The 57,671-nt window shown below is 59.4% G+C and carries 45 protein-coding genes and 1 pseudogene (1 of these 46 only partly in view); 21 read left to right on the top strand and 25 right to left on the bottom strand.

The genetic code is table 11. From position 1 onward, the window contains the following. The 4 genes in view from ACNA0J_RS19075 to ACNA0J_RS19060 are tightly spaced (at most 34 nt apart) and all read left to right on the top strand, a layout consistent with a single transcriptional unit that may run on beyond the window. Nucleotides 1–165: the 3' end of an ABC transporter permease gene (locus tag ACNA0J_RS19075; RefSeq protein ID WP_415820438.1), read on the top strand. The gene continues 780 nt to the left of window position 1, outside the view; 165 of the gene's 945 nt are visible here — the last part of the coding sequence; its start codon lies off the left edge, out of view; its stop codon occupies nt 163–165. Beyond that, complete coding sequence (locus ACNA0J_RS19070; protein WP_415820437.1) at nt 162–986, top strand: ABC transporter permease; 825 nt, start codon at nt 162–164, stop codon at nt 984–986. Before ACNA0J_RS19075 ends, ACNA0J_RS19070 begins: the two co-directional genes overlap by 4 nt. Next, nucleotides 983–2,626, top strand: coding sequence for an ABC transporter ATP-binding protein (locus ACNA0J_RS19065; RefSeq protein ID WP_415820436.1), 1,644 nt, complete (start codon nt 983–985; stop codon nt 2,624–2,626). Before ACNA0J_RS19070 ends, ACNA0J_RS19065 begins: the two co-directional genes overlap by 4 nt. Nucleotides 2,627–2,660: 34 nt before the next feature. Beyond that, nucleotides 2,661–3,281: a GntR family transcriptional regulator gene (locus ACNA0J_RS19060; protein WP_415820435.1), complete on the top strand. Its 621-nt coding sequence runs from the start codon at nt 2,661–2,663 to the stop codon at nt 3,279–3,281. Nucleotides 3,282–3,326: 45 nt separating this feature from the next. Here ACNA0J_RS19060 and ACNA0J_RS19055 read toward each other — a convergent pair whose 3' ends face one another. The 12 genes from ACNA0J_RS19055 to ACNA0J_RS19000 form a co-directional block, all read right to left on the bottom strand. Next, nucleotides 3,327–4,109, bottom strand: coding sequence for an ABC transporter permease (locus tag ACNA0J_RS19055; protein ID WP_415820434.1), 783 nt, complete (start codon nt 4,107–4,109; stop codon nt 3,327–3,329). Continuing rightward, nucleotides 4,093–4,860 (bottom strand): ABC transporter ATP-binding protein, encoded by a 768-nt coding sequence (locus ACNA0J_RS19050; RefSeq protein ID WP_415820433.1) that lies wholly within the window; start codon nt 4,858–4,860, stop codon nt 4,093–4,095. Before ACNA0J_RS19050 ends, ACNA0J_RS19055 begins: the two co-directional genes overlap by 17 nt. After that, nucleotides 4,857–6,203, bottom strand: coding sequence for an acyl-CoA thioester hydrolase/BAAT C-terminal domain-containing protein (locus ACNA0J_RS19045; protein ID WP_415820431.1), 1,347 nt, complete (start codon nt 6,201–6,203; stop codon nt 4,857–4,859). The genes ACNA0J_RS19050 and ACNA0J_RS19045 overlap by 4 nt, the downstream gene beginning before the upstream one ends. Further along, nucleotides 6,200–7,273: an ABC transporter substrate-binding protein gene (locus ACNA0J_RS19040; protein WP_415820430.1), complete on the bottom strand. Its 1,074-nt coding sequence runs from the start codon at nt 7,271–7,273 to the stop codon at nt 6,200–6,202. Before ACNA0J_RS19040 ends, ACNA0J_RS19045 begins: the two co-directional genes overlap by 4 nt. An 81-nt stretch (nt 7,274–7,354) precedes the next feature. After that, on the bottom strand, nt 7,355–8,881 hold the full coding sequence (locus tag ACNA0J_RS19035; RefSeq protein WP_415820429.1) for a class I adenylate-forming enzyme family protein: 1,527 nt from the start codon (nt 8,879–8,881) through the stop codon (nt 7,355–7,357). A gap of 84 nt (nt 8,882–8,965) precedes the next feature. Further along, on the bottom strand, nt 8,966–9,391 hold the full coding sequence (locus ACNA0J_RS19030) for a PaaI family thioesterase (RefSeq protein WP_415820428.1): 426 nt from the start codon (nt 9,389–9,391) through the stop codon (nt 8,966–8,968). 50 nt (nt 9,392–9,441) lie between these two features. Then, nucleotides 9,442–10,446, bottom strand: coding sequence for a zinc-binding dehydrogenase (locus tag ACNA0J_RS19025; RefSeq protein ID WP_415820427.1), 1,005 nt, complete (start codon nt 10,444–10,446; stop codon nt 9,442–9,444). A gap of 38 nt (nt 10,447–10,484) precedes the next feature. Next, a complete protein-coding gene (locus ACNA0J_RS19020) occupies nt 10,485–11,471 on the bottom strand; it encodes an ABC transporter substrate-binding protein (RefSeq protein WP_415820426.1) in 987 nt (328 codons plus the stop codon). A 20-nt stretch (nt 11,472–11,491) separates the two neighbouring features. Further along, on the bottom strand, nt 11,492–12,262 hold the full coding sequence (locus ACNA0J_RS19015) for an ABC transporter permease (protein ID WP_415820425.1): 771 nt from the start codon (nt 12,260–12,262) through the stop codon (nt 11,492–11,494). Beyond that, nucleotides 12,259–13,050, bottom strand: coding sequence for an ABC transporter ATP-binding protein (locus ACNA0J_RS19010; RefSeq protein WP_415820424.1), 792 nt, complete (start codon nt 13,048–13,050; stop codon nt 12,259–12,261). The genes ACNA0J_RS19015 and ACNA0J_RS19010 overlap by 4 nt, the downstream gene beginning before the upstream one ends. Then, on the bottom strand, nt 13,047–13,787 hold the full coding sequence (locus ACNA0J_RS19005) for a GntR family transcriptional regulator (protein ID WP_415820423.1): 741 nt from the start codon (nt 13,785–13,787) through the stop codon (nt 13,047–13,049). The genes ACNA0J_RS19010 and ACNA0J_RS19005 overlap by 4 nt, the downstream gene beginning before the upstream one ends. A gap of 251 nt (nt 13,788–14,038) precedes the next feature. Then, the gene (locus ACNA0J_RS19000; protein WP_415820422.1) at nt 14,039–15,016 is read right to left on the bottom strand and encodes a LysR substrate-binding domain-containing protein; all 978 of its coding nucleotides are present in this window, start codon (nt 15,014–15,016) and stop codon (nt 14,039–14,041) included. A 134-nt stretch (nt 15,017–15,150) separates the two neighbouring features. Between ACNA0J_RS19000 and ACNA0J_RS18995 the strand changes: the two genes are divergently transcribed. The 10 genes and pseudogenes from ACNA0J_RS18995 to ACNA0J_RS18950 all read left to right on the top strand — a co-directional run bounded on the left by ACNA0J_RS18995 (nt 15,151) and on the right by ACNA0J_RS18950 (nt 32,209). After that, nucleotides 15,151–16,383, top strand: a complete 1,233-nt coding sequence (locus tag ACNA0J_RS18995) for a metal-dependent hydrolase family protein (RefSeq protein WP_415820421.1) — start codon at nt 15,151–15,153, stop codon at nt 16,381–16,383. Nucleotides 16,384–16,414: 31 nt separating this feature from the next. Next, nucleotides 16,415–17,776: an MFS transporter gene (locus ACNA0J_RS18990; protein ID WP_415820420.1), complete on the top strand. Its 1,362-nt coding sequence runs from the start codon at nt 16,415–16,417 to the stop codon at nt 17,774–17,776. Next, nucleotides 17,773–18,312: a GAF domain-containing protein gene (locus tag ACNA0J_RS18985; protein ID WP_415820419.1), complete on the top strand. Its 540-nt coding sequence runs from the start codon at nt 17,773–17,775 to the stop codon at nt 18,310–18,312. The genes ACNA0J_RS18990 and ACNA0J_RS18985 overlap by 4 nt, the downstream gene beginning before the upstream one ends. Nucleotides 18,313–18,397: 85 nt before the next feature. Next, nucleotides 18,398–20,597 (top strand): annotated as a pseudogene (putA, locus tag ACNA0J_RS18980) (bifunctional proline dehydrogenase/L-glutamate gamma-semialdehyde dehydrogenase PutA); the annotation flags it as partial. A 1-nt stretch (nt 20,598) separates the two neighbouring features. Next, a partial coding sequence (locus ACNA0J_RS18975; RefSeq protein WP_415820418.1) for an L-glutamate gamma-semialdehyde dehydrogenase occupies nt 20,599–22,138 on the top strand: 1,540 nt, incomplete at its 5' end. Nucleotides 22,139–22,352: 214 nt separating this feature from the next. Then, nucleotides 22,353–23,306 (top strand): tripartite tricarboxylate transporter substrate binding protein, encoded by a 954-nt coding sequence (locus ACNA0J_RS18970; RefSeq protein ID WP_415820416.1) that lies wholly within the window; start codon nt 22,353–22,355, stop codon nt 23,304–23,306. A 24-nt stretch (nt 23,307–23,330) separates the two neighbouring features. Further along, on the top strand, nt 23,331–23,816 hold the full coding sequence (locus tag ACNA0J_RS18965; RefSeq protein WP_415820415.1) for a tripartite tricarboxylate transporter TctB family protein: 486 nt from the start codon (nt 23,331–23,333) through the stop codon (nt 23,814–23,816). Nucleotide 23,817: 1 nt separating this feature from the next. After that, nucleotides 23,818–25,305 (top strand): tripartite tricarboxylate transporter permease, encoded by a 1,488-nt coding sequence (locus tag ACNA0J_RS18960; protein ID WP_415820414.1) that lies wholly within the window; start codon nt 23,818–23,820, stop codon nt 25,303–25,305. Between the two features lie 392 nt (nt 25,306–25,697). Beyond that, the gene (locus ACNA0J_RS18955) at nt 25,698–31,859 is read left to right on the top strand and encodes a hemagglutinin repeat-containing protein (RefSeq protein ID WP_415820413.1); all 6,162 of its coding nucleotides are present in this window, start codon (nt 25,698–25,700) and stop codon (nt 31,857–31,859) included. Continuing rightward, nucleotides 31,832–32,209, top strand: a complete 378-nt coding sequence (locus tag ACNA0J_RS18950) for an SCO4402 family protein (RefSeq protein WP_415820412.1) — start codon at nt 31,832–31,834, stop codon at nt 32,207–32,209. Before ACNA0J_RS18955 ends, ACNA0J_RS18950 begins: the two co-directional genes overlap by 28 nt. A gap of 314 nt (nt 32,210–32,523) precedes the next feature. Here ACNA0J_RS18950 and ACNA0J_RS18945 read toward each other — a convergent pair whose 3' ends face one another. After that, nucleotides 32,524–33,432, bottom strand: a complete 909-nt coding sequence (locus tag ACNA0J_RS18945; protein WP_415820411.1) for a hypothetical protein — start codon at nt 33,430–33,432, stop codon at nt 32,524–32,526. 551 nt (nt 33,433–33,983) lie between these two features. Here ACNA0J_RS18945 and ACNA0J_RS18940 point away from each other — a divergent pair. Both ACNA0J_RS18940 and ACNA0J_RS18935 read left to right on the top strand, forming a co-directional pair. Next, nucleotides 33,984–34,538, top strand: a complete 555-nt coding sequence (locus ACNA0J_RS18940; protein ID WP_415820410.1) for an MbcA/ParS/Xre antitoxin family protein — start codon at nt 33,984–33,986, stop codon at nt 34,536–34,538. Between the two features lie 762 nt (nt 34,539–35,300). Then, on the top strand, nt 35,301–36,356 hold the full coding sequence (locus ACNA0J_RS18935; protein WP_415820409.1) for a hypothetical protein: 1,056 nt from the start codon (nt 35,301–35,303) through the stop codon (nt 36,354–36,356). A gap of 20 nt (nt 36,357–36,376) precedes the next feature. Here ACNA0J_RS18935 and ACNA0J_RS18930 read toward each other — a convergent pair whose 3' ends face one another. From ACNA0J_RS18930 to ACNA0J_RS18895, 8 genes are all read right to left on the bottom strand, one after another. After that, entirely contained in the window at nt 36,377–38,017 is a 1,641-nt protein-coding gene (locus ACNA0J_RS18930; protein ID WP_415820408.1) for a gamma-glutamyltransferase family protein, read from the bottom strand. 138 nt (nt 38,018–38,155) lie between these two features. Continuing rightward, the gene (locus ACNA0J_RS18925) at nt 38,156–39,211 is read right to left on the bottom strand and encodes an ABC transporter substrate-binding protein (protein WP_415806785.1); all 1,056 of its coding nucleotides are present in this window, start codon (nt 39,209–39,211) and stop codon (nt 38,156–38,158) included. Next, nucleotides 39,204–40,388, bottom strand: a complete 1,185-nt coding sequence (locus ACNA0J_RS18920) for a CobW family GTP-binding protein (protein ID WP_415820407.1) — start codon at nt 40,386–40,388, stop codon at nt 39,204–39,206. Before ACNA0J_RS18920 ends, ACNA0J_RS18925 begins: the two co-directional genes overlap by 8 nt. Then, nucleotides 40,378–41,994, bottom strand: coding sequence for an amidohydrolase family protein (locus tag ACNA0J_RS18915; RefSeq protein ID WP_415820406.1), 1,617 nt, complete (start codon nt 41,992–41,994; stop codon nt 40,378–40,380). The genes ACNA0J_RS18920 and ACNA0J_RS18915 overlap by 11 nt, the downstream gene beginning before the upstream one ends. 19 nt (nt 41,995–42,013) lie before the next feature. Next, nucleotides 42,014–43,261 (bottom strand): metal-dependent hydrolase family protein, encoded by a 1,248-nt coding sequence (locus tag ACNA0J_RS18910; RefSeq protein ID WP_415820405.1) that lies wholly within the window; start codon nt 43,259–43,261, stop codon nt 42,014–42,016. Between the two features lie 33 nt (nt 43,262–43,294). Then, nucleotides 43,295–44,173 carry an ABC transporter permease gene (locus tag ACNA0J_RS18905; protein ID WP_415820404.1) on the bottom strand — a complete coding sequence of 293 codons (879 nt, stop codon included), beginning with the start codon at nt 44,171–44,173 and terminating at the stop codon, nt 43,295–43,297. 14 nt (nt 44,174–44,187) lie between these two features. Beyond that, nucleotides 44,188–45,240, bottom strand: a complete 1,053-nt coding sequence (locus tag ACNA0J_RS18900; RefSeq protein WP_415820403.1) for an ABC transporter ATP-binding protein — start codon at nt 45,238–45,240, stop codon at nt 44,188–44,190. 5 nt (nt 45,241–45,245) lie between these two features. Next, nucleotides 45,246–46,004: an ABC transporter permease gene (locus ACNA0J_RS18895; RefSeq protein WP_415820474.1), complete on the bottom strand. Its 759-nt coding sequence runs from the start codon at nt 46,002–46,004 to the stop codon at nt 45,246–45,248. A 464-nt stretch (nt 46,005–46,468) separates the two neighbouring features. On the opposite strand from ACNA0J_RS18895, the gene ACNA0J_RS18890 reads away from it, so the two are divergent. Then, nucleotides 46,469–47,116 (top strand): OmpA family protein, encoded by a 648-nt coding sequence (locus ACNA0J_RS18890; RefSeq protein ID WP_415820402.1) that lies wholly within the window; start codon nt 46,469–46,471, stop codon nt 47,114–47,116. 98 nt (nt 47,117–47,214) lie between these two features. On the opposite strand, the gene ACNA0J_RS18885 is transcribed toward ACNA0J_RS18890, so the two are convergent. From ACNA0J_RS18885 to ACNA0J_RS18875, 3 genes are all read right to left on the bottom strand, one after another. After that, complete coding sequence (locus ACNA0J_RS18885) at nt 47,215–47,910, bottom strand: DUF6776 family protein (protein WP_415820473.1); 696 nt, start codon at nt 47,908–47,910, stop codon at nt 47,215–47,217. A gap of 136 nt (nt 47,911–48,046) precedes the next feature. After that, nucleotides 48,047–48,790: an N-acetylmuramate alpha-1-phosphate uridylyltransferase MurU gene (gene murU / locus ACNA0J_RS18880; RefSeq protein WP_415820401.1), complete on the bottom strand. Its 744-nt coding sequence runs from the start codon at nt 48,788–48,790 to the stop codon at nt 48,047–48,049. Then, nucleotides 48,790–49,830 (bottom strand): aminoglycoside phosphotransferase family protein, encoded by a 1,041-nt coding sequence (locus ACNA0J_RS18875; RefSeq protein ID WP_415820400.1) that lies wholly within the window; start codon nt 49,828–49,830, stop codon nt 48,790–48,792. Before ACNA0J_RS18875 ends, murU begins: the two co-directional genes overlap by 1 nt. A gap of 199 nt (nt 49,831–50,029) precedes the next feature. Between ACNA0J_RS18875 and ACNA0J_RS18870 the strand changes: the two genes are divergently transcribed. Genes ACNA0J_RS18870 through rsmA form a run of 3 tightly spaced genes read left to right on the top strand, consistent with a single transcriptional unit; the run spans nt 50,030 to nt 54,788 of the window. Continuing rightward, the gene (locus tag ACNA0J_RS18870) at nt 50,030–52,432 is read left to right on the top strand and encodes an LPS-assembly protein LptD (protein ID WP_415820399.1); all 2,403 of its coding nucleotides are present in this window, start codon (nt 50,030–50,032) and stop codon (nt 52,430–52,432) included. Continuing rightward, complete coding sequence (locus tag ACNA0J_RS18865) at nt 52,429–53,982, top strand: peptidylprolyl isomerase (RefSeq protein ID WP_415820398.1); 1,554 nt, start codon at nt 52,429–52,431, stop codon at nt 53,980–53,982. The genes ACNA0J_RS18870 and ACNA0J_RS18865 overlap by 4 nt, the downstream gene beginning before the upstream one ends. Before the next feature lie 17 nt (nt 53,983–53,999). After that, a complete protein-coding gene (gene rsmA / locus ACNA0J_RS18860; RefSeq protein WP_415820397.1) occupies nt 54,000–54,788 on the top strand; it encodes a 16S rRNA (adenine(1518)-N(6)/adenine(1519)-N(6))-dimethyltransferase RsmA in 789 nt (262 codons plus the stop codon). Between the two features lie 20 nt (nt 54,789–54,808). Here the strand turns inward: rsmA and ACNA0J_RS18855 are convergent, their stop codons facing one another. Further along, complete coding sequence (locus ACNA0J_RS18855) at nt 54,809–55,951, bottom strand: glycerate kinase (protein WP_415820396.1); 1,143 nt, start codon at nt 55,949–55,951, stop codon at nt 54,809–54,811. A gap of 167 nt (nt 55,952–56,118) precedes the next feature. On the opposite strand from ACNA0J_RS18855, the gene pyk reads away from it, so the two are divergent. Beyond that, nucleotides 56,119–57,561 (top strand): pyruvate kinase, encoded by a 1,443-nt coding sequence (pyk, locus tag ACNA0J_RS18850; RefSeq protein ID WP_415820395.1) that lies wholly within the window; start codon nt 56,119–56,121, stop codon nt 57,559–57,561. Nucleotides 57,562–57,671 lie beyond the last annotated feature (110 nt).

Raw genomic sequence — 57,671 nt, 5'->3', positions numbered from 1 at the left:
TTCACGATTCCCGGTTTGGGCCGTTTGCTGGTCGATGCCATCTTTTCTCGGGATTATCCCGTCATTCAAGGTTGCCTCCTGTTTGTGGCGGTGGTGTATGTGGTGGTGAACCTCGTCATCGATCTTTGTTATCCGTTCTTTGATCCCAAGGTGGCGGCAGAATGACCAAGAGAAAATTTCCCGCAAACGCGGTGATCGGCTGTGCGATCGTCGGCATGATTGTGTTGATTGCGCTGATAGGCTCGGTGTGGACGCCGCACGATCCATTGCGGATCAATTTTGCCGCACGTCTGAAACCGCCCGGCGGCGAGTTCTGGTTGGGCACGGACGAGTTCGGGCGCGATGTGCTGTCGCGCTTGATGGCCGGTGCGACGAGTAGCGTCTGGATCAGTCTGACCACTGTGGCATTGGCCATCATCGCCGGCACGATCATCGGCGCGATTACCGGTTTTGCACGAGGTTGGACGGATCGGGTGATCATGGCTTTTAACAATGCCTTGCTGGCGTTTCCTGGTTTGTTGTTGGCGCTGGGGTTGTTGGCCATCGTGGGGGCCAATAAATACGGCATCATTCTGGCGCTGGGACTGGCCTATACGCCCTCGGTGACTCGCATCGTGCGCGGCACTGTGCTGTCACTGCGCGAGCGCGAATTCATCGAGTCCTCTCGTGTACTGGGCAACTCCGAGGCCTATACGATGTTCCGGCATGTATTGCCCAACTGTGTGGCGCCGCTGACGGTGCTGGCGACATCGATGTTCGGGTGGGTCATCCTGTCGGAAAGCGCGTTGTCCTTTCTGGGCTTGGGAGTGCCGCCTCCCGCACCGACGTGGGGCAACATGCTGGCTTCGGCGCGGCCTTTCCTGGCGCAAGCCATCTACCTGTCCATATTGCCGGGCGTGTGTATCGCCGTGGCGTTGTTGGGTATTAATCTGCTGGGCGATGCCGTGCGCGACAGACTGGATCCCCGGATGAGGAGTGCGACGTGAATCCCTTGTTGTCTGTGGCCGGCTTGAGCATCGCGGTAGGGCAGGGCGGGCGTGAAATTGTCAAGCGTGTTTCTTTCGAAGTCGCCCCTGGCGAGCGGGTAGGTATCGTTGGGGAATCCGGCAGCGGAAAAACGCAAGCAGCACGTGCTGTGATCGGGTTGACGCCGGCTCCCCTGGTGCAATCTGGCGGTTCGATCCTCTTTGATGGTATTGACATAGCCAAGGCCGACGCTGCAACACTGCGCACTTTGCGTGGAGCTCGTATCGGCATGGTGTTTCAGGAGCCGATGACGTCGTTGAATCCGTCGATGTCGATAGGCCGACAGCTTGACGAAGGCCTGGCGTTGCATCGCCGCGATCTGGATGTAAAGGCTCGTACTCAGCGCATCCTCAGCATGCTGGCCAGAGTAGGCATTCGCGATCCGCAAGCGGCCATGCAGGCGTGGCCGCATGAGTTTTCCGGCGGCATGCGGCAACGCATGATGCTGGCATCCGTTATGTTGCTGGAGCCTGCGCTGCTGATTGCGGATGAGCCCACCACGGCGTTGGATGCGGTAGTGCAGCGCGATGTACTCGAACTGATGGGCGCGTTGGCCCGCGAACAGAATACAGCCGTGTTGATGATCAGTCACGATCTGCCGATGGTGGCGTGCTACACCGATCGTATTGTGGTGATGGAACAAGGGCAGGTCGTAGAGTCGGGCGACACCCAGTCAATTCTGGCCACGCCACGCCATCCGTATACGCGAAAACTGCTGGATGCGATGCCAAGGCGGATGCCGGCTCGCCCTCCTGTGGCCGAGGCTCCATTGGTCGAGGTGCGTAATCTGGTTGTGGATTATGCCGGGCGGCGGCGATTGTTTTCCCGATCGGAGGGGATGCGCGCGTTGAAAGGGATTGATCTGCAGGTACGACCGCGCGAGGTGGTCGCCGTCGTGGGCGGGTCTGGATCGGGCAAGACGACATTGGGACGCGTGATAGCAGGTCTGCTAAAAGCGTCTTCAGGCGAGGTGCGGTTCCGTGGGCAATCCATCCGGCGAGGCTCGCCAGGGTGGCGTGATTATCGAATGAATTGCCAGATGGTGTTTCAGGACCCGTATTCATCGTTAGATCCCCGTATGACCATCGGTCAATTGGTTGGCGAAGGGCTGCGTTTCATGCCCCAGTTGGACGCACGAGCGAAACGCATGCGTCTGGACGAGGTATTGACGGAGGTGGGCTTGGGGCCGGAGTACGCGTCGCGCTATCCGCATCAGCTTTCGGGAGGACAACGTCAACGGGTGGCCATCGCTCGCGCTGTTGTGCGACGGCCTGCTTTTGTCATCGCCGATGAGCCGGTGTCGGCACTGGACGTCACGGTTCGGGCACAGGTATTGACATTATTCGCACAGCTGCAGGAAAAGCACGGATTTTCCTGCCTGTTCATCAGCCACGATCTCAGTGTGGTCGAGCAGGTGGCCGACCGGGTCATTGTCATGCGCGAAGGGGAAATCGTAGAGCAGGGCGGGCGTGACGGGATTTTCGACCAGCCCCAGCACGCTTATACTCGACGCCTGTTACAGGCCATCCCCGCCTTGGCGCCCAATGGGGTGGGAGGGGTGAGCCTGCGTTGGCGTCTGGAGGGCGAACCTTCAGCTTAAAATGTGTGCTTTAGGCAAATCGCGGGAGTAGCCGATGTCCAAATCGGTTGGAGAAAAAGTCGATCTGGCCGACCGTATCGCACAAGACATCCAGGCAGGAGTTTTCAGTGCGGGCTCCTGGCTGAAGCAGATCGATCTGCAAGAGCGTTACGATGCGACTCGCCTGGAGGTGCGTCGTGCGCTGGACCAATTGGCGAGCACCCGGGTGATCAGCCATGTCCCCAACCGGGGCTACCATGTGTTCGAGCGCGATGTAACGAGGGATGAGCAGGTTCGCGATATACGCAAACTGCTGGAAGTCGCAGCGGTCGAAGACCTGATGCCTCACATCACCAAAGCCAAGCTGACCGAGCTGCGTGCGCTGGCCGAGCGTTTCCAGGGACTGCTGGTATCCGGCACGGTACTTGATCTGTACGAAGTCAACATGGCGTTTCATACCGCCATGTACGACATGTGTCGCAATAGAGAGTTGGTGGCGCTGATCTACGAGCTGCGCAAGCGCGGTCCGGCGGCACCGGCGCGCGAGTGGGTGACACACCAGCGTATCGTGCAGTCGGCCAAAGAGCACTTCGATATTGTCGATGCGATGGAGTCGCGCGACCTCAAGCGAGTACAGAAAGCCGTGCGCACGCACGTGGGGCAGGACATCTCCTGAGTACCCCGCGGCTCGACGGCAGCATCGGCGGCCGGTGGCTCGGGATTATCGGCCTGTTTTCTCGGATCGCGCTTCCCAGAAGACAACGCGCCGATGGATAGCCCGCATGATCAATGATCCCGTGAGCCCAATGGCAGCAAGCAGCAGCACACCAGAAAACATGGTCGCGAGGCTCATGCTGACGGACGCCGAGGCGATCAAGTAGCCCAGGCCTTGCTGCGCGGAAAGAAACTCGCCGACCACCGCGCCGATCAGGGCGAGTGAGACGCCAATCTGCAATCCTGAGAAAATTTCTCCTGATGCGGCAGGCAGCTTGACGTGCAGCAACAGATATAGGCGCGAGGCGGAGAAGGCGCGGCATGCATCCAGCAGCTCGGGATCGGTGCGCTTGATGCCGTTTACCGTGTTGACGAACAGCGGAAAGAAGCAGACCAACGCCACCAGCACGACTTTGGACGCCATGCCGAAACCGAACCACACTAGAATAATCGGACCCAGGGCCACCTTGGGCATGGCCTGCAGGCCGATCAGCAGGGGGTAGAAGAATCGTTCAAAGGTGCGGGACTCGGCCAGCAAGGCGCCCATGAATACTGCCAGGCCGCAACCTATCGCGTAGCCGCTGAGGGTTTCCCCGAGCGTTGTAGCGATGTGCGGCCAGAGTTCTCCGGAAATCAGGCCGTGGTACAGCGCTGAAAAGACGGATGCCGGCGGCGGCAGCAGGTAATCGGGGATGGTGAAAATCTCGATCGATACGTGCCACACCAGAACCAGGACGGCCAGGCTGATGAGCGGATAGAGAAACGCGGTGATATCAAGTCGCTTGAGCATGGGTGAAATGGCGTCGCAAGTGATGGCAGGCTGCAGTGAAGTCTGCGTCGTTCAGGGTCTCGAGCGTACGTGGACGTGGCAGGCCGGGACGGTAGTCTTCGATGATGCGCCCCGGGCGAGGGGACATCACCAGGATGCGATCTGCGAGGAATACGGCTTCGGGAATGCTGTGCGTAATGAACAGCACGGACTTTTTCTGCGTGCTCCAAATGCGTTGCAGCTCTAGCGTCAGCGCTTCGCGGCTCAAGGCATCCAGGGCGGCAAAGGGCTCGTCCATCAACAATAGATCCGGATCGGGCAGGAGCATGCGAGCGATCCCCACGCGTTGTTGCATGCCGCCAGACAACTCATAGGGATAGTTGCCTGCAAAACCAGATAGCCCGACGAGTTCCAGCAGCTCCTGAGCTCGCTGGCGAGCGGGAGCCGTGGGCAGCTTTAGTGTCGTGGCCGGTAGTAGCACATTGTCCAGGACGGTTTTCCACGGCAGAAGATTGGGCTTTTGAAAGACGACGCCCGCGCGGCGGCTTGGTCGAGTAATGCGTTCGTTACCCAGCCGCAGTTCGCCTTCTGTGGCGGGCAGTAGGCCGGCGGCCAGTTTCAATAAGGTCGATTTGCCGCAACCTGATGGACCCAGCACTGCGACAAACTCGCCGGCCTCGATCTGCAGATCTATTCCTTGCAGCGCCTGGATGAGACCCGTGCGAGTAGGATATGTCAGCCCGACACCATTAAGACTCAGGCTGGCGCTCATTGTGCCCCCTGTTCCGATGCGCCGGCGGCCCGGGTTTGCGGGTCTTGGTGTGAGCGTATGGCAGCACGGAGGAAGTCATGGACGCGCGACCATGAGGCTGTATTGGCGCGCGCGTTGGCTTCGGGCGTGCCTCCGCCGGTCAAGACAACTTGGGCAACGGGGTGGGGTTTGGCGATCAGCGTCGTGGGCAGGTTGGGTAAGCCTATCGCATGACCTGCCCCATCGCCGCGTACATGTTCGACCGGCCAGGCGTGTTGATGGTCATGCAAGGTCTTCTCGATCTGTTCGCTATACCAGGACGACGGCCAGAACCCGTCGTCTGTGCCGGAGATCAACATGACCGGGCCACGGATTTGTTCCACGGGAATGCGTGCGGCGGCCACGGCGTCTGGATTGCGCATGGGCGTGTGAAAGGCGGGTTCCTGACGTACGGATTCGCCGTTCTTCGGACGTTGATGGAAAGCGCTCCAGTCTGCCTGGTCGTTGTTCTGCCAGACGTTGGGGAGTGGCTTGCCTTGCCAGGTCCATACTGGGGAGTCGGGGGCCTGGCCCGGTTCGCCCGCGCGCAGCGTGCCGTGAATCACCGAGCTCGGTACATAAGCGATGGTGGCGCTGATCTGGTCGGGAAAGCGCGAGGCCAGCAGCAACGACAGCTCGCCACCGCGTGACTGGCCCGTGATGGCAACAAAGCCATTTTCCGGTTGCAGGTGCTGGTGTACCCAGGCCAGTGCGTGTTGAAAATATTCCAGCGGCATGTTCCCGATGCTCTCGGGCAGGCCTGGCGCCTTAAAGTAGCCTAATGCAAATGCGGTATAACCGTGGGCGGCGTATAAGGCGGCCCGCTGTTTTGGTATCCCGCCACCGGATCCGTTCATGACGATGATGACGGGGTGAGGGCGGGTTGTGGCTGGCGTAAACAGGGTGCCGATCAAGCCGGACTCCGAGATCTCGCGGCGTGTGACGCCCTCTACGAGAAACCGCTGGATGAGTTCGGCGTGGGCTTCTTGGCCTTGGTTGTTCCGAGCCGATAGCTGAATTGTCAGCGTTTCGGTTTCTTCGGAGCGGGTGGCATCGGTGGGAGGAGATTGGCGTTGCAGTGACCAGACGGCTGCCATGGCATCTGCGATGGTCCAGTCGCCATGCTCTGGTGCTTGGACGTCCAGATCGACGACGCCATCAGTACCCACGACAAAATCTGCCGTATTGCGCCAGACGCTGCCATCTGGATGCGTCAAGGCCGCAGCGAGTTGTACCGGACCCGGCTGGAATCCGGTCAACTGAATCTGCCTGCGCACATCGACGGCGGCGTCCTGAGGGCTGACATTAATGCGTGGATGACTCATTTCGCGCTCCGGGCTTGCTGGCGTACTGCCTCCGCATCGAAATCATTGATTTGAGAAATCAGGTCGTTCGAAAAGATGTTGTTGATGGGGACGTCGGCAGAGGGGTACTCGCCTGCGTTCGCCATGGCTTGAATACCGCTTTGAATGGCTTTCAGATCGTATTGACCGGGTACGCGGGGCTGGCCGTCGGGTTTGTTGAGCACGCGACTCAGGCGGCGTGACAGCAGCGTGGTCGCATCGGTCAATGCACGCGCAGGATCCGCGTCCGCGGGTTTGGCTTGAGGATTCGCGCGCCAGAATGCCTGGACGCAGTATTCCGGGTTGGCCTGGCACGCGATCTGGGCCTTGGTGTAGGCGCGGGCAAAACGGACCAGCAGATCAGGATGATCGCGGAAGTTATCGGTATGCGTAATGAACCCATTTCCCGCGGTCTCGCTGAAGACCTCGGGATAGGCAATGCGGCGGATTTTGGTGCCGGACATCTCCAGCATATCGTTCCAACTGCTATTGAAATTCAAGGCATCGACGCGGCCTGTCTTCAGTGCCTGAAAACCTGATGCCAGTGCGCCCACTGCGACGTACTGGACGTCTTTGCCGGGGGTGAGTCCCGCTGTGCGCAAGGCAGCACGTCCGCCGGGAATGGTGCCCCACGTCAGCGCGCCCACGCCGATCTGCTTGTCTTTCAGGTCGGCGATGGTTTTGATCGGCGAGTCCGCCAGGACCGCGAATTCCATCGTATTGGATGGCACGCCGTTATAAAAATAGCGTAGCGGCAGAATGTCTTTGCCGCTGAAATAGCTGGAGATGATGGGTTCCGACGTCGGATAGCCAAAGGTCACGCGTTTGCTGGCGACCTGAGGCAACAGTGCGCCTGCGCCTTGAAAGACGATGGTCTTGACCTCCAGATTCTCGTGTTTGAAAAATCCGAGCTCTTGTGCCGCAGCATATGGCGCGCCGTCGTGCACGGCGGGCGGAATGGCCAAGGCCACGGTGACTTCGTCCAGGGCGTGCGCGGAAATAGGAGCGATCGCGGTGAGAGCGGTCATCAAGCTGATCAACGTAAAGCGCATGGTGAGTCCTTTCTAATCAAAACGGTCGGCGGTACATGCAGTCTGTATCGCGCTATCAACGACATGATGTTGCGTGCGGGATCAGTTCACATGTTGGGGATCCAGGCTCAATCGCCTGGCAGCCTCTGCCAGCAATTGATGACGATCGATCTTGTTCGTCGATGCCAGAGGCAGCGCGTCGACAAACCAGACCTGACGCGGGTGCTGATACGCGGGCGCATTTGCCAACGCATACTGTTTGATCTGTTCGGTGTCGGCATGTTGGCCGGCACGTAACACGATGAACGCCACGGGTTTGGTGCCTTTGATGTCATCGTCGACCGGCACCACCGCGGCTTGCTGAACGGCAGGGTGCTGTTCGAGCATTTTTTCGACTTCACCGGGGTAGATGTTTTCACCGCCGCTGACAAACATATCGTCACGTCGGCCGACAAAATAGTAAAAGCCATCGGCATCGCGGCGAAAGACGTCGCCGGTGATGTAATGGCCGTCCGGGGTGAATGGCAGCGCCAGGTCAGGGCGTTGGTGATATCCCTGCATCAAACCCGGGCTGCGCAGCGTCAGAATGCCTTGTTCCGGGCCATCGCCGGGGCCCGGCAGCAACTGTACGGAGACCGAGGGGTGCGGATAACCCACCGACATCGTCGGGGTGGATAATCCTGCCGGATGCGGGCCAAATACGACGGGGCCGCCCTCGGTCGTTCCAAAAGCGTTGATGACGCGTGCGGCCGGAAACAGGGCGTGAATCTGTGTCAGCAGGCTGGCGCTGACCGGGGCAGAGCCCATGCGAATGACCTTAACGGATGACAGATCGGCGTGTGCCAGCAGATCGCGCTCGCGCAGCATCATCGCAATCATGGGCGGCACGGCGGTCAGCCACGTGCAGCGATAAGTGCCGATGGCATCGATGTAGGCTGCCGCTGTGAACTGAGGCAGCAAGACCGTCGTCGCATGGCTGGCCAATGATAGAAAGGCCAGGGCCAGCGCATTCATGTGATACAGCGGGGCGGCGATCAGTGCGCGTTCAGATGCCAAGGGAGTCGCTTTGCGCCGCGTATCGACGGTCCACCACTGGCCCGCATGAGATAGCCGTACTCCCTTGGGTTTGCCGGTGGAGCCGGACGTATACAGCATCAGCGCTGTGTCGTTATCGCCAGGTATATATGAGGATGTGCTGCCCTCGGCGCGCCAGGCATCGAACTCCGGCGTATCCAGCGCGACGCGGGGAATATGACTGGGAATGGCCGTGGCGCGGGCTTGATCATGCAGCACCAGACGTGCGCCGCTGTCTTGCAGTACGTAGTCGATCAGCGCAGGCGGGAACTTGAAGTTGACTGGGACTGCAATGAGTCCAGCGCGCATGATGCCCAGGACTGTGGCGATATAGGGCACTGAGTTCGCGGCGAGGATGGCAATGCGGTCACCGGTCTGAAACCCCTGTGACAGGAGGGCCTGGGCAACGCCGCGCGCCAGGTCATCGACTTCAGCATAGGTATATTGCTGCGCAGTCTCTGGCGTTCCTACTTTGCCATCCAGCCCTATCAGTGCGATTTGCTGCGGATCGGCTTTGGGGTCTATCAGGTCACCGAGGTTCTTCAGAGTAGTCATGATACGGACTGCGTGGCAATGGGAAAGAATTCGAGGCCGGTTGGAGTGGNGCGTCCGGCATCTGTGCCAGGACGCGCCGGGTGATCAGGCCTTGGGCTTGGGCGTGGAATAGGCGCCGCGGCCGCTGGCCAGCAGCTTGCCCTCGGCGTCGTACACATAGGCTTCCGCAATCGAAACCTGCGAGCCGAACTTGATGACTTTGCCTTTGGCATGCAGGTCACCACGCATCGCGGCGCGGTGGTAATCCACGCGCAGGTCGATGGTGGGAACACCGCGTCCGGTCTGCGATACGAGTGCCCAGTCAGCCGTCAGATCGACCAAGGCTGCCAGAATGCCGCCATGGGTGTAGCCGCCGTCGGGGTTGACGACCCATTCTTCGCGCCATTTGGCGGACAGTTCGATTTCGCCTTCGGATACGGACAGGACTTCGATGCCCAGCCATTCGTGATAAGGACCGCGGCGCAGGCGGGCCTGGATGTCTTCTTTGGTGGGGAGTGTGGTTTCGCTCATGATATGGATGGTGAAATATTCAGGGAAATAGTTTCGAAACGGGCATCAAATCAGGGCTTGACGATGACTTTGCCCAGCACTTCGCGGTCGCGAATCAATGCCAGCCCTTCGGCGGCTTGTTCCAGCGGCACGACGCGATCGATGACGGGTTTGACGCTGCCGTCGGCCACCATGTCCAACAGGGCCTTGAGGTTGTCGTCGTAGAAGCTGTTCGAACCCTTGATGTTCAATTCGAAGCTCCACACGTAACGCAGATCTTCTTTCGGGTCATGGCCTGCCGTGGCGCCGCAGACGAGCAAGGTGCCGCCGCGCTTGAGGCATTTCAGCGATGGCACCCAGGTGTCGCCGCCGGTGAAGTTGATGACGACATCCACGCCGCCTTCGTCGGTGCGGCGCTGGGGCTTGCCATATTGCGCGATGGCCCATTTCGAGAAATCGGTCTCGCGATAATTGATGACGTGGTCGGCGCCGATCTTGAGCAGTTGTTCGCCTTTGGCGTCGCTGCCCGCGCAGGCGATGACTTCTGCACCCAGCAGTTTTGCCAGGATGACGCAGGCGGTGCCTACGCCGCCGCTGGCGCCCAACACCACCACGCGATCACCCGCTTTGACGGTGTTGTGGGTGATCAGCATGCGGTGTGCGGTGCCATAGGCGACGGGCAAGGCTGCCGCGTCTTCGTAGCTGACCTTCTCGGGCAGGGCGATCAGTTGCTGTGCGGACACCAGGCAGTATTCGGCCATGCCGCCGTCCAGCATTTCGCCCATCAAGCCCTTGGCGCGATTCAAGGGGTTGACCAGGACGCGGTCGCCGACTTTCCAGTCAGACACGTCGTCGCCGACTTCGACAATTTCACCCGCCATATCCAGGCCGATCACGACAGGCAGCGGGACTTTGATGCCGGGCATGCCGCGCACGGTGAATACGTCGTGATAGTTGAATGAGGACGCACCCACGCGAATCACTACATGGCCTGCCGTGGCGGTGGGGGCGGGTTTATCAGTGACAACCTTCAGTTGGTCCAGGTCGCCGTGTTCGCTCAACAGCAGTGCTTTCATGGTTTTGCTCATAACTCTCTCTCTACGCTCTAGGGGTGTTACTTGATGGATTTAGATTGTTCGTACGGGCCGGTAACAAACAGGTCCTCTTTGAGTTCGCCCTTGATCATTCCGCTTTCTGTAAAGACCTGATGCTCACGTTTCAGGGTGGCGATATCCGCCGGCTCGAAGGCAACGCGGTTCATGTTCGACCATTGGCCTGCGTATACGCGGGCATCTTGTTCGGGGAGGTTGGCGGACTTTTGCAGGATCTCCACGACTTCGTCCCGGTGCGCTTCGCCCCACGACAGTGTGTTGCGCATGCCTGCCAGTACACGAGCCACCACATCGGGATGTTGCGCGATGAATTCACTGCGCACGGCGCCGATGCCGATATACGGCACGGAGTCGCTCTTGGTCAGCTTTTTCCATTCGTCGGCAAACGTACCCAGGCGAGTGACTTTCAGTTCGCTCAGTTGGGCGATCGTGACGGAACGCAATGCTGCGGCATCGACTTGCTTTTGCGCGAGGAACTGCGCGATACGGGATTCGTTGCCGCCCACTAGCGAGAAGTCGCCGTTCTTGATGCCATAGTTGCCGTCCAGCACTGCGCCTGCGATGACAGCGACGGAACTGCCGGCGGGCGACATGCCGACTTTTTTGCCACGCAGTTGTTCCAATGAAGTAATCGGCGAGCCTTCGGGTACGACGAATTGCACGTCGGCGGGCTGGGTCGCGGAAAAGACCTTGATGGGCACCCCTTCGGCGGCGCTGCTGAATACACCTGCGGCGGGTGCGCCAAAGGCCAGATCGATCGAGTTCGAGGCCAATGCACGCAAGGGGGCGTTGACATCGGGGAAGCGAATGAATTCAACGTCCAGATTTTGCTTCTTCAGAAAATCGGTGGCCTCCAGCACTGAGCCATAGCCCAGGCTGACGCCGCTGCTCCAATAGCCAATACGTACTTTGTCGGCGGCCAGGGCATTGGCAGAGGCAAGCAGGGCTGCTGCTGCCAGCGTGACGGGCAGATATTTTTTCCAGTTCATCACAAAAACTCCGTTGAGTTTTAAATCGGTTTCCAGCGGAACAGACGACGTTCCATTGGTTTCAACAGCCCCCCTTCGAGGGCAAGCATCAGCAAGACCAGCGTGAGTGTCCACGCAAATACTTGGTCGGTTTGCACCAGATCGGCCGCCTGACGCAACCGGTATCCAATGCCATCAGAGGAGCCCAGCGTTTCGGCCACGAGCGACACCCGCCAGCCGAATCCGAATGCCAGTCGGGCGCCAGAGAAAAAGTAGGGCAGGATGGTGGGCAGATAAATCTTGCGCAGGATCTGTGTGCGCGACATGCGAAAGCTGCGCGCCAGGTCTATATGCTGTTTGTCTACGTTCTTTGATCCCTGCCATACATTGGTCAGGATCAGCGGCATGGCGGTCATGAAGACAACAAAGATCGTTGTCGCGTTTGATATGCCAAACCAGATGATGGCGAACACCGCCCAGATTGCCGACGAGACGGTATTGACTACCGAGAGCAGTGGCTCGAAAAAATTGGCCAGCGTACGATTCGCTCCCAGCGCCAAACCCAATGGCGTGCCTACTATGGTGGCCAGGACAAAGCCCATCGCTACGCGGTACAGCGTCATGCCGATATCGTGCAGGAACGTGGGCGTGGCGAATAGGGCTTGCATGGCCGCCCAGACTTTCGTGGGGCCGGGCAGGATAAAGGCCGGCATGCGCGACGCGGCAAGCGCCCAGAGGGCAATGAAGACCAGCGCCAGGAACAGACGCTGACTCAGCAGGATCCACACGGAACGAGTGGCGGTTTGCGTCATGGCGTTACCTTCAGGCGGAGTTGGCGGGTCAGTTCGGCCGTGTCCGGGTCGGTGGGCAAGCGAGGACGAGCCAACGGCACGTCGACGATTTGTTTGACACGGCCGGGACGAGGCTCCAGCAACACGATGCGATCCGCGAGCACGACGGCTTCCTCAACGTCGTGTGTGACAAACAGAATGGTGGCGCCACTGGCCGCCTGAATCCGCAGCAGTTCCTGATGCATCTGGCTGCGCGTGTGCGGATCCAGCTTTGAAAAGGGTTCGTCCATCAGCAGTATTGACGGCTCGACGACCAGGCTGCGCGCCAGGGCAACGCGGCTGCGCATACCGCCGGACAACTGATGAGGCCACGATTGAGCGAACTCGGCCAGTCCTACGGTGCGCAGGGCTTGTTCCGCACGCTCATGCCGTTCATGACGGGACAGTGACTGGGCCTCCAGGCCGAACTCGACGTTGTCGCGTACGGTGCGCCAAGGCAGCAGACGGTCTTCCTGGAACATATACGCCAGTTTGTGCCACTGCTTGAATTGTGCGGTGGGCTGGCCCTCGATGTCCAGGTCGCCGGTATCGAATGAGTCCAGGCCCGCAACGATATTCAGCAATGTGCTTTTGCCGCAGCCGGAAGCCCCCAGCAAGGCAACGACTTCGCCGCGGCGCACGTCGAAAGACACGTCGCGCAAGGCCTGCAGCGAGCCATAAAATTTGTTGAGTTGCGTCGCCTGCAGCACGATGGGTGCCGCGCTGCGGGCGGCATTACCGGCCAATACGATGTCGGGTTGGGCACTCATCGCCAGCTCCCTGGGCCGCTAATAGGAATGGCCGCACCGGTTTCTGCCAGGCTTGCATACAGTTTCTCCATGGTCATTGCCTGGAATGTCTCAATATGTCGCCGCGCGATCAGCTCGGCACGTTTGCCGTCCTTGTCTTCGAAAGCTGTAATCAAGGCGTTATGGTCGTGCTTGATTTCCGGCTTGGTCTTTTGAACGCCAAATCCCAGCGCGACCAGCCGGGACATTTCGTCCAGCAGCGATGCCAACGTGCGATGCAGCCGTTCATTGCCGCACGCGGCTGAGATGGCCAGATGAAAAGCTGAGTTCGCATCCATGAACGCATCAATCTGGTCGTTCAGTTGCATGACTGGGTGTTGCACTCGGCAGGCGGCCTCGAGTTCACGCAACTGTGCGATGTCAACGCGACCGACGGCTAGACGTGCCGCCAGGGGTTCGAGCTGAACCCGCAGCGTAAAGACTTCCTCCACGTCACGTAAGGTAATGGGCGCAATTTGGTAGCCCTTGCGGGGGCGAGACTTTACAAAGCCTTCCTGGGCCAGTCTCACCAAGGCGATACGCACACTGTTCTTGCGGATGCCGTACCGAGTCATCAGCTCGGGCTCGGTCACAAATGCGCCGGGAGGCAATCGGCAAGAAAGTATGTCTCGCCGCACGCGGGCGTAGGCGTCATCCCCAAAACTTAAGGCGCTGTTTGCTTCATGTGCAGGTGCAGAAAAAACAGGGGGAAGGATCATGGCCGCCGCATCTAGAGTGGATGTGTAAGCAGCTCACAGATGTTTCTAGAACTGCCTACATGAGACCATTCTAGGTACTCACATGCGAAGTGTGAAACATCAATATGCACTATGCATATAAGTAAAAACCATATAAATCAAAGGTTTGTGAGCGGCTTACGTGAGCTGCTCACAAGATTTTCTTGTGGGAATATGGCTGGGGCGCGGCGGATGCCAAAGAGTGAGACTGATCGAGTTTTGCGTCGCCGCAATTATGCAGATAGTGCCGCGCCGCAGTAGCGGCATCCGGCGAGTTGCGCATCGCTGATGGGTTGGTCTTTCGGCAGGCCCGTTAATGGCGTGTGCAGACACTCATGCGCCAGCCACTGACGCAGGAGATCGTAGCTTTCCATGTTGCTGCGCCAAGTCGGTGCACAGAGGTAATAGCCGAGTGAGCCTTCAAATGTTTGCTGAAACACATCGACGAGTTCGCCCGTGGCGAGCTCTCGTTCGATGAGGCAATCGGGTATGAGTGCAACCCCTAAGCCGGACGCGGCGGCCTGGATGATCATGGTGAATAGATTGAAGCCGGGTCCAAAGCGGGCCCGGCTGTATTCGCCCGTGGTGCTGGCAAACCAGTCTTCCCATGCTTGGGGAATCTCGATGTGTTGGAGCAAGGTACAGCGCTTGATGTCGTCAAAGCGTTTGATGCGTTGCCGATCGAGATAATCGGGAGAGCACACGATCCGAGTTTCGCGGCCGATTAAATACGTCGCTGTGCCGTCGGGCCAGTCACCGTAGCCGTATTCAATAGAAGCATCGAAATCAAGCTCCGTGCTTTTATAGTCGGCTACGGTATAGCGCACAAAATTGATGGAGATATCCGGATGAATCGCCCTGAAGGTCTTGAGTTTGGGAAGCAGCCACTGTGATGCAAATGTTGGGGCGACCGACAAGCTGAGCGACTGAGCGGACTGTTGTGTTGTCATCACTTGAGATGTCGCACTCTCTAGCGCACGAACCGCCGGCCTGATGAGGCTGAGGTAGGTCGTCCCCATCCGAGTCAATTGCAGTCCATTGGGCGTACGCAAAAAAAGAGTGTGTCCGAGATAGCTTTCCAAGGTCGCGATGTGCCGGCTGATGGCGCTCTGTGTCACAAACAAGTCTTTTCCCGCTTTGGAGAACGACAGGTGACGTGCCGAGGCGATAAAGGCGTTCAGCTCAGAGAGGGTGGGGCAGCGGCGTCTCATGGGGCGTATGAGTAAAACTCATATGGCTGTTCAAATTTGTGTCGAATTTCTAAGGGGGAACCCCATATCCTTCGAGGCGATTGTAGCGGTAGAGTGCGGCCTGTCGTATTTTGTCTGGTTAAATCGTTACCGCTATGAAGCCCGTCGTCGTAAAAAATTGCAAGATCCTCAATACTCGTACGTTGGTCCTCGAGGAGGCACAGAATGTGCTGATCGAAGACGGGCTGATTTCCCAGATTGGCGGTGCAGATGTGGTGTCGCCGGAAGCCGAAGTGATCGACGCCCAGGGCAAGACGCTCATGCCCGGCATGATCGACTGCCACGTGCACGTCGTGGCCTCGTCCTTTAACCTGGGGCGCATGGCGAGCATGTCCAACACCATGGCGTTGTTGCGTGCGTTGCCCATTATGCAAGGCATGTTGGACCGGGGTTTTACTTCGGTGCGCGACGCAGGCGGCGCCGACTGGGCACTGGCCGATGCGGTGACGTCGGGGTTGATCGATGGCCCGCGTGTCTTCTGCTCTGGCAAGGCCTTGTCTCAAACTGGCGGCCATGCAGATTTCCGTGCACGTAATGACATCCTGGATGATCCCTGCTCCTGCGCCGGGAAAATCGGCAATATCGGCCAAGTGGTCGATGGCGTTGACGAGTGCCGCCGGGCGGTGCGCGAGCAAATACTCAATGGCGCCACTCAAATCAAAGTGATGGCGTCGGGCGGTGTGTCTTCTCCGCATGATCCGGTTCAAAACCTGGGTTTTTCCGAGGCGGAGTTGACCGCTATCGTGGAAGAGGCCGACAACGCCAACACGTATGTCATGGCGCATGCCTATACGGCGCGCGCCATCATCCGCGCAGTGAAGTGCGGTGTGCGCACGATTGAACACGGGAATCTGGTCGATCACGAAGCCGCGCAACTCATGAAGGAACGTGGCGTCTACATGGTGCCCACGGTCATTACGTACGAAGGTCTGGCCAATGAAGGCGAGCGCTATGGCTTGCCGGCCGACTCGGTCAAGAAGATCGCGGACGTACGTACGCATGGCATGCGTGCGCTGGAGATCCTCGAGGAAGTCGGCGTGAAAATGGGTTTTGGCAGCGATCTGCTGGGCGAAACCCACTATATGCAATCCCAGGAGTTGGTGCTGCGCAGCCGTGTCGTGGGCAATGCCAAGGCCATTCAGCAAGCCACCTTGATCGGTGCGGAGATCCTCAATCACGAGGGCCGTCTGGGTGAAGTGGTCGAAGGCGCCTACGCCGACCTGTTGTTGATCGACGGCAATCCGCTGGAAAACATCGAACTGCTCACGGACACTGACTCGATCAAGCTGATCGTGCAACGCGGCCAAGTCTACAAGAACGCCTGCTGACAGGCCCCATCCTTCCCTCTCGGATTTCATTATGTTTTCTATATCGGAGCGCCTGGAGCGCTTGCCGTTCAGCCGCTTTCATTTTAAGCTGCTGATGATCGGCGGCCTCGGGCTGGCTTTTGAGGCGCTGGACGCCGGCATCATCGCTTTTATCATTCCTTCGCTGCGTACGCAGTGGGGCCTGACGACAGGCGAAATCGGCTGGATTGCCAGCAGCACCTACGTGGGCTTTCTGGTGGGCGCATTGTTCTCCGGCATTCTCGGAGACCGCTTTGGCCGTAAAAAGGTCATGATGTGGGCCTTGCTGCTATTTTGCTTGGCGACCTTTGCCAATGCTTTCGCCACGAATTTCCATGAGTTCTACATCCTGCGCATGATTGCCGGCGTCGGGATGGGAGCAGAGGGCGCCATCATTGCGCCGTATCTGGCCGAGTTCGTCAGCAGCAAATATCGCGGCCGCTTTACCGGTGCGTTGGCAGGTTTCTTCTCTTTTGGCTTCGTGGTGTCGGCCTTGCTGGGCTATTTCATCGTGCCGATGAGTGATGATGGCTGGCGCTGGATCATGATTATTGCCTCCGTGCCGGTGATTTTCCTGTTGTGGTGGCGCAAGTCACTGTTCGAGTCCCCGCGCTGGCTCGAACACGTGGGCAGAACGGCCGAGGCCGATCGTATCTGCTCCAACATCGAAAACCAGGTGCAACAGCATTTGGGGCGTCCCTTGCCCATGCCTGTCTCGACGCGCAAGTCGGGCGCCGCAAAGCCCGCGGCTCCGCAACAAAGCGCGTGGGCGAAACTGGCATCGCTGTTCTCGGCCAAGTACCTTGGCACCACGGTACTGGTCTGGGTATTCTGGATCACGGTGCTGTTTTGCTATTACGCATTCCTGGTGTGGATCCCGAGCTTGTTGGTCGAGCGTGGTTTTACGATCACCAAGAGTTTCTCGTTCACGATTCTGATTTACCTCGCGCAGATTCCGGGGTATTTCTCGGCGGCCTACTTCAATGACAAGTTCGGCCGTAAGTACACCATCCTGGCCTATATGTTGTTCTCGTGCCTGGCCGCGCTGGGGCTGGCCTTTGCCAGTGGCGAGTCCGAGATCATCTTGCTGAGCATGCTGCTGTCCTTTGGTATGAACGGCGTGATTGCGGGCCAGTACACGTACACCGCTGAAATTTATCCCACCGCGATTCGCGCGACCGGGATGGGCGCTGCCTCGGCCTTTGCGCGAGTCGGGTCGATTGCCTCTCCGACCATTGTCGGTGTTGCCTACCCCGTCCTGGGCTTTGGTGGTGTGTTTGCCATGATGACGACGATTCTGTTGATTGGCGGCCTGGGTATCTTGTTCTTTGGCAAGAACACCCGTGGTGTGGTGCTGGAGGAAATCGAGGCATGAGTTCGCCATTTCAGCCATGGGCCGCGCATGCCCGGGCATTGGGCCTGGCATGCACAGAGCAGGCTCAATGGGAGGCCATCTCGGGTTTGCTGAAACAGGCTTTCGGATACGCCTTGTTTACGTCGCTGCTCTATCTGGAAGACCACCGTTTGATGAAGCGGCTCCATACCTCTGATGAAAGCATCAGTCCATTAGGTGGGTTCAAGGCGACCGGCGCGGGACCATGGTCACGCCAGGTCCTCGAGCAAGGGCAGTTTTATATTGCGCGCAACGAGGACGATATACGAACGGTGTTTTCCGAGGCGTCGTTGCTGATCGACCGTGGCCTGCACTCGGCCTTCAATATTCCAGTGCGCCATGGGGGCTGCGTGATCGGTTCGCTCAATCTGCTGAGCCGTCGTCATGCCTACGACCAGGTGGACCAGGATCTGGCGACGGTCATTGCCGGAATCTGCGCGCCGGTGTTTTTGCAGGCCTTATCGGCGGCGCAAGCTGCTGTTGCGGATGTGGACCGATCACAACTCGATAGTGTTTAAGTAGCGCAATCGCGACTCTGTTCGCCGGGCATCTTTGGGATGCTCGGCGTTTTTCTGTTTCTGATTTACTCATCACCAAGTTTTCATGGATACCTTATTGCCCACCGGCCACCCTGCTGATCGGTTTACCCAACTGACGCCTTTGGCAACGCAATCGCCGTTGAAGGCCGCTATCACCGAGGCCTGGTGCCGGCCGGAGCCCGCCGCAATCCCCTGGTTGATGGAGCAGGCGCGTTTGCCCGAAGACATGGTGGCGCGCAGCCAGGCCTTGGCGACCCGTATCGCGACGGCACTGCGCGCGCGCAAGGCCTCGCGCGGCAAGGCCGGATTGGTCCAGGGCTTGCTGCAGGAGTTCTCTCTGTCCTCGCAAGAGGGTATTGCTCTGATGTGTCTGGCAGAGGCATTGCTGCGTATTCCGGATACGGCCACGCGCAATGTGCTGATTCGCGACAAGATCAGCCATGGCAATTGGAAAGAACACGTCGGCCAGAGCCCGTCGATGTTCGTCAACGCTGCCGCCTGGGGGCTGATGCTGACCGGCAAGCTGGTAGCGACGCACAGTGAGCGAGGCATGACGAACTCGCTCGGGCGCTTGATTGCCAAGGGGGGCGAGCCGCTGATCCGCAAAGGCGTAGACATGGCCATGCGCATGATGGGCGAGCAATTCGTAACCGGCGAAAACATGGCCGAGGCGCTCAAGCATGCACAGGCGCTGGAGACACAGGGCTTTCGTTATTCCTACGACATGTTGGGCGAGGCGGCGCTGACGGCGGCCGATGCGCAGCGTTATTACCAGGACTACGAGCGGGCTATTCATGCCATCGGGAAGGCGTCGAACGGACGGGGTGTGTATGAAGGCCCTGGCATTTCGATCAAACTGTCGGCTTTGCATCCGCGCTATTACCGTGCCCAGATCGGCCGGGTGATGGCCGAGCTGTATCCCAGCGTGCTCAAACTCGCCCGGCTGGCGCGTCAGTACGACATCGGCCTGAATATCGATGCCGAGGAAACGGATCGCCTGGAACTGTCGCTGGAGTTGCTGGAAAAACTATGCTTTGAGCCGGAGTTGCAGGGCTGGAAAGGCATAGGCTTTGTCATCCAGGCCTACCAGAAGCGTTGTCCCTATGTCATTGATTTCATCATCGATCTGGGGCGGCGCAGCGGCCAGCGCTTGATGATCCGTCTGGTCAAGGGCGCCTATTGGGATACGGAAATCAAACGTGCTCAGCTCGAGGGAATGGAAGACTATCCCGTCTACACGCGCAAGCCCTACACTGATTTGTCCTATATCGCATGCGCCCGCAAACTGTTGGCCGCGCCCGATGCCGTCTATCCGCAGTTCGCGACGCACAATGCCCAAACGCTGGCCACGGTTTATGAGCTGGCCGATCCGCAAAGCTATTATCCCGGGCAGTATGAGTTCCAATGCCTGCACGGCATGGGCGAACCCTTGTATGAACAAGTGGTGGGTTCGGTGGACGGCGGCAAGCTGGGCCGTCCGTGTCGGATCTATGCGCCAGTGGGAACACATGAGACACTGCTGGCGTATCTGGTTCGCCGCTTGCTGGAAAACGGTGCCAACACGTCTTTCGTGAATCAGGTCGCGGATCAGGATTTTCCGATCGAGTCCTTGGTACAGAATCCGGTCGAGTTGATCGAGAAAATGGCGTTTGCCGAGGGCAAAGTCGGTGAGTCGCATCCCGGCATTCCCATGCCTGCGGATCTGTATGGCCGGGATCGTGTGAATTCGCGTGGTTTGAACTTGGCGAACGAGCATACGCTGGCTCAGCTGAGCCATGATCTCGCCGAGGCAGCGCGTCAAACATTAGCTGCCGGGCCGATGATTGCGCCGGATATGGCCAACGCACACGATATCGTGCCGCTGCCTGTGCCGGTTCTGAATCCGTCGACGCATTCGGACCTCGTCGGCTCTGTGCGGGAGGCCACCAAACTGGAGGTCGAGGCCGCGTTGCAGGCCGCTCATGATTTTGCGCCAGCCTGGGCGAGTACGCCTGCGACCGAGCGTGCCGCCGCGTTGATACGCGCTGCCGACCTCATGGAGGCGCAAATCAAGCCGTTGATGGGCATCCTGGTGCGCGAGGCGGGAAAAACCTATGCCAATGCGATCGCGGAGGTCCGCGAGGCGGTCGATTTCCTGCGTTACTACGCGGCCCAGATACAGAGCCAATTCGACAATGCGACGCACACGCCTTTGGGGCCGGTAGTCTGCATCAGCCCATGGAATTTCCCGTTGGCCATTTTCACGGGCCAAGTCGCCGCCGCGCNGGCGGCGGGCAACACCGTGCTGGCAAAACCCGCTGAGCAAACGCCGCTGATCGCGGCACGGGCGATTGAATTGCTGTGGCAGGCAGGCATACCTCAGGCGGCGGTACAGTTACTGCCGGGCCGTGGAGAGACAGTGGGCGCTCAGTTGACGGGCGATGCGCGCGTGATGGGTGTGATGTTCACGGGCTCGACCGAGGTGGCCCGAATTCTGCAGAAGACCGTGGCGCAGCGTCTGACACCTGACGGTCAGCCGATCCCATTGATCGCCGAGACCGGTGGTCAGAACGCAATGATCGTGGATTCGTCGGCATTGACTGAACAAGTCGTGGTCGATGTCTTGAGCTCCGCGTTTGATAGCGCCGGTCAACGTTGCTCGGCGCTGCGCGTGCTGTGTGTGCAAGAGGACGCGGCGGATCGTCTGATCACTATGCTCAAGGGCGCGATGGAAGAACTGCGTCTGGGCAACCCGGAACAGATCGCCAATGATATCGGTCCGGTAATCGATGCCGAGGCTCAAGCCAATATTCAACGTCACATCGACACGCTGCGCGGCAAGGGGCGTGCGGTGCATCAATTGTGCCAGCGTGATCCCGGTACGGCGCAGGGCACCTTTGTTCCGCCGACGCTGATCGAATTGCCGGATCTGGCTGATTTGCAGCGTGAAGTGTTTGGACCTGTCCTGCACGTGGTGCGCTATCGCCGCGAAGATCTCGATCTGTTGCTCGCACAGATCAAGGCGACCGGTTACGGTTTGACGATGGGGTTGCACACGCGTATTGATGAGACGATTGACCGTGTGGTGCATGCTGCCCATGCAGGCAATGTCTATATCAACCGTAATATCGTCGGCGCTGTGGTGGGTGTGCAGCCTTTTGGCGGCGAGGGCCTGTCGGGTACAGGGCCTAAAGCCGGTGGACCACTCTACGTGTATCGCCTGCTGTCGCGACGTCCCGACGCCGCGTTGGCACAGCCGTTTGGGGTACAGACGCAGATCCAATCCGCTCCGGTGCGATCGGCGCAGGCGTCTTTGGCCCAGTGGCGTCGGGCACAGGGGCAGGCCATGGAAGCTGCGCAGCCGTTTTTCAGCGATACGATGTTTGAGTTGGCCGGCCCCACTGGCGAGCGCAACACCTATCAGGTGTTGCCGCGGGAGGCGGTGTTGTGCCTGGCTGACAATGATGCCGATCGGCTTAATCAGTTGGCAGCCATATTGGCGGTTGGCAGTCATGCCGTGTGGCCTGGTGCGAATGCTCAGGCCGTGGCTCTGCATGGCCGCCTGCCGCAGGATGTACGCAACCACATCACGCTGGCCTCCGATCTGGCGCACGCCAATTTTGACGCGGTCCTTCATCATGGCGACGAGGAATCCCTGCGTCGTACGTTGGCGGCGATCTCGCAACGGGACGGAGCGATTGTGACCGTCACGGGCTTGGCGAGCGGCGAAACGCAAATTCCGTTGGAGCGTCTTGTGATCGAACGGGCCCTGAGCGTGAACACCGCGGCAGCAGGGGGGAATGCCAGCTTGATGACGATGGCTTGATAGGGGTATCCCCGGCATGACCTCCGGGATATTGACGCTGTGCGGCGCCGGCCCACGGCCGGCCGAGAACTGTCTACTGGCTGAATACCCCGAAAACAACGGCATGGCATTGCGCCCGAAAATTGTCTAGTATCGAAGTCTGTTACGCCGTATATCAATAAACAGGCTACGGCCGATGGGTGGCATCACGCATCGGCCAATCGAGGAGACATCCATGCTAGGGATTACACGGGTTTTGGCTTCATTGGTCGTGGCTGCGCTGCCCTGGGCAGCGGGGGCCGCACCGGCAAAGGTCATGGCGCCGGGAGGGCCAGGCGGCGGCTATGACGCCGCGGCACGCGTGCCGCTGCAGGTCATGCAGCAGGCCGGCATTTTCACCGACGGGTTCCAGGTCACGAACAAGGGCGGCGCAGGCGGCACGATCGGCTTGGCAGAGTTCATCAACACCAGCAAGAACGACGACAACGCCATCATGTCGATGGGGGCGATCCTGGTCGGCGGCATCATTCTGAATAAATCGCCGGTATCGCTGGATCAGGTGACGCCTCTCGTCAGATTGACCGATGACGCCGATGTACTGGCCGTACCGATGAATTCGCCCATCAAGACGGTAGCCGATGTGATCGCCGCGATGAAGAGCAACCCCGGTGCACTGGCAATCGGCGGCGGTTCGATTGGCGGTGTCGACCAAGTCGCGGCAGGGCTGATCGCCAAATCCGCCGGCGTCGATCCGCGCAAGCTCAATTACATCCCCTATCCGAGCGGCGCGGAGCTGGTGCCCTTACTGGTCAGTGGACAATTGAAGCTGGCATTGTCGGGATTGTCAGAATTCAAGCCCTATGCGGATCAGAAGCGCCTGCGCATCATTGCCGTGACGTCCGATAAGCGTCTGCCAGGCGTTGACGCGCCGACCCTCAAAGAGTCCGGTGTGGACGTGGTGATCGGGAACTGGCGCGGTATTGTGGGAGCGCCGGGGATGAGCAAAGAAGGCCGTGCCATGTGGCTGGATCGTTTTCAAAAGATGCATGCCTCACCCCAATGGAAGCAGACCCTGGAGAAACAGGGGTGGGATGATGCTTATCTCGCAGGGGACGATTTCGCCAAATTCCTGGACGAGGAAAAAGTCCGCCAGGAACAGGTGTTGAAAGATCTCGGCCTGGCAAAGTAAGCCATTCCCGTACAGGAGAACGTCATGTCCGCGACGCCGCAACGCCGTCCGTGGTGGTTGGCCTTGGCCGTGATCATTATTGGCGCGATCTGGCTGCAGCAAGGGTATGCGCTGCCAGACGCGGCGGGCTATGGTGGGGTCGGGCCGGGGGCTTTTGTCATGCTGGTCGGCGCGGTCCTGATTCTGCTCGGGTTAGCCTTGATGGCGCAGATCGCGCGCGGTGACTCGTTTGATCCCCAGGAAGCCGAGAGTGCCGAGGCCGACGCCGCACCGTCGCGCAAGGCTTTTGCCTTTGCCGCAGCAGGGGCGGGCGTACCGCTACTGACGATGCAATCGCTCGGCTTCCCTTTGACCGCCATGCTGGCGTTTGTCTTGGTCACGCATGCGTTTGGATCACGCCGGCTGGTGCTCGACAGCGTGATCGGTCTGGTACTGGGGACGATTTGCTGGGTGGGATTTTCCTGGTTGGGTGTGACGTTGGGCGGCGCATTGCCGCTGGCGGGGTGGTGAGATGGATGCCTTTGATTCCTTGATGGCGGGTTTTGGGGTCGCGTTGCAGCCTGCGCATTTGATGTGGGCGTTTGTCGGATCATTACTGGGGACGGCCATTGGCGTGTTGCCGGGGATCGGACCGGCCCTGACGATTGCGCTGCTGTTGCCGGTGACGGTGAAGCTGGCGCCGACGGCCGCATTCATCATGTTTGCCGGCGTGCTGTACGGCGCGATGTATGGCGGGTCTACGACCTCCATATTGTTGAATACCCCTGGCGAAAGCGGCTCGATGATGACGGCGCTCGAGGGGAACAAGATGGCGCGCGCAGGACGCGGCGCCGCCGCGTTGGCGACCGCCGCGATCGGGTCCTTTGTGGCGGGGACATTGGCGACATTGGGCTTGACGTTCCTGGCGCCGGCGATTGCAGAACTGGCGTTCGTGTTCGGGCCGGCAGATTATTTCGCCTTGATGCTGTTGGCCTTTACGTCGGTATCGGTGGTGTTGGGGACATCGCGGGTACGCGGGTTTATTGCGTTGTTCCTGGGCCTGGCGATGGGCGTGGTGGGCATTGACGGCCCGTCTGGCCAGGCGCGCCTGGCGTTCGGTTCTCCGGACTTGTTGGACGGCATCGATATCACGGTGGTGCTGGTGTCCTTATTTGCCGTCGGGGAAATTCTCTATGTGGCCAGCCGCTATCGCAACGCGCCGCCTGCGGTGAACCCGCTGTCGGGTGGGCACTGGATGACGCGGCAGGATTGGCAACGGTCGTGGAAACCCTGGTTGCGTGGAACGGCGCTGGGTTTTCCGATCGGGGCGTTGCCGGCTGGGGGCTCCGAAGTGCCGACATTTCTGTCGTACACGATAGAGCGCCGATTGAGCCGGCACAAAGAGGAGTTCGGCAACGGCGCGATTGAGGGGGTCGCAGGGCCCGAGGCGGCGAACAACGCGGCGGCGGCGGGCATTCTGGTGCCGTTGCTGACCCTGGGCTTGCCCACATCGGCGACTGCTGCCGTGTTGCTGGCTGCGTTCCAAAGCTATGGTCTGCAGCCCGGCCCATTCTTGTTCGTCAACAGTGCCGATCTGGTATGGGGGCTGATCGCGTCGCTGTATGTAGGCAACCTGATGCTGCTGGTTCTGAATCTGCCGCTGGTGGGCTTGTGGGTGCGATTGCTGTTGGTTCCCCGTCCGTATTTGTATGCGGGCATCCTGGTCTTTGCCATGGTCGGGATCTGGGGCGTCGGCACGTCGTGGATGGATCTGCTGCTGATGTTTGTGATCGGTTTGGCAGGTTATGTGATGCGCGTTTATGACTTTCCCATCGCGCCAGTGTTGATCGGATTGATTTTGGGGCCGCTGGCAGAGACGCAATTGCGCCGTGCTTTGTCGATTGGCGAAGGCAATCCGCTGGTGCTGGTGTCCTCGCCGTTGTCGGCCACCTTCATCGCGTTGGCGCTGGCCGTGCTGTTCTTGCCGGCGCTGTTGCGCAAGTTGCGGGCGAACGCGTGATCGTCCTGCCATCCTGATAAGCTGGCGCATCGAGTGGGTAGGAATGTAGGAATAGTCCTTTTTTTTATTTACCTGATCGTTGCTCGTCAACCGTAGGATCTACGGTTCAGCCAGCTATATCAACGTATTTGCCGCTGAACGGGTAGCGAAATCCGGTCGCTACCCCGCTACAAAACAATAAGAACGTTAGCTAGCCTAGCGGCTCGCTCAGCCGAGGGCGATGCGTTGGCGCCTGTTTATACCGTTGGAAACTGTGCAACGACATGCCTCGATGCTGGGCGTCTTGCCCTGGCTGAGCCCTATCGGCTCGGTTGTTGATTTCCTCCTCTCAATTTTCACATCCATCGCACCGCGTTGCCGGTGGCGGTGCCGTGTGCGTCGTGAATGTGTAGATGATGCGTTTGTTCCGTATTCAGGCTTGTGGCGTGTTGGCCAGGGTGTTGGCGTGTGTGTTGCTGGGTCTCTCTGGCGGTGGCCAGGCATGGGCGCAGACCTTGCCCCTGACCGTTGATACTGGAGCGGCCGGGGTACGCCCGGTGGTGGGCAATCAAGGCGGGGTGCCGGTCATCCAGATTGCGCCTCCTGCGGCAGGGGTGTCGAACAACAAGTTCACCGAGTTCAACGTCGGTCCTTCTGGCGTCATTTTGAACAACAGCGGTGCGGCGAGCCAGACGCAGTTGGCTGGCCAGATTGCGGGCAATCCCCACTTGGGCCGCGGCCCTGCGACGACGATCCTGAATCAGGTGACTGCACCCAACCCCTCGCAGTTGCGTGGGTTGCTGGAGGTCGCGGGGCAACGCGCTAATGTGATCGTCGCCAACCCGGCCGGGATTGCCTGTGACGGGTGCGGATTTGTGAATGCCTCCCGGGCCACGTTGACGACGGGGCGGCCGCTCGTCGGTCTGGAGGCGGGGGCACCAGGCAGTGTGGCCTTTGAAGTCACCGAGGGCCTGCTGCAGATCAATGGCCAGGGTTTGAATGTCTCCAACATTAGCAACGTTGATTTACTGGCGCGCGCGATTCAGATCAACGCGCAGGTATGGGCCGACCATCTGAATGTGGTGGCCGGTGCGGCGCGCGTCGATGGTGTCACCGGCGAGGTCACGGCGATCCAAGGCAAGGGGCCTGCTCCCCGGGTGTCGCTGGATACGGCCGCGTTAGGCGGCATGTACGCCAATTCGATCCGATTGATTGGTACCGAGCGTGGCCTGGGCGTGAACATGGGCGGTGCGCTGCAGGCGCTGACCGGCGATCTTGTCATCACGAACGAAGGCGAGGTGCACATCGCTCCCCAGGGGTCGATCAAGGCCCATGGTGAGGTGTATGTGCAGGCCCCGCGTCTGGAGACCCGCGGCCGCGTGGAGGGCCAGCATGTCTCGGTGCGTGCGCAGTCGTTACTCAACGAAGGGGGCACGATTCAGGCGGCGGGCGACATCGATATATCGGTGGCGTGGATGCACAACCTGAACGCGAATTTCGCCTCGGAGAACGTGGAGCTGTCCTCGACTCCCAAGGTGTATTACACGCCGAGCGGCAGCACGGACATGTACGATGCCGCGACGACCTGGCTCTGTGATGCGGTGACGCCGGCCTGCGGCAAGCACCCGAGCTGGCTCAATGATGACCCCGAGCGCCGCCTGTTGCTGCCTTCGGCGCAATATCCCGAGGCGCAATATGGGCCGCCCTTTGATTACGTGCCGCAACAACGCGGCCACGCCGGGATCACCAGTCCTATTGCCTTGAGCCTTACCCCGTCGCAGCGGACGTGCCAGGGGCCGGGTGGCGACGCCGGTTGCAACTGGGTCACCACACCGGACCAATTCCATTACGAACCCCATGGGCGCATCTGGACCGCGTTTGGCGTAGCGCCGCCTCAAGGGCCGCAGCCTGTCTGGCATGAATCCAAGGCGCGTCGTGGCCGGCAGTCTGATGACCGCCCACGCGTGACCACCAAACCGCACAATCAACCCACACCCGAACGTCGAGCTTACGAGGCGGCGATCAACACGTACAAAGGACCGTACGGGGAACTGGATTCGCGCATCCGGGCGTTCAACCAAAACTTCAAAGACCGGCTGGTCCAGGACTTTACCTATTACGAAGTCCACGACAAGGTGTCCGAGACACGCACGCGACACAGTCAGCCAGGCCGCATCCTGGCCGGTGGCGCGATTGCGTTGCGTGGCGAGGTGACCAACGACAAGAGCCACATCGTCGCCACCGGCCCGTTGACCATCGCGGGTCCGGCGCTGCGCAACCACGGCGCAGGCGGTGAGCGCCGGGTGACGCGTGAAGGGCAGGCGACCTTTACCCAGGCGCGGCATGGCGATCGCAAGGCTCATCGTTCGCCTTATCACGTGACCTTGTCGAGCGAGCCCATCTCGTTGCCCGTGGGGCCGTCCAACGTATTTCCGCAAGGGGCGCTGCGCGATCAGCACGAGTACACCACGTTGATCTCCGGCAGGGACACGTTTATTGCGGTTGAAGGCGAGCTGCACAACAGCGGCATGATCGCCCCGCGCGAGGCCATGGTGGCGAGGGCGGCGAACATCCTCAACCAGGAGGGAGGGCGGATCCAGGGGCGCATCGTAGACCTGCAAGCCCGTGAAAAGCTGCGCAACGTCGCGTCGCAGATCAAGGGCGACATCGTCTCGCTGCGTGCTGGGCAGGATATCGAGTTGAGTTCGGTCGTTGCGTCCGAGAGCCTTGGGGCCACGTCAGGAACACACATGGCTGGCGTTTCCCAAGTGCAGGCCGACGACCTCCTGATCGCAGCCGGGCGGGATCTGAAATTGGTGGCTGCGCAGGTGTCGGCTGAACACGATGCGCACCTGCGGGCGGGGCGCGATATGCGTTTGGACACGGTCACCGAACGACATCGAGAGGCGATCGTGGGTGATGCCCACAATCGCCATGAACGACAGACGACTCGTGCCGTTGGTTCAACGGTCGCAGCCGGGGGCGATCTGACAATGATGGCGCAGCAAGATCTCAGCGCCGATGCTGCGCAGATCGATGCGCAACAACACCTGGCGGTAGGTGCAGGCCGGGACGTCAGCGTGGGCGCAGGCAAGAGCACGGGCTCTGCCAGAGATCAATCGCGGACCAAGACAAAGGGCTTGTTGTCATCCAAGACGACGGACACCGTCAAGGCTGTTGCGTGGGAACGCGCCGAGGCGTCCACTTTGACAGGCGAGACGGTGGAGGTCGTCGCGGGCCGGGACTTGAAGGTCGTGGGCTCAAACCTCGTTGGAGAACAGGACATACAGATCACCGTAGAGGGCGATCTTCATGTTGCTGGGGCCGATGAACACTACGAGACTTATCAGTACGAAAGAACCAGAAAGAAGGGCATCGGCAGTGGCGGCGGTTTCAGTGCGGGTTACCAGAAGCAAGTCCGCACCGATAAGTTTCAGACAGACAGTACAGGCTATGCGGCCAGCACGCTCGGCAGCGTCGAGGGGAATTTGAACCTCGATGCCGCCGGAGACATCTACATGCAGGCCAGCAACCTGTTGGCCCAACATGGCGACATCACGGTGCAAGGGCGCAACGTAGAGATCGTGGCGGGGATGGGCCACGCGCATCAGGCGGAGCATCACGAATTCGAACAATCGGGCCTGAGCATCGGCGTGGCGGGCGGTGTACTGGGTGCTGCGCAGCAGATCCAGCACACGATACGTGAAGCGAGCGGAGCACAAAGCGGACGGTTGGCGGCCGTCAAGGCGGGGCAGGCCGCGTACGAGGCCGTGCAGGCGGGGCGGATGATGGCGGCCCAGGACGCAAACAAGCAGTCCGGTGCTGACGGTCAGGCTGGAACCGACGCGCAGGCGGCGAAGAAGGGCCAGACTCAGGCACAAATCCAGATCAGTGCGGGCTCGACCCGCGCGAGCAGTACGACTAAACGCACGCAAGAAACGGCGTTCGGATCGTCGGTGATCGCGGGCGGCGACGTCAATATTGTTGCCGATGGTGAGCGAGGCGCGCAGGGCAAACTGACGGCTGCGGATTCGCCTATTGCGGCGTCAAGCGCGGCAGGGGGCAATGTGAAAGGCGCCAGAGATCGCGCTACGGATGTTGCGAAGGGCGAGGCTGCGCGGGCTGGCGGCCACATCACGGTCGCAGGCAGCGACATTGCTGGCAAAAATGTCCTGTTGTCTGCCATGGATGATCTGACCCTGCAGGGCGTGACGCAGACCTCGACCGAGATCACCAAAAACCATAACAGCGGCTGGAAGGCCGGTGTCGGTGTGGGCGTCTCTGAGGGCGGTGGCGGCATCAACGTCTTTGCCAGTGGCTATCAGGGCGGTGGTCGAGGCGAAGGCAACGGCGTTGAACGTCGGGAAACGCAGATCAGTGCGCAAGACAACGTGGTGATGCTCTCGGGCCGCGACACGGTGTTGGCCGGTGCCCAGGTCCGAGCCGATCACATTGAGGTGTCGGCGCGACGCAATCTGGAAATAGTTAGTCAACAAGATTCGGACCGTTACGATGCCAGGCAGCAGCAGGTCAACGCCGGCGGCAGTTTCAGCGTGGGGTCGATGACCGGGACTGCGAACCTGGGAGCCAACCGGGGCAAGACTCGCTCGCGTTACGACAGTGTGAACGAGCAGACCGGTCTTTATGCCGGTGAGGGCGGGTTCGACATCGAGGTCGGTGCGCACACACAACTGGATGGTGCCGTGATTGCCAGCCGTGCCGCACCGGACAAAAACTATCTTGCGACCGAGACGCTGGGTTTTACGGACATCGAGAACAAGGCTGCTTATCGCGCCTCGTCGACGGGCATGTCGGTGGGCGTGGCCGGTGTCTTCGATATTCTGGAGAACCAAGGATCCATCGTAGGCGGCCCGCCCGGGGGCTTGAGTCTGGCCGCGGCGCGTGGGACGGCCTCTGGTACGACGCAAGCGGCGATCGCACCGGCCACGATCGAGGTGCGTGCGGATAACGCCAGCGGCCGAGACAGCGCAGCGGGCTTGAACCGTCACGCAGATAACGCCAATGGCCGTATAGACCGGATCTTTGACCAGAATCAGGTCCGCGAGCAACTGGAATTCCAGCAGGCCTTTGCGCAGCTCGGCATGCAGATCGCGGGGGATGTGGCGGCCCAACTCCAAAAAGACAATCCGGAGCTGTGGGCGGAAAAAGGCGCGGGACGTATCGCGCTGCACGCCGCTGTTGCAGGCCTGGGTGCAGCCTTGGGCGCGGGCGATGTCGGCGGCGCTGTGGCGGGCACCATCGCAGGCGACATTACCGCGAACCTCGTGCGCGACCAGGTCGAGCAGGCCGTGCAGAGCCTGCCCGCGGGGTCCAAAGAGACCGTGGCCAAGGTCATTGTCAACGTGGTCGCCAGCACGGCAGGCGGTTTGGTTGGCGGGACCAGCGGAGCCGGCGGCGCGGCGGCGGCCGATCGCTTTAACCGTCAACTGCACCCTGACGAAGGCGAGCTGATCCGCAAGCACGTCGACCGCTATGCCAAACGCCAAGACATCAGTATCGAGCAGGCAAAGGCAGAACTCACCGGGCAGGCGCAACGCCAGACCGACGACCGTGCCGCCGAGTACTACGCGGAAAATCCCACCGCCCGTGGGTTCCTTGCAGAGATTGCGACAGAGCTGCAGGGCAGCGGTTTTGCGTACTTCGATGGTCAGATCGATCAGAGCAATAAAAACGAACTGCAGTTCGCCGGCTTCTTACACGATAACGACAATCTCGCCGAGTTCTATGACGCAGTCAATTTAGGCGATCTCTACGACACCGCGTGGGAGCATCTGCGGGCGAGCAAGCAGAGTTTGAGCAGCCTGACCGGCGTCACTCGCGCACAGGCCGAAGCGGCAGACACACTGGATTATTACGCTACCAACCCGGGAGACTTGGCCAAGGTGCGGGAGGCATTACGAGCTGAGCGTGACCATGCCCTCGCCGAGGGAAAAGCATGGGCCGAGCGTGATGGAGCGATCGCACGCGAGTACGAAAGAACCGCCCACATACTCGACGAAAAGCTGGAGACGATCAAGACCAAACAAAATGGTGGCGTCTATGAACTCAAGGACCTGTCGCCGGAAGACCGAATCGCGCTCGGCGCGGCGATGCCGTCGATGGAAGGGAAAGCGGGGCGGGTGAGCTCGCCACCAACGCCGGGAGGGGGCAAAGCGGCAGGAGCAGCAAAGACGAAGCAGGGCCCCGCGGGCTACGTTTCGGGAGGAAACGGTAGAGAATTAAGTACGCTAACGAGGACCGGCGAGCACTGGCGTGTTCCTCAGAGTGTTGTCGATAGGTTTCCAAAGGAATGGGAAGTGGGGTTAAATAAAAAAGGCGTTGGTTATCGTTGGCAAGATCCCAAAAATCAAGGTAATGGTGTACGTATCGACAAGGGTAATTCGGAAGTAAGTCAGCCTATTCAACAAGTAGATCACGTAATTGTGCGTTCTAATGGAAGAGTTATTGGCCGGGACGGAAAGCCAATAGAAGGCTCGATTAAAGATAGTCCAGAGCAGGCACACATCCCTTTAAGTGAGTATCAAAAATGGAAGACCTGGAACTCTCCGGATTGAAATGTCCAGCAATGCGAAAAGAACTGATAGATTATCTGCAAGGACTTGCGGATAAAGACTATCAGTACAAAGCTTGGGTCAATGATCAGCGGCCGGGTGGTGGTCATGATGAGCTGAATTACGCTATTCATTTCCTATATGACGATACGAATCTGGCGGGAGATCCGAGATCCACGCTTGGATGGTTTTTGAAAAATGATGAAGAAGTCGTTTCGATATCCGATCTTGTGAAAAAAATAGATTTTGTTTTTGGTAAATATGGCCTTGAGTTGACGGACAAGGAATACATTGAAAAGCCTGAATGGGATGATGTCGTTCAGGCTGCCAAGACGGCGTTGCGAACAATGTAGCGTTTGTGCGAATCTGACCCATATAGCTTTGAAAGAAAAATTCCAAAGCATAGATATGTTGGATTCAAGAGATATGACGAAAAATTAATACGTCAAAGCGAGATCAGAGAACTCTTGCCGCGCCGCTCAGACATTCGTCAGAATGCAGGAAAGCTCAGAGTCTGCCACAGCTGCATAGCGTTCAAGTTAGCACGCAATGACGTCGCTAGTCTCTCCTAGCGACGTCATCCAGATAGCTTAGAGACTAGCTATCTTTCGATACTTGTCTCCTCATAACGTATGACACACGGTACGATGATAAAGGTGCGGTTTGGTTAAACAAACTGCTTGCTCGGTTTAACCGTATTGCTGCTGGGATTGCTGTGAGCGTCAACCTGTTGTTGAGCGCCCGTCGTGCGCATAGGATCAGCTAGCCAATCCAGGTCGTTGATGTCGTCTAGCTTGACACCGGCTGTCATCAAAATAGCGACAGCATGGGTATTGCCTGCCTGTATCTCATTTTGCAGCATTGTCTTAGCAGCGGCCCTGAAGAGCCAATTAGTCTCTAATAGCCCTTTCAGCTCACGGATTTTCAACGATGTGGATGAATGTCGCTCTAGGGCATAGTGTTGGATCATCGAATAAGCGATATTACCCCTACCCGGATGAGAGATCCGAGACAGCAAGACATTCATGACGGCATGGAATCGGACGCCGTCGCATTTGAGCAGGTTTTTTATTGCCTGCTTATCATCAATGGAACCAGCTAGGAACAGCGCGTGGTTCCAGCCCACACCACCTGCAATCATGAGTTCCGCCGCCTCTAGATTGCTTTGCTCTAATTGCTCGTAGAGCGCGCTATCTGAGGCAAACTCACCATGATCAGGAACCTCCTCCGAATCAACGATTGTCCGAATCGCGCTGATACGTTCTTCGCGGCTTAGGCCAGGCATGTTGACAACGGCTTCCATCAACGGGCCTGGGCTGATGCTCTGTGATCTGGCCATTTCCATCAATCCCGCCAGATTACGCTTTTGCCCGAAGTGCGCGGCAACAAGTTTGTCCGAGCTGAGTGTGCCGGCTCGATGCGGTACGGCTTGGTCAGCGCTATCAGCATTACTAGCGAGATCGCATCCCTCTGGATCGGCCTTGATCGTTTCGGTGCCCGTATCTGGCGCAGCGAGTGCGCTCATTGCAGGCAATGCGGTAGACGTGCCAGTGGACAGATTTTGTACGTATTCCATAAGTGTTTTCTAAAAGATAGCGTCGTTGATTGGTGATTTCACCGATCGATGAGTAACACTGACACTAAGCCGCGTTCCGATTCCTGGTTCGCATGCATCACGCCAGGCCTTAAGCTTTCCGTCTGAGTCGACGATAGTGGGTGGAATTTCGGTGTCTCCCCGATATGGGGGTTCTTCGAAGAAAAACAGACTTACAGAAAGCCGTTTGAAAAAAGCAATGACGCGTAACGCCAGACCCTTGGATCAGAATTCGTTGAGGCTCCTAAACAGCACGGTTTAGATAATCTGTACGTCGCATTACCAGAATTTCTGCAGAAAATGTTCCGGGGCACCCTCAGATGGGCGGTCGGATCAGTCTGGTAATAACGAAGACTCCGTCAACCCCCCATTTGCAAATCCCGCCGAGCGGAATAGCCTGTATTCACGTTGACTTAGCTCACGTGCCGTGCCTCAGGATGCAATTCGTCTTTGTGCCTTAACTGAACGCAAAAAGAGATCACGCTTTCCCGCGTGTGGTGCGGCCGACTCATAACAACATCAGGAGACTCCGCGTGTCTACACAGACGATCCTTTGGATCCCCATCGCACATAGGAAATACGCCGAAGCCAATGGCGCGAAATATGATGCCGAACAAGGCGTATGGTACGTAGCAGGAGAAATACCATCCGCACTGGTCGAGTACATCGCGCTGGCCCCTCGCGCGCGCGACTATACGAAAGAGGCAGTACCGAATTGCCCTATCTGTGGACATGCGATGGTCTGGATCAATACCAAGAAACCGTTCTGGGGCTGCAGCCAGTATAAGAACACTTATTGCCGAGGGTCTCGTCCCGGAGACTACGCGGCACGCTATCCAACCACCTTCGCAGCCCCCAAAACCATATCGAACAACGCTGCCGGCAGTTCAACGTTTGTGCGTGGTATTCATCTGACTCGAATCCTGTCGCTGCTGCGCCGCTGTGTTCAAAACAATGACAAGATATTGATCTGGTTGAACGAGAATAGAACCGAATTCAGGGGAAAGAGCGCCTTGGAACTCATGGGGACCAAAGACGGCCTCCGGCGCGTCGAAGCATTCATTCTCGAAGCCTTCGACGTGTCTTAAGAGGTAAAGATGCAGTCGTTTAGCTGCACGTCTTTGGATGTCGCGAAGCCGTGGTATGGACGATTTCCTGTTGGCCTATGAGAAATCGTTGCTCGAGAGATCTTCTGTTTGCCACCGAGGCCAAAGCCCTCGCATGTCGATCACGAACGCTATTCATTGGTGCGCCCGTAGGCGCCAATGAATAGCCGCCCTGCAAGATCTTCGTCTTTGCAGAAATCATCACCTACGAAGCCTACGTAGACCACCCGTCCCAGCGACGAGGGGATCAGAGATGCTGTGAGTCGAAGCGGGGCAGTGACCGTGTTGACGCGCCTCGGAGTCGAGCGAGGGAAACCGAAGGAGCGTAGCGACGAGGTTGACGAAGCGGTGTCGGACGCGCAGGCGGCCGACCGACTCCGTGAAGCGCCAANACGGTCACTGCCCCGNTTCGACGTCCAATAGCACTCAATCCCCGTCCTGCCAATACTGAAACGTCCAATAGAGTTCCCCCATCAGCAGGTCATCCAACCCGCCCACAACTGAAAACCTGAACGGACAAAAACAGGGTGACTCAGGCCCGACTCAGTATTCCGCATCGATCGAGTTATCGGGCCGGTCCTATTTTTAGTTTTCTAAATATCGGCATGAGAACGGCATCGCTTGCTATTTAGCTAAAAAAATCAATGTGTTTACTGCCGACGGGGCAGAAATACAGCTGTTCCCTTTTCCACAAAAAATAAGAACGTTTGCTAGCCTCGCACTGCGTTCAAATAACAAGACAACATGATGAAGAGACTGTTAATTTTGTGTGTCACGGGCTTGCTGCTTGGCGTAGCCCTTACCGCCTGCCGAAAGGATCCGGAACCCACGGCGAAGCAGCGAGAAACCTGGCTAGCCGTCAATAACAGCAGCCCGTTCGGTCAAGCGATGCGTGATAGATCAGAAATCCTGGTGGGCATGGTGGAGGATGAGCTGCGCGGAGCGCTGCATCATCATGGATGTCCCATCCATGGCTCCTCTGTGGCAGAACGGCTGTTTTCTCCTCAATACTATAAATACGTCGAAGATGTCGGCCAGCAATGGATTGCCGATAATTCGGCGTTCTATGTTTTTACCAACGGCCCGCTCTTGCATGCGTTGGCGCATCTTTCCGATTCAGAGTATCAGCAAAGTATGGACATGCTGACGCACCCGCATTTGCAAGATGCGAGAGCGATTGCGGACATACGGTCTACGCTGAATTGGTTGTTCTCGGAAAGACTGGGCTATCCCAGGTCTGGGGATTCGGTTTATCAAAAACTGGCTATGGTGGTGGAGTTCAAAAAGATCCTCGACAACACCGGGCATACCGACATTGTTGTCCGTGCCATTGGTTCCATTGATAAAGATACCGCAGAAACTTTCAACGCGTTGCCGTCAACGATGTCAGCACCCATCGACGAGAAATGGCTCACGATGGCGCAATGGTTTGCCGGAGATGACAAACTTGAGCGTGTCTCCTCGTCGCTATTGGAGTGCGTACACGTTGAAACCGTTACCGCTGTACGAGATTACGAAGGATCGCCTTTAAATACGCGTATGGCCGAAGCACGTGACGCGCTTTATCTGTGGCGTACCAGGACCTCTTCGGAAGGGCCGCCTTCAGAGCAGGAACGGCTCGGCAAAGATATCATCGCCAAACATTTCGGCCCCACTGTAGGCTCTGATATTAGGCTGTACATTCTGTATAACCACAGGACAAATCTGCGGAAACTCGCCGTCAGCTACATTAAGAACAACTACCGAGAGCTCTGTCCGACCTTAGGTGCTCCGCGATTGAATCGCCTTTCGCGGTACTGAACTCTCGCGCTTGGTAAATACTACGCGACGCCCTCCGCATACCCGTCCCGCTGCGGATCTGCACCGCCCTCGAGTTTGCCATCAAACTGCGTAATCCCATGTACGCCTGCAAAGGCGTAGCTCAGGTAACTGCGGCGGACTTCGTAGCCGAACTGCTCTACCGCTTTTTGCACGTGAACAGGAATGCGGTTGGAAATGTCGATGGCGTTACTGGTGGCGACGATGCGCGGGGCGATGATGGCTTCTTGAACGCCCATACCCCATTCGAGTACGTTGAGAATGACCTGTGAGACTGCGGGGCCGATCCAGGATGCACCGGGTGCGCCGAGCGTGAATACGGGTTGTTCGCCGTCGTAGATGATGCTGGGACACATGGACGAGTAACGGCGTCTGCCAGGCCCGATGGAGTTCGGTGTGCCGGGCGTGGGATCAAAGGTGCTCATGGCGCCGTTCATCATAAAGCCGGTTTCCTTGACGATGAACCCGGATGGATTGCCCAGCGTGTGCGTCAACGACACGATCATGCCATTGGCATCGATGGCGCTGACGTGCGTGGTATGTTTGGATTCCCCCGGCGTGCGGCGGACGACGTTGGCTTTTTCACCCGAACGGATGAATGTGGCCTGTTCCTGGCAATAGGCATCGGACAGCAGGCGGTCAATGGGATTGTCGGAATAATCGGGATCGCCGATGAATTGTTCTTTGTCGCGCAGGGCGATTTTCATCGCTTCGGCGAGAACGCGGATGTATTGCGGCGAGTTGTGGCCCAGGGCAGGCAACTCGAATTGCTCGGCCATGCGCAGTATCTGTCCCACCAATACACCGCCGCCGGGAGGCGCGGGCATATCCACGCGCCAGCCGCGATAGTTGACCGATAGAGGATCGGAGGTGCGCAGGCGAAATTGCGCCAAGTCCGCCGCCGAGAGCAGGCCATTGTTGGTGCGCACGTCGTCGATGATGTGCGCGGCCAGCGAGCCTGTGTAGAAACTCTCGGCGCCTTCATGCGCGAGGGTTTGCAAGGTGGCAGCCAAGTCCGGATTGCGGATATAGGAGCCTAGCTTTTTATAAGATCCATCCGGCTCCAGATAAATGCGGCGTCCGTCCGGCGTGAGGGCGAGTTTTTCACCGTAATTCATACGGCCGTATTTGCGTTCGTTCTGCGTGAATACGGTGTAGACATGGGGTCGTACGATCCATCCGTCGCGAGCACAGTCGATAGCCGCCCCGAAAAGGTCGCCCCAGGCCATGTTGCCGAATTCCGTATGCGCGGCGGACAGGGCCTTGAGGATGCCAGGGGCAGTGACCGACTGCACGCCGGCTTCGTTCACGAAGTCTTTGACGATGAACCCAAAGCCATCGGTGGTTTCACCCAGGACAATGTCCTGCCACATGTCGGCACGGCTGTCGATGGGGCAGCCGCCAAAGCCCTCGTAGACTTTACGCGTACCGGTGGCCGGATCATAGATATGCAGCATGCCGAATCCGCCGATGCCACACATCAATGGATCGACTACGCCTTGCACCATGGCGCACGCAATCACGGCGTCCAGCGCCGAGCCGCCCGAGCGCAGAATCTCAGCCCCCGCGGAAACCGCCTCGGGCTGCGGCGCAACGATCATGGCTTTAGGGGCAGGTATTTTGCGTGCTGGAGTTTGTCCCATGGTGGTTCCCTTGGGTGAGAATGACTGATTGGTGTTCGCGTAGCAGCCCCGAATCCGAGGCGCCGCACGGCCGATGCACGTTATGTTCATCGGTCGTGNNANGTCGCTCCCCCGAATAGGGAGCGACATGATCGGGCTTTACAGCCCGGCTTTAAATTCCTTGTTCCAGAAATCCAGGCTGGCGGCGCGATGGCTGGCCAGGGCTTTCAGGTCGTAGGGGTGAATGCGGGCGAGTTCTTCTTTGGTAAAGCCGACGGATGCCTGGAGTTCGGGCGGCAGCGAGGCGTTCTTGACCGTCGGCGCATATCCCATGGTGTCGGCAAAATGCACCTGGCCGGCGGGATCGAGCAGCGCGTTCATGTATTTCCAGGCCGCATCTTTGTTGCGGCTGTTTTTGGGCACGGCGGCTTCGAACGTCACGGGGATGGCGCCTTCTTCGGGGATGACGAATTCCAGCGGCAAACCGGCTTCTTTCCATTGCAGCGCGCGGGCTTTCCACATGCAGGCGATCCAGATTTCTCCGGATTTGAAGGCAGCGGCGACGGCTTCGTTGGACGGGAAGACTTTGGGCGAGTTGGCTTTGAGCTTTTTCAGGAAAGCGTAGCCGGGCTCGAAGCTGGAGCCGTCGCCACCTTCTGCCAGGCCGACAAAGAGCGTATTGAAGTTAAAGAGAATGTCGGAGAACCCGACGCGACCCTTGTATTTGGGATCCAGCGCATCTTTGAAGGAGTGCGGCGGCGTGGTGACGAGGTCTTTGTTATAGACCAGCACCATGGCGCTGAAAATATGGGGAATGGAATAGGGGGTCTTGAAGGTGTCGATCGCGTTGGCGAGATTAGGGATCTTGTCCGCGGTCACGGGTTCGAGTACGCCAGCCGTGCTGGCGTCGTACATGTCCAGGTCGCCTAGCAGCGCGATGTCCATGGAGCCGCGACGCGAGTTGCGCTCGGCTTTGAGCTTCGTGTTGCGCGCGGTGGCGTTGCCGGTATCGAAGACCACATCCACGCCTTGGGCTTTGACGATGGGGCTGATGAACTGCTGCAGCAGGTTCTGGTAATCACCGCCCCAAGTCCCTACTACGACGTTGGAGGAGGCGGCGTGTGCCATGCCAGGAATCAGAGGCAGGGCCGGCGCGATGGCCAGGCCTGCCGCCTGTTTGATAAAACCGCGTCGATGGAGATTGTGCTTATGCATGGTGCCCTCTGTGGAAATGGCGCAGGGATGGAGCGTCCTGCTGGGAAAAAGGGGAAGCGACAGCAGTGGTCAATAGGACCGGTGCATCTGGAAAGGCTGCGTTGATGTCCGCGGCATCGATATCGCGGGCGATCACAACGCAGATGTCGTCGGTGCCGGTACGTTGCGTCATCCTGCGCGGCATGCCGAACGTCGTGCCTACACTTTGGATCAGGATAGGTTCGTCGCAGTCGATGGCGTTGAAGACTGCCTTGACTCGCAACAGGCGATCGCCGCACAGACCCGCCAGATCATCCAGCCAGATCGATAGATCTTCCCATTCGGCTGGTTGCCGCCGTGTGCCTTTGAGCACATGGATACGGGGATGCGCTTGCGCACGCGTCTCAGATGAGAGCAAGGCCTGCAGTGCGAGGTCAACCGGATCGCTGGATGGCGATGTAGTGAACGCCTGCCGCACGGCCTGGGTACGATCTGCATCGGCGACGATCTGGGCCAGTGGGTTGACACCGCGTATGGCGCTGAGGTGATCTTCGATGGTCTCCGCGGCGATGAGATCGACTTTGGTCAGAACGATGCGCTGCGCGGCGGCGAGTTGGGCTGCGGCCTCGTCAAAGGACTCGATATTGAGCAAGCCGCGTTCGCAGTCGTAGGTGCTGACTACCGAGATACGCAATCCACGTGACCTGAGCAGCGGATCTGCCAGCGATGCGATGATGGGGCCGGGCCGCGACAGGCCGCTGGTTTCCAGGACAATGCGTGTGAGAGGCCCATGGCCTGCCGGCCGTGGCGCGTCAAGCAGAGACATCACGGTGTCGACCAGGCTGCTGCGCAGCGAGCAACATACGCAGCCGTTGGCCAGCATGGTGACGGAATTCTGCGAGCCGTCTTCCACAATCACGCCGTCGATGCCAATTTCACCGGCCTCGTTGACGATGACGCCGGTTTCTCCGCGATCATCGCTTTGCAGGAGATCGACCAGCAGCGAGGTTTTACCGCTGCCCAGAAACCCCGCGAGAATGATGAGTTCAATCGGCGCGTTGTCGCGTGATACGGCGCCGTGCTGACGAGACGCCGAGTCGCTGCCAGAGGGGGCCGACGCAGTGGGTGCGCCGCTGGTCGCAGGAGCCGTATCACGGCGGGAGCTCGCCGTATCGAGGGTGTGAGGATCAGCGGACATAAGGCGGTCGATTTTTGTCATCGCCCCAGCCATCGTTGACCAGTGCGCGTACATCGGCGAGCAATTGGTCTACGTCATACACGATGCCGGATTTGATGGTGTATTGCAGGGCGCGGCGCCATTCAGGCTGGCCGGTGCCGTCGTTCAGGCGCAGCGCGCCCGTGCCATACAGCAGTTTGAAATCCTCGAGCGGGTTTTCCTGCAGGATCAGGAGGTCGGCGCGTTTGCCGATGTCGACAGAGCCGCGGTCCTCGTTGACGCCGAGCAACTCGGCGCCCTGTGACGTGGCGCTGCGCAAGACCTCCAGCGGGTGGAAGCCGGCCTCCTGCAGCAGCTCCAGTTCGCGGATCAAGCCGAAACCAAAGATCTGGAAAATGAAGCCGCTATCGCTGCCGGCGCAGACGCGGCCGCCGAGGTTTTTGTACTCGTTGATGAACTGCATCCACAGGCGATAGTTTTCTTTCCATTCGATTTCGTTGGTCGTGCTCCAGCGATACCAGTAGGAACCGTGGCCGCCGCGTTGGGGCTGGAAATATTTCCAGACGGCTTTCCAGGTGTACTCGTCATGCCAATCGGCGCGGCGCGCGCGCATCAGGTCGCGGTTGGCGTCATAGATGTTGAAGGTGGGGACAAAGGTATGGCCCAGCTCCAGGAACTGCTCCATCACCGAGTTCCATTTTGCGCTGCCTGGCGCGGCGGCTTGTTTGAACGTCTGGCCCGCCAGCGCGAAACGGAAGTATTCGTCGTTGTAGTTGTAGTCGGTGGGGTAGTTCTGTACGACCTGGTTTTCGAAGAGAGCTTCGGGCAGGCCGTAATAGTGTTCGGAACTGGTCAGGCCCCACTTGGCGGACTTCAGCGAATTGACGCGTGTCACGGCCATTTGCGCATGATGGCAGCCAGAGCCCAGGCCGACTTTGGCGGCCTCGTCCAGCGCCGCCTGCATGATGGTGGGCGGCGCGCCGAAAAATTTAATGCCATCGGCGCCGCGGGCCTTCAGGCGTTGCACCCAATCGCGCGCTTGGTCGGGGGTGTGAATGGTCTTGACGCGATCATTGACGGCGGGGAAATAGGCGTACGACAGGATGTGCGGCGCGGCGATCTCGTTTTTGGCTGAGGCTTCTCTTTGCTGCAGGGTATATCCCAGCCCATTCAGACCGCCCATTTCGCGCACCGTCGTGACGCCGTGCGCCAGCCACAGTTTGTAGATGTAGTCCGCAGGCGGCTCGACGTCGCACATGGAGTGATAGGGCGTGCCGATGTGGGCATGCGAGTCGATCAGGCCGGGCATGACGAATTTGCCATGGCAGTCGATCTCGTGATCGCCAGGGGCAGGCCGGCGTGCCGGATTGATCGTATCCAGCGATGCACCGACGCCGATCAGTGCGACGATGCGTTCGTTTTCCACGACGATATCGACGGGGCCCCATGGCGGCGCACCGGTGCCATCGATGATGGTGGCGCCGCGCAGCACGAGGCGTTTAAAGGGGCCCTCTCCGCGATCGCGAGAGGTGGCGGCAACAGGAGGCTTCCAGCCTTTGCTGGCGTTGAGGTCTCCCATTTCCTCGCCGGGCTGGGAGTTGATATAGGGATTGTCAGGCTTGGACATGGGATTCCTTTGATCGGGTTCAGGCGGCGAGCTCGTCGTGATAGATCTGGCCGGCTTTCATGACCAGCGGGATGTGGTCGCCTTGACCGAGCAGGCAGTTGATGTCTTTGTAGGGGTTGCCATCGACTACCAGCACGTCGGCAATGGCGCCGGGGATGAGCTGGCCGAGTTTGCCTTGCATGTTCAGAATTTCGGCGCCGATCAGCGTGGCGCTTTGCAGGACGTCGAAGTTCGGCAGGACCTCGGCGCGTATGCGGAACTCGTCGCTTTGCAGGCGTTGTGATGGGCCGAGCAGGTCCGAACCAAAGCCCATTTTGACGCCGGCGCGTTTATATAGCTCGAGCGAAGCGAGGCCCGCGGTGCGCACCGTCGCGATCTTGGCGACGCTGTCGGCAGGCAAGCCGTATGAGGCGCCTTCGTTGGCGAGCGCTTCGTAGGTGACCAGGGTGGGCACCACATAGGCGCCTTTTTCGGCCATCAATTTGGCTACGGGTTCGTCGATCAGGTTGCCGTGCTCGATGGTGCGTACGCCGTTGCGCACCGCGCGCTCGATAGCCTCGGCGGTGTACGAATGCGCCATGACATAGGTCTGGCGGCCACGGGCCTCGGCGACGATCGCGGCGATTTCTTCTTCGGAATAGCCATAGGCGGCGATGGGGTCGGTGGGGGATGCCACGCCACCTGACGCCATGATCTTGATCTGGTCGGCGCCCATCTGGAATTCTTCGCGTACGGCGCGGCGCAGATTGTCGACGCCATCGACGACGCGGCCGATATCACCGGCACGGAAGCAACAGCCGCAATAGCTCATGGGACGCAAATGATCCGAGCGCTGACGCGGATCGCCATGGCCGCCAGTCTGGCTCAGCGCACGGCCGGAAATGAACAGGCGAGGGCCGACGATGGTGTTTTCCTCGACGGCGCATTTCAGTCCCCAGCCTGCGCCACCTGCATCGCGCAATGTGGTGAAACCGCGGCGCAGCATGGCGGCCATGATGGGCACGGCTCGCATCATCACCAATGCGTCGGGCAACGCGCCCTGGCTGCTGAGGTTGAGCTGCGTGGCCATGACGTGGCCATGCAGATCGATCAGGCCGGGCATGACGGTCTTGCCAGTGGCGTCGATGACGCGGGCAGACGCAGCGCTGATAGGCTTGTCGGAGACTTCCTTGATCAACCCGTCTTCGACGAGCACGTCATAGCCTTCTTGTAGTTCGGGTTGCGTGGGGTCCAGCAAATTCCCGTTCTTGAATAGCACTGCAGACATCGGGGTACTCCTAGAATTCGGCAAAGAGGATGATCAGGACACCATCGTCTTGACGTAGCGGCGATGGATAAACCAATTGGAAAGCGTGGCCATGGCCAGCGTTGCGACGACCAATACCAGAGCCAGCGAGGCGCCGAATGGCCAGTTTGCGGCCTTGGTGATCTGGTCGTATAGCGCAGGGGCCATCATGGTGATGCCCGTACCACCCAACAATACGGGGGTGGCGTAGGCATTCATGCACAGGATGAAAACCAGCACGGTCCCAGCGGCGACGCCCGGGGCGGCAATGGGCAGCACGATGCGATAAAAGCTCACGAAGAAATTGGCGCCGAGGCTTTGGGCCGCCTCTTCGACTGAAAAATCGATGCCTTCGAGCACGCTTTGCAAGGTCAAAATGAAATACGGCAGCACCACGCCTGTTGTGCCGACAATGACGGCAAAGGGCGTGTACATCATTTGCACCGGCTGGTCTGTGAACCCGAATAATTGCAGAAAATAGTTCACGAAACCCGCATTGCCCAAGATGATCATCCAACCCGCAGCGCGCACGACGTTGCCGACCATCAGGGGAAAGACCAGCAGGATGATGAACAGGCTTTTGTAGCGGCTTTGCGATTTGGCCAGAAAGTATGCGACCGGAAAGCCCAGGATCAATGACAAGATCGTACACACGGCTGCGACATAGACCGTGTTCAGAAAGACATCCCGGTAGTACGGGTCACCAAAGAATTTCAGGTAACTGTCCAGCGTGAAGCCTTCGACCATCATCCCGTTGTCGAAATGATTGAAGCTGTAGCGAAACAGCATGAGGATAGGCACCAGCATCACGATCAATACCATGATCGATGCGGGAAACGCCAGGCTGGCGCCCATGCGCCGGCCTTGGCGAGCACTTTTTTCAGCAGAATCCATGTCGTCGTGCCGCCTTATTCGCTGAACAGCACGCAATCTGCCGGGTCAAAGCACGCATGCATGCGTGCACCCTCGGACAGGTGCTGAATATGCTCGCCGCCTCGGTTGGAGATTTGTGCGCTGACAGATTCTCCCGAGTCCAGGCGTAGACGGACGTCGATGATGGAGCCCAGATAGATGGCGGTATCAATAACACCGGCGAGGGCGTTGGGCCCTTGGGGTTCGGCCGATAGGGTGACGCGTTCGGGGCGCACGCCGACTTTCTTGATGCCGCGATCCGCGCCGATGATAGCGATCTCGCGTTGACTGGTGGTCCGGAATTTGCCGGCCTCGGTGATCGCGCCCTCGAAGAAGTTCATCTTGCCGAGGAAGTCGGCCACGAACAGATTGGCCGGACGTTCGTATAGCGCCTCGGGCGCCCCGATTTGCTGCACTTTGCCGTCGTACATGATGGCCATGCGGTCGGCGATGGCCAGGGCTTCTTCTTGGTCGTGCGTGACGAATATCGTGGTGAGACCCAGATTGCGTTGCAGTTCGCGGATTTCTTCGCGCACTTCGAGACGCAGTTTGGCATCGAGATTGGAGAGCGGCTCATCGAGCAGAAATACGCGCGGCTGTATGGCCAGGGCGCGGGCGATGGCCACACGCTGTTGTTGTCCGCCGGACAGTTGGCGCGGATAGCGGTCGTGGAACTGGGACATGCGCACCATGTCCAGCGCGGCGCGCATGCGCTTGTCGCGCTCGGCGGCTTCGACCTTATGCATTTCGAGACCGAACATGACGTTCTGGCTGACGGTCATGTGCGGGAACAGCGCGTAGCGCTGGAACACCATGCCGGTATTGCGTTTGTGCACCGGCATATGTGTGACATCATCGTCGCCGATGCGGATGGTGCCCGCGGTAGGCTCGATAAAACCTGCGATCATGCGTAGCGTGGTGGTCTTGCCGCAGCCGCTGGGGCCCAGAAAGGCAACCAGTTCACCATCAGCGATGTCGAGGGAAAAATCCGAGACTGCGACGGCAGAACCGAACGTCTTTTTAAGCCGCTCAATAGAGACCTTTGCCATTATTTCTAAACCACCTGACTGAGTTTGACGAAGCGATCGGTCACCAGCATGACGATGCCCAACAGCAGAATCTGGATCGCGGACACCGCCGCAATGGTCGGGTCAAGGTTGAATTCCAGATACTGCATGATCGCAATGGGAAGCGTGGTGCGACCGGGGCCTACCAACGAAAGCGAGAGTTCGAGGTTTTCGAACGAGACGACAAAACTGAAGAGCGACGCGGCGACGATGGCAGGACGCAGCATGGGCAGCGTGACGCGCCAGAACGCGGTTCGCGGGCTGGCGCCCAGGTTGCGCGCGGCCTCGACGATGGACGGATCCAGGCCATGCATGCTGGCCGAGACCAGGCGCACCGTCCACGGGATGGTCAGGCAAATGTGCGCGAGCACCAGCCCGCCATAGGTGCCCACCACATCCATGTCCAGAATGTTCTCGACCTGTAAGTACGCGAGATAGATGGCTACGCCAGCGACGATGCCGGGAACCAGCAATGGCGACAGCAGCAGTGTATTGATCGCATTACTGCCCTTGAATGCATACCGGATGATGCCCAGCGATGCGGCCACACCCAGTGTCACACCGCAGAGCGAGGCAATGATCGCGACTTGCAGACTGGTGATGAAGCCATTGACGAAGGCAGAGTCCGTGACGGCCTTGTGGTACCAGGACAAGGTATAACCCGATGGCGGGAAATACAGAATGGCGTCTTTGAAGAAGCTGAGCCACACTACAAAAATCAGGGGGCTGAGCATGAAAAGGTACATCAAGACCACGAAAATGCGATGGAGCCAGGTTGCCCACGGTGCTCGTGATTTGCGGCCGGGAGCCGCAGGAGAGGCAATGCGCACGTCGGCGCGAGCGGTGGTTTGCAATTCACTTACCTGTTTTAAGTGGCCTACTGCAAACCCGTTGGAAAAACCTGGTTGCACCAAACCCATAAAGATACAACCCATGCTAATTAAAAGGCGCAACCGTTGATATCGGTGTTAGCCCCAATGGTTGTACTCCCCGTTATTGATCGGGTGTAAACGCCTGCTCTCGGTTGCAATCGTGGCGATTCGTTGCAAGGCAGCTGAAACGGTTTGGCAAACTTTATGCGACATGCTTTGCAATTGGCGCCGCATCTGGTACAAAAAGTTGCAGTCGGCAGAAGGCGCCTTGTTAGCATCATCTGGCCGGTTGCCCGGCAATGTCTATCTGCGCCATCGTTGCGCTATTGGAGGCTGTCATGCAAGCAAAAAGAACATTTCCTCGTATCGCGGCATTAGCCGCCGCCACGTTGCTGGTGGCGGGCTGCGCGACTCAACAGCAAACCAATACAGCGATCGGCACGGGTGCCGGCGCTGCTGCTGGGGCGGGTATCGGGGCGTTGATCGGCCACGGTAAGGGAGCGGCCATCGGTGCGGGTATTGGTGCGGTGGCAGGGGGGCTGATCGGATACAACTGGTCTGGCGTGAAGAAAGATGTGCAGCAATCTGGAGCATCGTCGCTCGGTATCGATGTGGTGGAGATGCCCGATGGCAGCCTCAAGGTCAATATCCCCAGCAATGTCTCGTTCGATACTGACAAGACGGCGTTGAAACCGGCTTTGCTGCCGGTGCTCGATAGCGTGGCGCGTGCATTGACTCAGCATCCTGAGTTGCGTACGAAGGTGGTGGGGCATACCGACAGCACAGGGTCGGCGGCCCACAATCAGACGCTGTCGGATAACCGTGCGCGCAGTGTGACGTCTTATCTGGCCAGCAAGGGTGTGGCACAAGATCGCATGAGTATCGAAGGGCGTGCGGCCCGCGATCCGATTGCTGATAACGGCACTGCCGAAGGCCGTGCTGCAAACCGCCGCGTAGAAATTTATTTGTATGCGCTGAAGCAGTAAGCCTGTCATTGCCGGCGGTGAGTTCCGCCGCAGGCAGTACGGGTATCAATCAATGGCGGGCCCTGTGGGCCCGCCATTGTCGCGTAAGGCGGAGGGCCTCAGCCGCGCACGTAATACAAGCGCATCGCCTGTTGGCGCTCGGAAGGATCGAGCACTTGAATGCGTACGGCGTTCGGCGTAAAGCCTTCGGGCAGCGCTGCAGTGCCCTGGGCAACTTGATAGCGTCCCAATGTGACATCGATGGGGTCCAGCTCGATGGCACCCGCGCGTCCGTTGCGATAGACGCCCTGTACCGTCAGTCGCAATATGCCTTTGAACTCAGCGTCTTTGCTGTCCTTCATCAGCAGGACCTGGTAGCTGAGTTTGCCGGGAGCACGGCTGAAGGAGCCCGCACGCACACCGATGTCTGTGCCGCGGGGATCGGGGGGCACGATATTCTGGAAAATCAAAAGATCTTGTTCGGCCTTTTGCATCCGGGTGCGGGCCTCTGCCAAGGCCGCGGTGGCTTGTGCCTCGGTCGATTGGCTGGCGTCACGCTGGTTGGTGGTCTCATTCAGTTGAGCCCGCAAGCGTTGCCGGTCGGCGTTGGCCGTATTCAGTTCGGACTGCAGTTGCTCGGATTCCTCGGCTGTCAGGCGTGGCGGCCCATAATTGGCCTGCAAAAACAATAAGCCGCCCGCGCCCAAACCGACCCCGACCAATAGCACGCCGAGCCAGCGCGGCATGCGGCGGGCCCGCTTGCTGGGCTGATAAACCGACGGTTTGAAAGCAGCTCGTTGCGAGCGTCCGAACATCCCCATACTTAAAACCTTGTGTGCGTGTGTTACCGGTTCACACCGGCCAAAAACCGTAAAGAATAACGTTTGTATCGGCGCTTAGGTTACGTCAGACAAATCCAGTTGCCTATGCACCGCTTGGAAATATTTTGCTTTATTGCCTCTGCCTACTCTTGAGCAGCGCATCGAGCGTCTCGAGCCGCTGAGGCGTTCCGACGTCGGTCCATGCGCCGCGATGATGAGTGCCCAGTACGGCATCACGCGCCATGGCGGCCCGCAACAGAGGGCCCAGAGGCGCTGGCATCGCGGGTGGCAGGTCGGCGAATAGCGCTGGGCGGTAGAGGCCGATGCCTGCGAACGTCAGTTTCGGCAGGGTAGAAGTGTTGGCGTCACCGTCTGAGCTGTTCGTCGCCTGCGGGCGGTCCGAGAGGACTATGCCTTGTGCGGACAAGATGAAATCGCCCTGGGGATGGTGCTCGGGATTATCTACCAGCAATAGCCAGGCGTCGGCGCCGGCACGATGCATGTCACGCAGCCGCGCCTCTGCCTCAGCGGGATTCCAGTCGCACCAGATATCCCCATTGACCACCAGAAACGGATCGGAGCCCAAGAGCGGTAACGCCTGGGCGATGCCGCCAGCCGTCTCCAGGGCGGCAGGGGATTCGGGGGAATAAGCGATCTGCACCCCGAAACGGCTGCCGTCGCCGAGCTGTGCAGGCAACTGCTCACCCAGCCAGGCGTGGTTGATGACGATCTCGCGAATCCCCACAGCGGCGAGGCGTTCCAGATGCCAGACGATGAGCGGTTTGCCCCCGGCGGGCAGCAGGGGTTTGGGCGTGTGGTCGGTCAGCGGCCGCATGCGTTCGCCACGCCCGGCCGCCAGGATCATGGCGCGCATCAGAAGGTATACCCGACTTGGGCTTCACGATTATCGAGCCGGTCCAGCAGGCGCAGCAGGGGCGTGAATACCCCATAGCGCTGCGCGACCTGGCGGACATAGGCGTTCACGCGGGGCATGTGCGCCAGATAGGACGGTTTGCCGTCGCGATGATTCAGGCGGGCAAACACACCTAGAATGCGCAGGTTGCGTTGCAGGCTCATCCATTCGTACGCCTGATGGAAAGCCGCAAAGTCGCTGTCGACGGGCAGTCCCGCAGCGCGCGCCATTTCCCAGTAACGCACGGCCCAATCCAGCTGCTGGGGTTCTTCCCAGGTGGTGCGGGCGTCAGTCACCAGAGAGGCCAGGTCGTAGGTGATGGGGCCCGCCAAGGCGTCCTGGAAGTCCAGAATCCCGGGGTTGGGCCCGTAGACGGGGTCGTCGCACACCATCAGATTAGGGGAATGGAAGTCGCGATGCACCAAAACGGGGCGCTGGGCAGCGTTCGCGTCTGACAGCAACCCGAAAATATGCTGGAGCGCCGCCGCAGTTTTGTCGTCCAGCTGTACGCCATGATGCCGCCCGACATACCATTCCGGGAAAAGCTCGAGCTCAGCCGCCAGGCGGGGGCGGTCGTAGGTGGGCAAGCCGTCGACGCCAGCCTGCTGCATGCGCACGAGCGCAGCCAGGGCATCGCGGTAGAGCGACTGCAATTGATCGTCGCTGAGACCGGCCTGGATCCGTTGGTAGTACGTGTCGCGCCCCAGGTCGGACAGCAGCAGCAGACCCTGGCCGGGGTCTTGAGCCAGGATCTGAGGCACATTCAGTCCGGTTTTTCGCAGCAAGTCGCCCACATGCAGAAAGGGGCGGACGTCTTCGTGCGGCGGCGGGGCGTCCATGACGATGACCGTACGCTCGCTCGCACTCAGGCGAAAATAGCGCCTGAAGCTGGCGTCGCTGGAAGCCGGTTGCAGGGTTTCAGGAGCCAGGGCCAAGTCAGCGGGCAGGGTATTCAGCCAAGTCTGGACCTGGGTCAAACGGGAATCGTGGTCGGTGCTCAAGAGGGCCGTCTCGTAATGCGGTATGGTTTGGTTTCGTACCGGGCGCTTCCTGTGACGGATGTTGCGCCCAGCTTCTCTATAATACCGGGTCGTTCCCGTTGACAGGCATGTCTTCATGCTTGGCGTGGTCGGGTCATCACCGCCACGGGCCGGTTTGTACCGGGGCGGGTGTTTTCTGTCAAAAAGGTTTACGTTCACGGTGCATATGGTCAGGTGGTTGATCCTCTCTGCTGTCAGCTTGGCGGGCGCCGTCCATGCCCAGGGCAGCCAGGGCACGCTTTCGTCCACCCAGACGGAATCCGGGGCGTCGTCCAGGCTGCAGGTAGCGCCTCAGTTGCGCACGTCGCCAGGGCTGCGTATTCATCGCGTCCCCGAGGACGATGTGGCCTCGTATTTGCAGGCCGACCAGATCGAGGGCAACGCGGATAGCAATGTGACCTTGACCGGGCATTCCGAGGTGCGTCGTATTGATGGTGTCGTCAAAGGCGATCAGATCGACTATCGCAACGCTACGGGCGAGACGAACCTGCAGGGCAATGTGCGGATGATGCGCGATGGGACGCTGGTGACAGGCCCGGCCGCGCAGTTCAACGTGGATACCGATAGCGGCGAAATCGATTCGCCGAATTTCTGGATCGGGGCAAATGGCGGTGCCGCCCGGGCAGAGCACGCCGAGATATTCAGCCGGTCGCAGATGCGGTTGACGACCGTGCGGTACAGCGGTTGTCCTTGCGCCGATCCGTCGTGGTACATCGAGGCCGATGGCGTCGATCTGGATTTCGATGAAAACGAAGGCGTTGCCCGCAATGGGGTGCTGTATTTCAAGGGCGTGCCCTTGCTGGCTTCGCCCTATTTGACCTTTCCGGTCAAAAAAGAACGCAAGTCCGGTTTTCTGATCCCGACGTATGGGATCACCAGTAATAGCGGCGTGGATCTGTCGGTGCCGTATTACTTCAACCTGGCGCCCAACTACGATCTGACCCTGCAGCCGCGCTATCTGAGCAAGCGTGGTCCCCAATTGGGTGGGGAATTCCGCTACATGGGCAGCACGTATGCGGGCAATATGGTCGGGACGTACATGTCTAGCGACAATCAAACCGGCGAGCGGCGCTGGATGTTCCGCTCGCGGCACCAGCAGTTGCTCGGTGGCGGGTTCTACTACGATTGGGATTACGCCAAGGCGTCCGATGACGACTATTTCCGCGACTTTTCGACGCTGGGATTGAACGAGGCATCGACGACGTACCTGCCGCAACGTGGCAAGGTCGGCTGGGGTAATAACTACTGGCAGGCCTACGCGCAGGTCTATAAATACCAGACGCTGCAGGATGAGGATGACCTGCTGTCGCCACCCTTGAACAAGCTGCCGGAACTGTATTTAAAGGGTGCGCGTTACGATCTCGGGGGCGTTGACCTGGAGTGGACCTCGACTGCCGTGCGTTTTCAGCGTCCGCTGTTGAGGGGGGTACGTCAGGGACCGGACGGTGATCGGCTGCAGTCTTATTTGACGGCGTCATATCCGATTCAGCGTCCCGGCTGGTTCATTATTCCCAAGGTCGGTCTGCACTATACGCAGTACCACACTGACTGGTATGACCCGGCATCGTACGGGACAACGTATGGGACGGGTAGTGACCAGCGCAATGCGTCGCGCACCCTGCCGATCATTTCGCTTGATGCCGGCATGGTGTTTGAACGTGATACGACGCTGTTTGGCAATGCGTCCGTGCAGACGCTGGAGCCGCGGTTGTATTACCTGCGCGTGCCATACCGCGACCAATCCAAGTTGCCTGTGTATGACACGACGCTGGCGGATTTCAGCTTTGAACAGGCGTTCTCGGAAAACATCTATACCGGTGGCTGGGATCGTATCTCCAATGCCAACCAGTTGACGGCCGCATTGACGACGCGTTGGCTGGATGCGAACACGGGGTTCGAGCGGCTATCGTTGTCGGCTGGGCAGCGTCTGTATTTCGAAGACCAGCGCGTTACATTGCCGCTCGAAACGCCCCGCGAAGACCGCAACGTGCGTTCCGATTTCCTGGTGGCGGCGAGTGCCGCGTTGACCGATACGCTCAGTACCGAAGTCGCTGCGCAGTTCGACCCCTACGAGGGCAACTGGTCTCGCGGCCTGGTCAGTGCCCGCTGGCGGCCGCAGCGTTTGACATCTGTGGCGTTGTCATATCGATATCAGCGTGATCCCACGGTGAATTCGATCTATCAACCGCAAGGGCAGAACCAGATCAGCCTGGCGTTTCAGTGGCCCTTTACCGAGCGCTGGTATGGTGTAGGCCGGATTGATTATTCGCTGAACTCTGACTCGTCCGCAAACGATTCGTCGAACAAAGGCGGGCCCCGTGTGACCCAGGCCATTGCCGGTCTCGAATACAAGGGCGATTGCTGCTGGACAGGGCGCGTGGTCTTCCAGCGCTATGCGGTGTCGGCAGCCGACACAAACACGGCCCTGTTCTTCCAGTTGGAGCTGACGGGTCTGGGTTCTTTGGGTACAGATCCCATGAGCCTGTTGAACAAGAGTATCCCCGGGTACCAGTCTGTGACGCCACAGACGCCTCAGGGCACGACATTTGAAAGGTATGAATGATGCGTAGCTTGCACACTTTGCGCCGGCTCTCCGGTAACTTGTTGGTCTTGACGGCTTGCGCGTCGGTGCCGGTGGCCCATGCACAGCCCAAGCCACAGTCCGCCAAGCCCGGTCCGGCGGCAGCACAGCCGGCCAAGCAAGCTGATCAGACAGTCGATGGCATTGCGGCGATCGTCAACAAGGACGTGATCACGCTGCGCGAGGTCGATAGTGCCGCAAAAAATGCAACCGCCGACCTGACGCGTCGCGGCATTCAGGTGCCTCCTCAAGACATTCTGCGCCGTCAGGTACTGCAAAGCCTGATCGTTGAACGGATACAAACCCAAGAGGCTGACCGTCTGGGGATACGCGTCAACGATGCGCAGATCGATCAAGCCATTGCCGGCATCGCCGAACGTAATCGCATATCGGTCCCGAATATGCGCGTGGAAGTCGAAAAATCCGGCATCAAGTGGGATCAGTATCGCAAGTCACTGGCTCAAGACCTGCGGATGAACCGCCTGCGTCAGCGCGCGGTCGACTCGCAGATCATCGTCAGCGATGCCGAGGTCGACGCTTTTCTGAAGGACCAGCAGAATAATCCCGCAGCGCGTGCAGGGGCAGCTGCCCCTGGCGCGGGACAACCTGCACCGCAAACCCGTGTACAGTCCGGTCCCGAGCAAATTGCGCTGGGCCAGATTCTCGTGCGCGTTCCCGAGGGATCGAGCTCGGACCAGGTGGCTGCCCTGCGCAACAAGGCGCAAAGCATTCTGGCGCGCCTGAAACAGGGCGCTGATTTTGCCAGCCTGGCTGCCGAGTCGTCTGATGGCCCCGAGGCACTGCAGGGCGGCGTGATGGGCGCTCGCCCCATCGACGGCTGGCCAGACCTGTTCGTGAAGGCGGTTGCGTCCCTGCAACCCGGTCAAGTCAGCGGTGTGATTCAGAGCGGTAATGGTTTCCACATCCTGAAGGTCCTGGATCGTGCGGGCGGCGCCTCTGCCGCGGCGCCTGCGCAACCAGCGCGCCCTGCTGCGCCTCCCGCGCCGGCCGTTGCGCCTCACCCAGGACAGGGGATGCCTGCGAACCAAGGGCCGGTACAGGTCACGCAAACGCATGCACGCCACATTCTGGTCAAAACCTCCGCGGTGATGACTGACGACCAGGCGCGCCAACGTCTGGAGCAGATTCGCCAGCGGGTGATCAATGGCGGTGCATCGTTTGCCGATATGGCTCGTCAGTATTCCGAGGATAACAATGCTCCGCAAGGCGGCGATCTGGGCTGGGTGAATCCTGGCGAGATGGTGCCTGCATTTGAACAAGCGATGAATGCCCTGGCAGTAGGTGGCATCAGCGAGCCTGTGCTGTCGCCATTTGGTTGGCATTTGATCCAGGTCGAGGAACGCCGCGAGCATGACGTCAGCGATGAGCTGCAGCGCATGCAAGCGCGCCAGATCCTGTTCGAACGCCGTGCCGAGCCTGCGTTCGAAGACTGGGTGGAGCAGTTGCGCAATGGCGCATATATCGACAACCGCCTCGAAAAGCAGCTGAGTATTGACCAGAACAATCGTTAAGCGCAGCGAGTGCATTCATGAGTAAGCACCAGGCGCGCAAGCGTTTCGGACAACACTTTCTGACCGACGATAGTGTGATCGAAGGTATTGTGCGGGCGATTGCGCCCGCACCGGATGATCACATCGTAGAAATCGGGCCGGGCTTGTCCGCGCTGACGCAACCCCTGTTACGCAGCCTGAAGCATCTGACCGTGGTCGAGATCGATCGCGATCTGGCGGCCCGTCTGCGCAATCAGCATTCTGCAGAGCGATTGACCGTGGTCGAGGCAGATGCCTTGACCGTGGATTTTTCCAGCCTGGGGGCAGGGCTGCGAGTGGTGGGCAATCTGCCCTATAACATTTCCAGCCCCTTGCTGTTTCATCTGATGGCGGCAGCCGATACCGTGCGCGACCAGCATTTCATGCTGCAGCGTGAGGTCATAGACCGCATGGTGGCGGCACCGAGCAGTGCGGATTACGGACGTTTGTCGGTCATGCTGCAATCGCGCTATCGGATGGATAAGCTCTTCGACGTGCCACCTGAGGCCTTTGATCCGCCGCCCCGTGTGGTATCGGCTGTGGTGCGGATGGTGCCCCTGCCTGCGAATCGTTTGCGGCCCGTCAGCGAGACCGCGTTGGAGACAGTCGTGGCGCGCGCTTTTGCGCAACGCCGCAAGATGCTGCGGCGCGCGCTGGGCGATTGGGCAGCCCTCGTGCCGTGGGATTCGCTCGAGATCGCCCCGACCGCACGTGCGGAAGAAATCTCCGTCGAAAAATTCATCCGGATGACGGACGCATTGGTCGAGGCCGGGGCTGTCGCTGTCTAAGGCGGAGCTGGCCGCTGCGGCTACAGCATGCGTTTGCTGGCGGCTACCCACAGCTGAGTGACATCGCGCGCACGGTCGCACAGGTATTGCGCGGCGTTTTCGCAAGCCTGTTGCAGCGTGACGGGGCCTGGCGCCAGACTGAATGCGGCCGTAATGCCGCCTGCATGCAATTTTTCATAGCCTTCGCCCAGCGAGCCCGCCAGCGCGACGACGGGCACGCCGGCGTGTTGCGCGATACGTGCGACGCCAGCAGGCGTCTTGCCGCGTAAAGTCTGTGCATCCATCCGGCCCTCGCCGGTAAAGGCCAGCGTGGCGCCTTCCATGGCTTGCGCGAGCTTGCCTAGCTCTGCGACGACTTCTACCCCCGGGCGAAAGCGTGCATTGAGAAACGCATGCGCGGCAAAGCCCAATCCGCCGGCCGCACCCGATCCTGGCTCATCACGCATATCGCGTCCCAGGTCGCGCGCGCAGATATCAGCAAAATGGCTCAGGCTGTTATCCAGCAAGGTCACTTGCTCCGGTGTCGCGCCCTTTTGAGGGCCAAAGATGTGTGAAGCGCCGTGCGGGCCGCACAGCGGATTGTCGACGTCAGAGGCGATGTCGAGTTGGATCTGCGCGAGGCGCGGGTCCAGTCCCTGTATATCGATGCGATCCAGCTCGGCCAGCGCAGCGCCGCCCGGCGGCAGGTCCTTGCCTGACTTGTCCAGAAAGCGCACGCCCAATGCGGCCAGCAAGCCCGCCCCGCCGTCGTTGGTCGAGGACCCACCCAGGCCGAGGATGATACGCCGCGCGCCCGCATCCAATGCCGCGCGGATGATCTCGCCCACGCCGCCGCTGCTTGCGCGCAGCGGATCGCGTTGCGCGGCGGGTGTTTGCTCCAACCCGGCTGCGGCAGCCATTTCGATCACGGCCGTTGCATCATCCAGCCAGCCCCAGGGCGCATCCAGCGATTCGCCCAGCGCGCCGGTCACTGTGGTCGTGCGCCACTGCCCACCCGTCGCTGCCAGGACTGCCTCGACAGTACCTTCACCGCCATCGGCCATGGGCACGCAGACAGTATGCGCATCAGGATACGCTTGTTTGATGCCACGCGCGATGGCGGCAGCCGCGTCGGGGGCGGAGAGACTTTCTTTGAACGAATCAGGAGCGATAACGATTTTCACGATAGTCGAGGTCGGCAAAATAAGTGTTGATCGTGGTGGTGCGCTGGCAACGAAAGACGTTAATAATACTCGTGCAGGCGCCGAAGTCTGCTGTATCCGTGTACCACCCGCAATTCACAGCGGCGTCGTACCATAATGCACTCATCATTTTGCGAGAGAGGTGATTCATGTCCGTATTGCGCCGCACCAAAATTGTCGCCACGCTGGGGCCGGCTACATCGACGCCCGAGCAACTGGAAGCCCTGGTGCGTGCGGGTGTTGACGTGGCTCGTCTGAATTTCTCGCACGGCACTGCCGACGATCATCGCGAACGCGCGCGTCTGGTTCGAGAGGTCGCCGCTAAACAAGGCCGCTATGTCGCTCTGATGGGCGATCTGCAGGGCCCCAAAATTCGCATTGCGCGATTCACTGATAAGCAAATCGTGCTGCATGTCGGCGACAAATTCGTGTTGTCGAACAGCCATCCCAAAGACGCGGGTGATGCCTCTATCGTGGGCATTGACTACCCCGAGCTGGTTCAGGACTGCAAGGCGGGCGATGAACTGTTGCTCGATGATGGGCGCGTGGTGTTGGTGGTTGACCGCATCATTGAAGACGCGGTGCATACGACGGTGACGGTCGGTGGCCCGTTGTCAAACAACAAGGGCATCAATCGGCGTGGCGGCGGCTTGTCTGCGCCGAGCCTGACCGACAAAGACCGCGCCGACATCCTGGTCGCAGCCGAGCTCGAACTGGAATACGTTGCAGTGTCGTTTCCGCGTTATGGCAGCGATATCGACGAGGCGCGGCAACTGTTGCGCGAAGCTGGCAGCGACGCCTGGATCGTCGCCAAAATCGAACGCGCCGAGGCGGTCGTGGATGACGAGGCGCTCGATGCCTTGATCCGCGCCAGCGATGGTGTCATGGTCGCGCGCGGTGATTTGGGTGTCGAGGTGGGTGACGCTGAATTGGTGGGCATTCAGAAACGCATCATTCAACATGCGCGTACCTTGAACAAGGTCGTGATCACTGCGACGCAAATGATGGAGTCGATGATCTCCAGTCCATTGCCGACGCGGGCAGAGGTCTCCGACGTCGCGAATGCGGTGCTGGATTACACGGATGCAGTGATGTTGTCGGCCGAGAGTGCGTCGGGACAGTATCCGGTCGAGGCGGTGCAGGCGATGGCGCGCGTGTGTTTAGGTGCGGAGAAGCATCCTACCAGTACGCACTCGCATCACCGTCTGGGCGAGACGTTTACGCGCTGCGATGAGACGATCGCGTTGGCGGCGATGTATGCGGCGAATCATTTTCCCGGAGTCAAGGCGATCATTGCGTTGACCGAAAGCGGGCATACGCCGTTGATCATGTCGCGGATTCGCTCTGGGGTGCCGATTTATTGCTATAGCCCGCATAGCCAGACGCAGCATCGTGCGGCGATGTTCCGGGGGGTTTATACGGTGCCGTTTGATCCTTCAGCCTATGATCCGGCGGAGTTGAGTGATGCGGCGATTGGTGAGCTGAAAAAGCGGGGGCGTGTGCAGGTGGGGGATTGGGTGATCCTGACGAAGGGGGATTCCTATCGGGATAGTGGGGGGACGAATGGGATGAAGATTTTGGTCGTCGAGTAACGTTTTTCTGGTGCGCATGTTTTTGCATGCAGGGGTGTTTACTGCATGCGTAGTATTGGGTTCTTTAGGCGCCGGNGTNCGCCGTGTAAAAGGGGCACCGGCCCTATCGC

The sequence above is a fragment of the Bordetella tumbae genome (assembly GCF_965139195.1).
Classification (GTDB): Bacteria; Pseudomonadota; Gammaproteobacteria; order Burkholderiales; family Burkholderiaceae_B; genus Bordetella_A; species Bordetella_A tumbae.
This window is presented reverse-complemented; position numbering and strand designations above follow the sequence as displayed.

Coding starts and splice junctions, on each gene's coding strand:
- ACNA0J_RS18945 (WP_415820411.1), bottom strand. CDS start 33,432: ATGGAATACGTACAAAATCTGTCCACTGGCACGTCTACCGCATTGCCT.
- ACNA0J_RS18965 (WP_415820415.1), top strand. CDS start 23,331: ATGTCCGCGACGCCGCAACGCCGTCCGTGGTGGTTGGCCTTGGCCGTG.
- ACNA0J_RS18960 (WP_415820414.1), top strand. CDS start 23,818: ATGGATGCCTTTGATTCCTTGATGGCGGGTTTTGGGGTCGCGTTGCAG.
- ACNA0J_RS18865 (WP_415820398.1), top strand. CDS start 52,429: ATGATGCGTAGCTTGCACACTTTGCGCCGGCTCTCCGGTAACTTGTTG.
- ACNA0J_RS19025 (WP_415820427.1), bottom strand. CDS start 10,446: ATGAAAGCACTGCTGTTGAGCGAACACGGCGACCTGGACCAACTGAAG.
- ACNA0J_RS18930 (WP_415820408.1), bottom strand. CDS start 38,017: ATGGGACAAACTCCAGCACGCAAAATACCTGCCCCTAAAGCCATGATC.
- murU (WP_415820401.1), bottom strand. CDS start 48,790: ATGCGCGCCATGATCCTGGCGGCCGGGCGTGGCGAACGCATGCGGCCG.
- ACNA0J_RS19040 (WP_415820430.1), bottom strand. CDS start 7,273: ATGCGCTTTACGTTGATCAGCTTGATGACCGCTCTCACCGCGATCGCT.
- ACNA0J_RS18905 (WP_415820404.1), bottom strand. CDS start 44,173: ATGGATTCTGCTGAAAAAAGTGCTCGCCAAGGCCGGCGCATGGGCGCC.
- ACNA0J_RS18890 (WP_415820402.1), top strand. CDS start 46,469: ATGCAAGCAAAAAGAACATTTCCTCGTATCGCGGCATTAGCCGCCGCC.
- ACNA0J_RS18985 (WP_415820419.1), top strand. CDS start 17,773: ATGAGTTCGCCATTTCAGCCATGGGCCGCGCATGCCCGGGCATTGGGC.
- ACNA0J_RS19000 (WP_415820422.1), bottom strand. CDS start 15,016: ATGAGACGCCGCTGCCCCACCCTCTCTGAGCTGAACGCCTTTATCGCC.
- ACNA0J_RS19005 (WP_415820423.1), bottom strand. CDS start 13,787: ATGATCCTTCCCCCTGTTTTTTCTGCACCTGCACATGAAGCAAACAGC.
- ACNA0J_RS19020 (WP_415820426.1), bottom strand. CDS start 11,471: ATGAACTGGAAAAAATATCTGCCCGTCACGCTGGCAGCAGCAGCCCTG.
- rsmA (WP_415820397.1), top strand. CDS start 54,000: ATGAGTAAGCACCAGGCGCGCAAGCGTTTCGGACAACACTTTCTGACC.
- ACNA0J_RS18935 (WP_415820409.1), top strand. CDS start 35,301: ATGATGAAGAGACTGTTAATTTTGTGTGTCACGGGCTTGCTGCTTGGC.
- ACNA0J_RS19055 (WP_415820434.1), bottom strand. CDS start 4,109: ATGCTCAAGCGACTTGATATCACCGCGTTTCTCTATCCGCTCATCAGC.
- pyk (WP_415820395.1), top strand. CDS start 56,119: ATGTCCGTATTGCGCCGCACCAAAATTGTCGCCACGCTGGGGCCGGCT.
- ACNA0J_RS18920 (WP_415820407.1), bottom strand. CDS start 40,388: ATGTCCGCTGATCCTCACACCCTCGATACGGCGAGCTCCCGCCGTGAT.
- ACNA0J_RS18990 (WP_415820420.1), top strand. CDS start 16,415: ATGTTTTCTATATCGGAGCGCCTGGAGCGCTTGCCGTTCAGCCGCTTT.
- ACNA0J_RS19050 (WP_415820433.1), bottom strand. CDS start 4,860: ATGAGCGCCAGCCTGAGTCTTAATGGTGTCGGGCTGACATATCCTACT.
- ACNA0J_RS19070 (WP_415820437.1), top strand. CDS start 162: ATGACCAAGAGAAAATTTCCCGCAAACGCGGTGATCGGCTGTGCGATC.
- ACNA0J_RS19035 (WP_415820429.1), bottom strand. CDS start 8,881: ATGACTACTCTGAAGAACCTCGGTGACCTGATAGACCCCAAAGCCGAT.
- ACNA0J_RS19045 (WP_415820431.1), bottom strand. CDS start 6,203: ATGAGTCATCCACGCATTAATGTCAGCCCTCAGGACGCCGCCGTCGAT.
- ACNA0J_RS18900 (WP_415820403.1), bottom strand. CDS start 45,240: ATGGCAAAGGTCTCTATTGAGCGGCTTAAAAAGACGTTCGGTTCTGCC.
- ACNA0J_RS19010 (WP_415820424.1), bottom strand. CDS start 13,050: ATGAGTGCCCAACCCGACATCGTATTGGCCGGTAATGCCGCCCGCAGC.
- ACNA0J_RS18950 (WP_415820412.1), top strand. CDS start 31,832: ATGGAAGACCTGGAACTCTCCGGATTGAAATGTCCAGCAATGCGAAAA.
- ACNA0J_RS18925 (WP_415806785.1), bottom strand. CDS start 39,211: ATGCATAAGCACAATCTCCATCGACGCGGTTTTATCAAACAGGCGGCA.
- ACNA0J_RS18995 (WP_415820421.1), top strand. CDS start 15,151: ATGAAGCCCGTCGTCGTAAAAAATTGCAAGATCCTCAATACTCGTACG.
- ACNA0J_RS18915 (WP_415820406.1), bottom strand. CDS start 41,994: ATGTCCAAGCCTGACAATCCCTATATCAACTCCCAGCCCGGCGAGGAA.
- ACNA0J_RS19015 (WP_415820425.1), bottom strand. CDS start 12,262: ATGACGCAAACCGCCACTCGTTCCGTGTGGATCCTGCTGAGTCAGCGT.
- ACNA0J_RS18885 (WP_415820473.1), bottom strand. CDS start 47,910: ATGTTCGGACGCTCGCAACGAGCTGCTTTCAAACCGTCGGTTTATCAG.
- ACNA0J_RS18970 (WP_415820416.1), top strand. CDS start 22,353: ATGCTAGGGATTACACGGGTTTTGGCTTCATTGGTCGTGGCTGCGCTG.
- ACNA0J_RS18955 (WP_415820413.1), top strand. CDS start 25,698: ATGATGCGTTTGTTCCGTATTCAGGCTTGTGGCGTGTTGGCCAGGGTG.
- ACNA0J_RS19060 (WP_415820435.1), top strand. CDS start 2,661: ATGTCCAAATCGGTTGGAGAAAAAGTCGATCTGGCCGACCGTATCGCA.
- ACNA0J_RS18910 (WP_415820405.1), bottom strand. CDS start 43,261: ATGTCTGCAGTGCTATTCAAGAACGGGAATTTGCTGGACCCCACGCAA.
- ACNA0J_RS19030 (WP_415820428.1), bottom strand. CDS start 9,391: ATGAGCGAAACCACACTCCCCACCAAAGAAGACATCCAGGCCCGCCTG.
- ACNA0J_RS18895 (WP_415820474.1), bottom strand. CDS start 46,004: ATGTACCTTTTCATGCTCAGCCCCCTGATTTTTGTAGTGTGGCTCAGC.